Source organism: Aurantibacter sp., from assembly GCF_039941195.1.
Classification (GTDB): Bacteria; Bacteroidota; Bacteroidia; order Flavobacteriales; family Flavobacteriaceae; genus Aurantibacter_A.
In genome coordinates this window covers 1-40631 of the sequence record NZ_JBDVFA010000006.1, presented here as the reverse complement: position 1 = coordinate 40631, position 40631 = coordinate 1, and the positions used below count along the sequence as shown (strand labels likewise).

36 protein-coding genes are annotated in these 40631 nt (G+C 35.0%); 21 read left to right on the top strand and 15 right to left on the bottom strand.

Annotation, left to right across the window (positions count from 1 at the left end; genetic code table 11):
* From ABJF52_RS00570 to ABJF52_RS00545, 6 genes are all read left to right on the top strand, one after another.
* On the top strand, positions 1-2733 hold a 2733-nt coding region (locus ABJF52_RS00570), incomplete at its 5' end, for an FAD-linked oxidase C-terminal domain-containing protein (protein WP_348144751.1).
* A 56-nt stretch (positions 2734-2789) separates the two neighbouring features.
* The gene (gene aroC / locus ABJF52_RS00565; protein ID WP_348144748.1) at positions 2790-3854 is read left to right on the top strand and encodes a chorismate synthase; all 1065 of its coding nucleotides are present in this window, start codon (positions 2790-2792) and stop codon (positions 3852-3854) included.
* 60 nt (positions 3855-3914) lie between these two features.
* Entirely contained in the window at positions 3915-5240 is a 1326-nt protein-coding gene (locus tag ABJF52_RS00560; protein ID WP_348144745.1) for a dicarboxylate/amino acid:cation symporter, read from the top strand.
* A gap of 81 nt (positions 5241-5321) precedes the next feature.
* Positions 5322-6485: a flavohemoglobin expression-modulating QEGLA motif protein gene (locus tag ABJF52_RS00555; RefSeq protein ID WP_348144756.1), complete on the top strand. Its 1164-nt coding sequence runs from the start codon at positions 5322-5324 to the stop codon at positions 6483-6485.
* Positions 6485-7342 (top strand): alpha/beta fold hydrolase, encoded by an 858-nt coding sequence (locus ABJF52_RS00550; protein WP_348144742.1) that lies wholly within the window; start codon positions 6485-6487, stop codon positions 7340-7342. Before ABJF52_RS00555 ends, ABJF52_RS00550 begins: the two co-directional genes overlap by 1 nt.
* A 1-nt stretch (position 7343) precedes the next feature.
* Positions 7344-8153: an alpha/beta hydrolase gene (locus ABJF52_RS00545; protein ID WP_348144739.1), complete on the top strand. Its 810-nt coding sequence runs from the start codon at positions 7344-7346 to the stop codon at positions 8151-8153.
* Positions 8154-8192: 39 nt separating this feature from the next.
* On the opposite strand, the gene ABJF52_RS00540 is transcribed toward ABJF52_RS00545, so the two are convergent.
* From ABJF52_RS00540 to ABJF52_RS00530, 3 genes are all read right to left on the bottom strand, one after another.
* Complete coding sequence (locus tag ABJF52_RS00540; RefSeq protein WP_348144736.1) at positions 8193-10286, bottom strand: mucoidy inhibitor MuiA family protein; 2094 nt, start codon at positions 10284-10286, stop codon at positions 8193-8195.
* Positions 10287-10394: 108 nt separating this feature from the next.
* Positions 10395-10802 (bottom strand): thiol-disulfide oxidoreductase DCC family protein, encoded by a 408-nt coding sequence (locus ABJF52_RS00535; protein ID WP_348144734.1) that lies wholly within the window; start codon positions 10800-10802, stop codon positions 10395-10397.
* A gap of 39 nt (positions 10803-10841) precedes the next feature.
* Positions 10842-12728 carry a tetratricopeptide repeat protein gene (locus tag ABJF52_RS00530; protein WP_348144731.1) on the bottom strand — a complete coding sequence of 629 codons (1887 nt, stop codon included), beginning with the start codon at positions 12726-12728 and terminating at the stop codon, positions 10842-10844.
* Positions 12729-13009: 281 nt separating this feature from the next.
* Between ABJF52_RS00530 and ABJF52_RS00525 the strand changes: the two genes are divergently transcribed.
* Positions 13010-14845: a thiol-activated cytolysin family protein gene (locus ABJF52_RS00525; protein ID WP_348144728.1), complete on the top strand. Its 1836-nt coding sequence runs from the start codon at positions 13010-13012 to the stop codon at positions 14843-14845.
* A gap of 153 nt (positions 14846-14998) precedes the next feature.
* Here ABJF52_RS00525 and ABJF52_RS00520 read toward each other — a convergent pair whose 3' ends face one another.
* Both ABJF52_RS00520 and ABJF52_RS00515 read right to left on the bottom strand, forming a co-directional pair.
* On the bottom strand, positions 14999-17170 hold the full coding sequence (locus ABJF52_RS00520) for a DNA mismatch repair protein MutS (RefSeq protein ID WP_348144753.1): 2172 nt from the start codon (positions 17168-17170) through the stop codon (positions 14999-15001).
* A 67-nt stretch (positions 17171-17237) separates the two neighbouring features.
* The gene (locus ABJF52_RS00515; protein WP_348144725.1) at positions 17238-18386 is read right to left on the bottom strand and encodes a glycoside hydrolase family protein; all 1149 of its coding nucleotides are present in this window, start codon (positions 18384-18386) and stop codon (positions 17238-17240) included.
* A 262-nt stretch (positions 18387-18648) separates the two neighbouring features.
* Here ABJF52_RS00515 and ABJF52_RS00510 point away from each other — a divergent pair, with 262 nt between their 5' ends.
* Both ABJF52_RS00510 and ABJF52_RS00505 read left to right on the top strand, forming a co-directional pair.
* Positions 18649-19314, top strand: a complete 666-nt coding sequence (locus ABJF52_RS00510) for a uracil-DNA glycosylase (protein WP_348144722.1) — start codon at positions 18649-18651, stop codon at positions 19312-19314.
* Positions 19315-19523: 209 nt separating this feature from the next.
* Positions 19524-19955 carry a response regulator gene (locus ABJF52_RS00505; RefSeq protein ID WP_348144719.1) on the top strand — a complete coding sequence of 144 codons (432 nt, stop codon included), beginning with the start codon at positions 19524-19526 and terminating at the stop codon, positions 19953-19955.
* On the opposite strand, the gene ABJF52_RS00500 is transcribed toward ABJF52_RS00505, so the two are convergent.
* From ABJF52_RS00500 to ABJF52_RS00470, 7 genes are all read right to left on the bottom strand, one after another.
* Complete coding sequence (locus ABJF52_RS00500) at positions 19952-20797, bottom strand: substrate-binding domain-containing protein (protein WP_348144716.1); 846 nt, start codon at positions 20795-20797, stop codon at positions 19952-19954. The genes ABJF52_RS00505 and ABJF52_RS00500 overlap by 4 nt on opposite strands.
* The gene (locus ABJF52_RS00495) at positions 20794-21663 is read right to left on the bottom strand and encodes a nucleoside phosphorylase (protein ID WP_348144713.1); all 870 of its coding nucleotides are present in this window, start codon (positions 21661-21663) and stop codon (positions 20794-20796) included. The genes ABJF52_RS00500 and ABJF52_RS00495 overlap by 4 nt, the downstream gene beginning before the upstream one ends.
* Position 21664: 1 nt before the next feature.
* Positions 21665-22597, bottom strand: a complete 933-nt coding sequence (locus ABJF52_RS00490; RefSeq protein ID WP_348144710.1) for a DUF1835 domain-containing protein — start codon at positions 22595-22597, stop codon at positions 21665-21667.
* Positions 22598-22720: 123 nt separating this feature from the next.
* A complete protein-coding gene (locus ABJF52_RS00485) occupies positions 22721-23047 on the bottom strand; it encodes a translation initiation factor (RefSeq protein WP_348144708.1) in 327 nt (108 codons plus the stop codon).
* 95 nt (positions 23048-23142) lie between these two features.
* Entirely contained in the window at positions 23143-24357 is a 1215-nt protein-coding gene (locus tag ABJF52_RS00480; protein WP_348144706.1) for a tRNA modification GTPase, read from the bottom strand.
* 106 nt (positions 24358-24463) lie between these two features.
* Entirely contained in the window at positions 24464-26044 is a 1581-nt protein-coding gene (locus ABJF52_RS00475) for a sulfatase (protein ID WP_348144703.1), read from the bottom strand.
* A complete protein-coding gene (locus tag ABJF52_RS00470; protein WP_348144700.1) occupies positions 26044-26994 on the bottom strand; it encodes a 2-oxoglutarate and iron-dependent oxygenase domain-containing protein in 951 nt (316 codons plus the stop codon). The genes ABJF52_RS00475 and ABJF52_RS00470 overlap by 1 nt, the downstream gene beginning before the upstream one ends.
* A 129-nt stretch (positions 26995-27123) precedes the next feature.
* Here ABJF52_RS00470 and ABJF52_RS00465 point away from each other — a divergent pair, with 129 nt between their 5' ends.
* The 8 genes from ABJF52_RS00465 to ABJF52_RS00430 all read left to right on the top strand — a co-directional run bounded on the left by ABJF52_RS00465 (position 27124) and on the right by ABJF52_RS00430 (position 35072).
* Entirely contained in the window at positions 27124-29097 is a 1974-nt protein-coding gene (locus ABJF52_RS00465) for a dehydrogenase E1 component subunit alpha/beta (protein ID WP_348144697.1), read from the top strand.
* 80 nt (positions 29098-29177) lie between these two features.
* On the top strand, positions 29178-30302 hold the full coding sequence (locus ABJF52_RS00460) for an NAD(P)/FAD-dependent oxidoreductase (protein WP_348144694.1): 1125 nt from the start codon (positions 29178-29180) through the stop codon (positions 30300-30302).
* The gene (locus ABJF52_RS00455; protein WP_348144691.1) at positions 30302-31018 is read left to right on the top strand and encodes a methyltransferase domain-containing protein; all 717 of its coding nucleotides are present in this window, start codon (positions 30302-30304) and stop codon (positions 31016-31018) included. Before ABJF52_RS00460 ends, ABJF52_RS00455 begins: the two co-directional genes overlap by 1 nt.
* Positions 30996-32066 carry a 3-oxoacyl-[acyl-carrier-protein] synthase III C-terminal domain-containing protein gene (locus ABJF52_RS00450; protein ID WP_348144689.1) on the top strand — a complete coding sequence of 357 codons (1071 nt, stop codon included), beginning with the start codon at positions 30996-30998 and terminating at the stop codon, positions 32064-32066. Before ABJF52_RS00455 ends, ABJF52_RS00450 begins: the two co-directional genes overlap by 23 nt.
* A 298-nt stretch (positions 32067-32364) precedes the next feature.
* The gene (locus ABJF52_RS00445) at positions 32365-32808 is read left to right on the top strand and encodes a hydroxymyristoyl-ACP dehydratase (RefSeq protein WP_348144686.1); all 444 of its coding nucleotides are present in this window, start codon (positions 32365-32367) and stop codon (positions 32806-32808) included.
* Positions 32801-34075 (top strand): beta-ketoacyl-[acyl-carrier-protein] synthase family protein, encoded by a 1275-nt coding sequence (locus ABJF52_RS00440; RefSeq protein WP_348144683.1) that lies wholly within the window; start codon positions 32801-32803, stop codon positions 34073-34075. The genes ABJF52_RS00445 and ABJF52_RS00440 overlap by 8 nt, the downstream gene beginning before the upstream one ends.
* A gap of 56 nt (positions 34076-34131) precedes the next feature.
* Positions 34132-34386, top strand: a complete 255-nt coding sequence (locus ABJF52_RS00435; protein ID WP_348144680.1) for a phosphopantetheine-binding protein — start codon at positions 34132-34134, stop codon at positions 34384-34386.
* Between the two features lie 347 nt (positions 34387-34733).
* Complete coding sequence (locus ABJF52_RS00430) at positions 34734-35072, top strand: hypothetical protein (RefSeq protein ID WP_348144677.1); 339 nt, start codon at positions 34734-34736, stop codon at positions 35070-35072.
* 13 nt (positions 35073-35085) lie between these two features.
* Here ABJF52_RS00430 and ABJF52_RS00425 read toward each other — a convergent pair whose 3' ends face one another.
* Both ABJF52_RS00425 and ABJF52_RS00420 read right to left on the bottom strand, forming a co-directional pair.
* The gene (locus tag ABJF52_RS00425; protein WP_348144674.1) at positions 35086-36042 is read right to left on the bottom strand and encodes a TerC family protein; all 957 of its coding nucleotides are present in this window, start codon (positions 36040-36042) and stop codon (positions 35086-35088) included.
* 74 nt (positions 36043-36116) lie between these two features.
* Positions 36117-36626 (bottom strand): YceI family protein, encoded by a 510-nt coding sequence (locus ABJF52_RS00420; RefSeq protein ID WP_348144671.1) that lies wholly within the window; start codon positions 36624-36626, stop codon positions 36117-36119.
* 220 nt (positions 36627-36846) lie between these two features.
* Here ABJF52_RS00420 and ABJF52_RS00415 point away from each other — a divergent pair, with 220 nt between their 5' ends.
* A complete protein-coding gene (locus tag ABJF52_RS00415) occupies positions 36847-37170 on the top strand; it encodes a hypothetical protein (protein WP_348144668.1) in 324 nt (107 codons plus the stop codon).
* A gap of 116 nt (positions 37171-37286) precedes the next feature.
* Positions 37287-37649, top strand: coding sequence for a hypothetical protein (locus ABJF52_RS00410; protein WP_348144665.1), 363 nt, complete (start codon positions 37287-37289; stop codon positions 37647-37649).
* Positions 37650-37688: 39 nt separating this feature from the next.
* On the opposite strand, the gene ABJF52_RS00405 is transcribed toward ABJF52_RS00410, so the two are convergent.
* A complete protein-coding gene (locus tag ABJF52_RS00405; protein ID WP_348144663.1) occupies positions 37689-37991 on the bottom strand; it encodes an HPF/RaiA family ribosome-associated protein in 303 nt (100 codons plus the stop codon).
* 221 nt (positions 37992-38212) lie between these two features.
* On the opposite strand from ABJF52_RS00405, the gene ABJF52_RS00400 reads away from it, so the two are divergent.
* Complete coding sequence (locus tag ABJF52_RS00400) at positions 38213-39709, top strand: DUF4832 domain-containing protein (protein ID WP_348144660.1); 1497 nt, start codon at positions 38213-38215, stop codon at positions 39707-39709.
* Between the two features lie 244 nt (positions 39710-39953).
* Positions 39954-40268 carry a hypothetical protein gene (locus ABJF52_RS00395; RefSeq protein WP_348144657.1) on the top strand — a complete coding sequence of 105 codons (315 nt, stop codon included), beginning with the start codon at positions 39954-39956 and terminating at the stop codon, positions 40266-40268.
* Positions 40269-40631 lie beyond the last annotated feature (363 nt).

Here is a 40631-nt window from a genome sequence, read left to right as displayed (position 1 = left end):
AAAATAGGAATTATCCCAAGAACTGCTGGCACCTCTCTTGCAGGCCAATGTGTGGGCGAGGGTTTGGTAGTTGATGTTTCTAAACATTTTACCAAAATTCTGAATCTTGATATCGAAAACAAAACTGTTACTGTTCAGCCTGGTGTAATTCGTGATGAACTAAATCAGTATTTGGAACCTTATGGTTTGTTTTTTGGTCCAAATACTTCTACATCTAATAGGTGTATGATTGGGGGAATGGTTGGTAATAATTCATCAGGTACCACTTCAATTCAATATGGCGTAACTAGAGATGTGGTGTTGTCATTAAAAACAATACTTGCTGATGGTAATGAAGTTGAGTTTTCAGCACTAACAAAACAAGAATTTACTCAAAAGAGCGAACTGAATACATTTGAAGGTTCACTTTACAAAAATCTTTATAAAGAGCTTTCTGTTAGTAGTATAAGGGAAGAAATTGCAACCGAGTTCCCGAAAGCATCAATACATAGAAGAAATACCGGATATGCGGTAGATGAATTGCTTAAAAATGATGTTTTTGGTGATGTGAATGAGCAATTCAATTTCTGTAAATTGCTTTCAGGAAGTGAAGGAACTCTCGCTTTTACTACTGAAATAACACTGAATTTATGCGAATTGCCACCCGAGCTTTCGGCAATGGTAGTAACACAATATCATACCCTCGAAGATACTTTATCTGATGTAGTTCCTGTAATGGAGCATGGTCTGCACACTTGTGAAATGATGGATAAAGTAATTCTTGATTGTACCAAAAACAATAGAGAACAAATAAAAAACCGCTTTTTTGTTGAAGGTGACCCTGCCGGTGTATTAATGTTGGAGTTAAAAGCGGATACTGAAATTGATTTGGAAAAGCAAGTGAACGATTTAATTGCGACCATTAAAACTTCGGGACTAAGTTATTCAATTACAGTTTTAAAAGGAGGTCAGGTAAAGCAAGCCATGGAGCTTCGTAAAGCAGGACTAGGTTTGTTAGGCAATATGGTCGGTGATCGGAAAGCTGTTGCTTGTATTGAGGATACTGCCGTGGCAATTGAAGATTTAAAAGAGTTTATTGCTGAGTTTACATTGATTATGAAAAAACATAATCAATCAGCTGTTTATTATGCCCATGCCGGCGCGGGAGAATTACACTTACGTCCAATTCTAAACCTTAAGAAATCGGATGATGTAAAACTATTTAGAGAAATTACAACAGATGTTGCTGTGCTCACCAAAAAATATAAAGGTTCTTTTAGTGGTGAACATGGTGATGGTATTGTAAGAGCGGAGTTTATACCGCTTATGATTGGACAAAGTAATTATGAATTGTTGAGACGCATAAAATCTTATTTTGACCCGGAGAACATATTTAATCCAGGTAAAATAGTGGATGCCTATCCAATGGATAAGTTCTTGCGTTATGATATTGATAGAGTGGAGCCCAAGGTAGAAACTTTAATGGATTTTTCAGACAGTCAAGGTATACTTCGTGCTGCTGAAAAATGTAATGGAAGCGGTGATTGTAGAAAAACTGAAAAGATGGCCGGTGCCATGTGCCCGAGTTATCATGCCACGCGAGATGAAAAAAACACAACAAGAGGGAGGGCAAATACGCTAAGAGAGTTTTTGACAACTTCAGAAAAGCCAAATAAATTTAACCATCATGAATTAAAGGAGGTTTTTGACCTTTGTTTAAGTTGTAAAGCATGTGCTAGTGAGTGTCCAAGTAATGTAGATATCGCTGCCTTAAAAGCAGAGTTTCAATATCAATATCAAGAAAAGAATGGGTATTCGTTTCGATCAAAATTATTTGCTCACAACACACGCTTTAATAAAATGGGAAGTAAGCTTTCGGGGCTAACTAACTTGCTTTTTTCTTCTAGTTTAACCGGCGGATTGATTAAAAAGTTGTCTAATGTAGCAAGTGAGCGGAGTTTGCCTAAGGTCTATAGTTTTAATTTCAATAAACACCTTCAAAATTCTGAATTAGAAATAGATAAACCTATTAGAAAAGTAATTTTATATATTGATGAATTCACGGAATACCTAGATATTGAGCAAGGTAAAGATGCTATTGATGTTTTGGTTAAGTTAGGTTATGAAGTTGAACTTTTTTATGGGGAAAGTGGAAGGACATTTCTTTCTAAAGGCTTTTTGAAGCAAGCTAAAAAATTGGCAAATAATAATGTGCAAACATTAAAACCTTATATAAAAGATAAGTTGCCAATTGTAGGATTAGAACCTTCAGGAATTTTGACGTTTAGAGATGAGTATAAAAGATTGGTCGATGATTTAGAATCGGTTAATGCTTTAGCAGAACAATGTTTTTTAATTGAAGAATTTTTGGCTGATGAAATTGCACAAGGTGTTATTAAACCAAGTCAGTTTACTAAAGAGCACAAGACTGTAAAAATTCATAATCATTGTCATCAAAAAGCATTGAGCAATCAAAAAGTGACTTTCGATATGTTAAACCTGCCAGAAAATTATACCGTTTCTATTATTAGTTCTGGTTGTTGTGGTATGGCTGGTTCATTTGGTTATGAGACAGAGCATTATGAAACTAGTATGAAAGTAGGGGAGTTGAAGTTGTTTCCAGCTATTCGTAAATCTGAAGAAAATGTGATTATTGCAGCCAATGGTACTAGCTGTAGACATCAGATTTACGATGGAACTAAACGAAAGGCTTTGCACCCGATTACAATTTTTAAAAATGCTTTAATCGATTGATTTTATTATCTCTTCATTAAGATTTACCTTTGTAAATTAAATAAATATTTTAACTAATGGCAGGCAACTCTTTCGGTTCACTTTTTAGACTTACAACATTTGGAGAATCACACGGTAGAGCCATTGGTGGTGTTTTAGATGGTTGTCCTGCAGGACTAACTTTGGATTTGGATGCGATTCAAAAAGATTTAGATCGTAGAAAACCTGGGCAATCTGCAATAGTTACACAACGAAAAGAACCAGATACGGTAGAATTTTACTCTGGTATCTTTGAAGGTAAAACAACCGGTACACCAATCGGATTTGCAATTCATAATACGAATCAGAAATCACATGACTATTCGCATATTAAAGATTCTTACAGGCCGTCACATGCCGATTATGTTTATGATCAGAAATACGGGTTTAGAGATTATCGTGGTGGAGGAAGAAGTTCGGCTAGAGAGACCGCAAGTAGAGTAGTAGCAGGGGCTATTGCAAAACAAGTGCTATCTGGTATCAAAATTAATGCTTTTGTATCTCAAGTAGGAGAATTAAAGTTAGATAAGAATTATAAAGAATTAGATTTTACTCTTATAGAATCTAATCCTGTACGTTGTCCAGATCCCACAGCAGCGGCTAAAATGGAAGAATATATCAAAGGGATTAAAAAAGAAGGCGATACTATTGGTGGTGTAATTACTTGTGTTGCTCAAGATGTGCCAATTGGATTGGGAGAACCAGTTTTTGATAAACTTCATGCTGAATTAGGGAAAGCAATGTTGTCGATTAATGCCGTAAAAGGATTTGAATTCGGTAGCGGTTTTGCAGGAGTTACCATGAAGGGTAGTGCACATAATGATCAATTTAACACTGATGGCACAACAAAAACTAATTATAGTGGTGGCGTGCAAGGTGGAATAAGTAATGGGATGGATATTTATTTTAGTGTTGCATTTAAACCTGTTGCTACTGTTTTACAGGCCTATGACACTATTGATAAAGATGGCAATCCTGTAAAAACCAAAGGAAAAGGAAGACATGACCCTTGTGTGGTGCCACGTGCAGTACCTATTATAGAAGCAATGACCGCTTTAGTTTTGGCTGATTTCACCCTTCTAAATAGAACGATAAAGTTATAGGGTTTCGCCTTGCGCATTTTCGCATCAAATTGGTATCTTACAAGCCTAAACCAATAATATATGCGAAAACTAGAATTACACTGGAAAATTTTAATAGGCATGGTTTTGGGTTTAGTTTTTGGCTTTGCCATGACTTTTCCTGAATGGGGACCAGAATTTGTAGCGAATTGGATAAAACCCCTCGGAACTATATTCATTAAACTACTTAAACTTATTGCCGTTCCATTAATTCTAGCATCTCTAATAAAAGGTATTTCCGATTTAAAGGATATTTCGAAATTTAGGAATATAGGTTTGCGTACTATTGGAATCTATATGGGTACGACGACTGTTGCCATTATACTGGGGCTATTACTTGTAAATATTATAGAACCGGGTAATGGTATTTCTGAAGAAACCATTGACAAGTTGACTTCTACCTATGCTAATGATAAAGGAGTAACTGCAAAATTAGAAGAGGCAACTAGGCAAAAAGAGAGTGGGCCTTTGAAGTTTTTGGAAGATATGGTCCCTGATAATGCTGTAAGCGCATTGGGTAATAACCAGTTGATGCTGCAAGTCATCTTTTTTACGATTTTCATGGGGATTTCTATGTTGTTAATTGGGGAGAAAAAGGCAGAACCATTAAAACAATTCTTTGATTCTTTAAATGATGTCGTTTTAAAAATGGTTGACTTAATTATGCTAACTGCTCCATATGCTGTATTTGCATTATTGGCTAATGTAGTGGTTTCTTCAAGTGACCCAGAAATATTATTAGCGCTTTTAAAATATGCCGGTGTTGTTACTCTAGGACTATTATTAATGATTGTATTCTATGCTACTTTGGTAGCGGTTTTTGCTAAGAAAAATCCTTTTTGGTTTTTAAAACAACTTAGTCCTGCTCAGCTATTGGCCTTTTCGACAAGTTCTAGTGCAGCTACTTTACCCGTTACTATGGAGCGTGTTGAAGAACATGTTGGTGTGGATAAGGAGGTCTCCAGTTTTGTTTTACCAGTAGGCGCTACGGTAAATATGGATGGAACTAGCCTTTATCAAGGAGTTGCCGCTGTATTTATAGCTCAAGCACTAAGTTTTGACCTTCCACTAGGTGCACAATTAACAATTGTGCTTACGGCTCTTTTGGCTTCAATTGGTACCGCTGCAGTGCCAGGAGCGGGAATGGTAATGTTAGTAATTGTTTTGGAATCAGTTGGTTTTCCGCCAGATAAATATGCCATTGGTTTAGCACTTATATTTGCAGTGGATAGACCATTAGATATGCTTAGAACCGTAGTAAACATTACAGGTGATGCTACTGTAGCTACCATTGTTGCAAAATCGGTAGATAAGTTGCATGATCCAAAACCTCAAAATTGGGATGATAATTACGATGCTGTAAAATAATTACGTTGTTGTAATTTTCCTGTAATTGCCGTAATTTTTGGTTTGCCATTTTTAAATCTTTTAATTGATGGGACAATCCATATGATAGTTGAGCCTGAAATAACCAATAAGCATGCAGCTATTTTTGAAATAGATGCCAACCTTGACCGCTTAGTAAACAGAATAGAATTACTAACACATGTCAATCCACAAAATATTGAAAAGGCAAAAGCTGGTTTTTTTGCATCAAAGTATACTATTGACCCTCAGTTTAGATATTCTAAGTTAAAATTTGAACCCTATAAATTGCATCGTTTATTCTTTTCGCAGCGTTTAGAAAGAATAGAAGACGACGAGATAAGAAAATTATACCAGGATACTATTTATTATTATTCTAACATGATTCAGTGTATAGAATCTATTGGTGATAAAGGCAAGTTTCATTATAATTCGCTTAGAATTTATGGAACACCAAAAGAGAAAGATGTTAATAATGCTAAGTTTATCTTGCATTTTAAAAATGAACCTCCTACTGTAGATGTAGAAAAAGTGTATAACGCTGAACAAGCAAAAATATACTTTGAAGATTTTGCTAAACAATACCATTTTCCATTAAATATTAAATTCTCAACAAGTATTGCTGCCGATGCTATGGTAAGTAATGCTAAGCAAAGTTTATTTCTTAAAAAAAATGCTAAGTTTAGTAAAAACCAATTACAGACTTTAGCAAATCATGAAATAGGGGTGCATTTAGTAACCACATATAATGGTTTGTTGCAACCTTTAAAAATATTCTCAAACGGATTACCAAATAATGTTGAAACGCAAGAGGGCTTAGCAGTCTTTAGTGAATACATGTGTGGAGCGCTAACATTGAAAAGACTTAAACTATTGTCATATAGGGTTTTAGCATCTGATAGTTTAATAAAAGGTTATAACTTTTCTGATACATTTGATTTAATTCATGGACAGTACAAACTGAATAGAGATGATGCCTTCACTATTACCATGAGAGCGCATAGGGGTGGCGGATTTACAAAAGATCGACTTTACTTGAGCGGACTTGCCAAAATATTTGGTAGGTATAAAAATAATGTTTCCATGGATAATCTTTTAACTGGTAAGGTTTCAATGGACTATGAAAATACGATTGAAACATTATATAATTTGGGATTGGCTAACAGGATAACACATAATAATCATGCGTATGCAACTTGTTTAAATACCAACAGCAATTTAGACTTTATACTTAAAAACCTGAAATAATGAATTGGGGCCTAATAATCAGTATTGTTATAGGTCTATTTATCCTGTTAAATATTGTAGCTTACTTTTTACAAGAACGACTCATTTTTAAGCCTGAAAAGTTACCTGAAGATTTTGAGTTTCAATATACAAATCAGGTTTTTGATGAATATAATATTGAAGTTGACGATGGCGTAAACCTCAACGGCGTTCATTTTAAAGTGCGAGAACCAAAGGGAATTGTGCTATACTTGAAAGGAAACTCTAGAAGTTTAAAAGGGTGGGGGAAGTTCGCTATCGATTTTACGCGGCATGGTTTTGATGTGTTAATGATAGATTATCGCGGTTTTGGTAAGAGTACAGGTATGCGAACCGAAGAAGGCATCAAAAAGGATCTTCAATATGCCTATGATGAATTAAAAAAACAGGTTGAAGAAAAGTATATTGTTCTGTATGGTCGATCTCTTGGGTCAGGCTTTGCCGCAAAACTTGCCTCCACAAATAACCCCCGCATGTTGATATTAGACGCACCCTATTACAGTATGCGCCATATTGCTAAAAAGTACATGCCCATAATGCCCATGTCGCTTTTATTGCGTTTTCCTATTAAAACATATCGGTGGATTGAATATGTGAAATGTCCCATAAAAATTATTCATGGTACAAATGACAAGTTAATTCCATTTAAGACTAGTATTAAGTTGTCTAAAATAAATGCAAAACGTACTCGTTTGTACACTATTATTGATGGCGGGCACAACAACTTACATACCTATCCGCAGTATCATCGATTTTTGGAAGAAATTTTACATTCTAAACTTCCAAAGAAAATAGACACAAGCACGAGTAGTCTTAGTTTCAAACGAAAAAAGCGCTAAGATGAAACTATTAGGACGTATTGTTAAATCATTCGTAATACTTATTATATTGATTGTAGGAATACTTTATTTTTTTCAGGAGAAGCTAATATTTAATAGTAGCGTGATAGCCCATGACTATCAATATCAGTTTGCTACAAAGTATGAAGAGCTGTTTTTAAAAGCAAAAGATGGTGCTGTTCTAAACGGTATCCATTTTAAGCAAGACAACCCCAATGGTATTATTCTGTATTGTCACGGTAATACAGGTGGCGTTGATGTTTGGGGTAAATGGGGTGAAGAACTTTCAAATAGATACGGTTATGATGTAATAGTTTGGGACTATAGAGGTTTTGGAAAGAGTACCGGTAAAAGAAGGCAAACGCGAATGCTTGATGATGGTTTTTTGTTTTATGAATATTGTCGAAGTTTTTTTAGCGACACTGAAATAGTGACCTACGGTCGGTCATTAGGTGGTTTTTTCGCAACCCATATGGTGAAAAAATATGATGCTGGACGCCTAGTACTAGAATCTACACCTATGAGCTTATTAAAAATAGCGCAGCAAGAGTATCCTTTTCTTCCTTCAAAGTATTTATTGAAATATCGATTTCAGAATAATCAAAATATCAAGAAAATAACAGTTCCTACTTTTATTATCCATGGAACTTCAGATGGTTTGATTCCATATGAAAATGGTGAAAGCCTTATTAAACTATCAAATGCTAATACTAAGAAATTGTTTACTGTAGTTGGTGGTGATCATAATAACCTAAGTGATTTTGAACAGGTATATTTTGAAGCGTTGGACTCGATTTTTCGACTTAAATAAAAACCCCACAAACAAATAAGCTTGTGGAGTTTTATATAATTAAATTGAAATCCGTTTGTGTTTGGGATATTTTACCTGAAAAGAAAAACTTTCGGACTTTGTTTCTTTTGAGTCTATTTTTAGATTCCACGTCAATAACCCGTTCTTAGTTTCGTATATTGCCGAATGTGTTTCTATATCGCTTATCTTAATATCTTTATTTTGAGAAATTGGAATTCGATCTACAAGTTTTAAATCTATTGCAACTGATTTGTTATTTTTCACTTCTAAATTATAATTTCTATCCAATATTCGATTACTTCCTGTAAAATTCTTGCTTTTGAAATTTCTATTTTGCTTTCTCGTAACCGTAATGTTTTGGTCGATGCCCAAAGAAATGGTCATTTCTTTTTTTGTAGTATAAGGATCAATTGTCGTTTTACCTGCGTAAGTTCCTTTGAAATATACACTTGCTTCCCCCGGTAATAAATTCAATTGTTCCCATTCTTTAAAAGTAGTGGTAAGAAATACGTTCTCGTTTACGATAGGTGCCACAAAGTATTCATATTTAGCGTCTAATTTAAATGTGTTGATTTCAATTGCTGTAATATCCCCGTCAGAGATAATGGAATATGGCTTCTCAATGATAAATTTTGTATTCGTTACATCATCATGAGTTGTACTTTTCTTGGTGGTTATAACAATGATACCATCAGATCCTCGATTTCCATACATTGAAGTTGCGCTAGCCCCTTTCAAAACTTCTACAGACTGAATTTCATCCATATCTAAATCACCCTCCTTAAAACCTTCAACGATAAGCCCATCTATAACATATAATGGAGCAGGAGGAGCAATACTTCTAGAGTTACCTCGAATAGAAGATATTCCTCTTATAGCTACTCCTGCAGTCTTTCCTGCTAGTGTTTGTTCAACGCCAACCGTGCTTACTGCACCCGTTACGCTCCTTTTAGATGAAGTGCCATATCCAACTACAACAACCTCTTCTAATTGCGATGCGTCTTCATCTAATCGAATATTCATTACGGAAGAATACACTGGAAGCTCTGTAGTGTTATAACCTATATAGGATATAGTCAGCTCTTGCCCATTTTGAACTTCAATTGAAAAATGACCATCAAAATCGGTGGTAGTTCCATTTGTTGTACCCTTTACAACGATGTTTGCCCCTGGTAAAGGAATGCCTGCATTGTCAACCACGGTCCCCGTGACTTGTTTCACAGATGGGTTATATACATAGCGACTTTTCTTAACGGCAGAAACATTTGTATTTTGATATCCATTGGTGAAATTAAGATATTTGGTTCCTAAATTAGGTTTTGTAACATTTACATTAGGATTTCCTGTTGACAAAACAACCTTAACATTATTCCAATCATTACCAGTCTTTTGATATACATGTGCTTTATAGCTGAGTGATAATGGTGTGTTTATATCTTTAGATTTGATGTCATAATTTGGAATCCACCCCGCATCTTGAACTTGATATGATATTTCTAATTTGAGATTACTTGCAATTGGAGCATCAAACTTAATTTTAAGTTCTCCTTGTTCTACTTCAGGCGTGTTATTGAATTCTGCCATTTGCTTTTGTAAAGTGCGCGTTTCATCATTTAAATGATTGATTTTAAGATTCGCATAAAAAATATCATTCTTTATAGCCGTAATACGTTTGCGATAGTAAGTGCTGATTTCTTTAACTTTTTCTAGACTTAACGACTGTGTTCTTGCACTTACCGTGCGATTGGTATAAATAACTTGTTCTTCTTCTTCGAGCCCTGAAACCGTATTCTTTAGTATTGCAATCTCTGCAGCTATAACATCTAATCTCGACTGTAATGGCAGTGAAGTTGATTTGTCTAATATCACCGGCATAAAGTTTATATCATAAGACATTGATAAAATTGAAACAGATTGTAGTCCTGAAATTTGAATACTGCTCTCATCGATTTTGGATGAAAGACCGGTTAAAGTAATTTCTGTTGCTCCAGAGGGAAGATTACAATTTGCTGTTCTCGTGATATTGGCTCCACTTAAATAAACGGTAACCTCCTTAATTTTGGATGGGATTTCTACATCGTTACCATATGTTAAGAATGGAGATAGTACAAGGAATAAGATTAGATTTTTCATGTTGATTGCTGTTTAAAGTTTCGATAAACTTAAAGGCAACATTGTAATCTCACAATACAAAATAGGGGAGAAGTATAGAACAGTGAGTGAAGTATGGTTTTGACTGAGTTAATCCAAAAACTTAGCCTTCAATTCAGGGGTTGGTATCATACACTGTTCCTTTTTACCGTACCATTTGTAGCGATTACGCGCAATAAAATCGTATACGATATCACGTAAACCACTGGAAATCAAATTCAATAGCTTTGAAATTGTTCGGTATCCTTTTAAATGTCGTCCAATTTGTAAAGCGGCATCAGATTTTACATAATAGGCAATGCCTGGTTCAATTAAAATGATAGAATCAATGGTTTCAGTATCGATATTGCGTTCTGAAATCAACTTTTTACCGACATCACTTTGCAATGCCGCGAAGCGAAAAACATCCTCAGTATCACTTTTTATGATACGCTGAATAGTGCTATTACAAAGATTGCAAACCCCATCAAAAAGGACTATTTTTTTTTCTTTATCCACAGTACAAAGATACAATAGCCAAAATAGGGATTGAAAACTTTACAAGTTATTTAAGAATGTAGTTAGATCTATCTCTTTGTCGATACCTAATTTCTTTTTTAAGCGATATTTCGATTTTAGGATACTGTCGGGTAGAACATTCATCGTGGCTGCAATTTCCTTAGTGGTTAAATTCATTCGTAAAAATGCAGCCAAACGTATTTCCTTTTCAGATATATCGGCCGATAGGGTCTTTAGTTTTTGATCAAAGTCGTTGTGCACCTCCGAGAAATAGGTTTTAAAGACCTCCCAGTCTTTGTCTGAAGCATTTTCTTTTTTTAATAGCATTACAATGCGTCGGAATTCTGTTTTAAACTTGTCTGGTGAGTTTTCTACGTTTTCCAGATGTTGAGTGAGCTCTTGAATAAAGGTGTTTTTCTGTACCAAGTGCAGTGTTTGACTGGTCAGTTCTTTTTTCTTGTGTGCTATTTCTTGTTTGTAGATTTCTTCTTGTTTTTCACGTTCGCTACGGTTTTTTTTGATTCGCTGGCGATACCCAAAAACTGAAAGTCCGAATAGGGCTAAGGCAGAGGCCATACCTCCGGCATAGAGTCCCTTGGTCAACGTATCGTTCTTGGCCTTTTCATTTAGGGTGTTTATTTCTTCCTGTTGTAGGGCTATGGCCGCTTCTTTTCTTTCGGTATCATAAAGTATCTGTAACTTATTTATCTGTGTTGTCTTGGCAATGGTAAACAGGCTGTCTTTAATGACTCTAGATCTTTTGAAGTCTTTTATCGCTTCTTCTTGGTTTCCTGCCTTTTCATGTAATAGTCCCCGATAATAAAGGGATTCTTGTAGTTCGTTGCCCACTTTAATGGAGTCGGCAAGCCTAATGGATGTGTTAAAATGCTTGAATGCAGTATTAAAATCATTGGTCAATGTGTAGGTGTAGCCCAAGTTGGACAGGTAGCTTACCTTGTTGATTTGAGATACATCGGCTCCTTCTATGGATAAGGCTTTTTTCAGAAATGATATCGTCTGACGATATTCTCCTTTCTCCTTATGAATTAATCCTATAGCTCCATAAGCTCTTTGTTGAATGATAGGGAAGTCATATTTTTCACCCAATTCCAATGCTTGATGATAATTTTGGATGGCCAGTGCAAATTCTTTTTTGGCTTCATGTGCGTTCCCAATATCAATGTAGGTATTGGCTTGATACAGGTGGTCGTCCGTTTGTTGATATACTTCCATCGCTTTCTCAAAATACCGCATGGCCTGCCCATAGTTTTCCTGAATATGATGTAGGGTGCCAATGTTGACGAAAGTATCAGCCTTATGATAGGTCTTAATGGCAATAGTATCCATAGTTTTCAGTGCGGCCTGGTACATTTCCATTGCCTTGGGGTAATTGCCCATATCAAAATAGTTCTTTCCAATAATGTTCTGGTCTGAGCCATAGCGCAAATAGTCTTCCCATTCATAATGAAGTACGGCTGAAGAATCCATTAACCGAATGGCCTCATGATAATTACCGATATGCGACTCATAAATGGACAAATTTTTATAGACAGTGGCCAAAAAAGAATCATCGTTGTCTTTCTTTGAGCGTTTTAGGGTTTTTCTGTAATAGGTTGCTCCCAGTTCCATTTGGCCTAATGTGGAATAGTAATGACCAAGGCAAAATTCGGCTCTTAAGATACCATGTTTATAGTTTGAATCTTTAGAAATTTGTAGCATTTGGTCTATATAGCCCTTTGCTATTTTGGGTTCTGTATAAATATAGATATCTATTAAATCATCAAGCGCATACATTTTTACTTTGATAGAATCATTGGTGCTATAGATATGCAATAGGCTATCTACTTCTTTTTGGTTTTGTGCTAAGGATGTATTAAAGTAGGTTAGTAGGCCGAGCAATAGATATAGAATCTTTGTTTTTATCATTTATTTATTCTTTTCATTCCAAATTAGCATATTAAATGCGTAAAACCACCCTTCTCTATACTTTGTCCATACATAAAACATTTATTAAGATATTTCACAAACACATAAATAGCTTTATTTCAGTTGTTTATAATAATTTTTCATGATTTTGAAATATGCCTGTCTATAGGCTTAAATGTACAAAATTCGTAGAGTCGTCCATACTTTGTCCATGCCTAAAATTAGGTTCCGCCTGTATTCTAGGCTAGGTTTGAGGTGTTGAATCCTAAAAACCTTTTACAATGAAAACAAGACCAATCAAATTGAGACAAACGTGTGCAGCCATTCTTTTTACATTCCTGTTAGGATGTAGTAAAGACGGTGGTGACAATAATGATCCAGAGCCAACTTCAGAAGTAGAGTTTTCTCAAATTGTTGCCTCTGCTGGAGAATTGGAAGAACCGACCACCTCAGAAGAAATCGTAGATGAAACAGAAACGAGTGAAGTAATTGATGGTGAAGTTTGGAACTGCACTACAAAAACTTATGACGCCCTTAAGGGCGGAGGTACTGGGAGAGATGGTTTTCCGTTGTTCAACCCCAACGCTTCCGTGATTTACCCGGGCAGTTTACTTCAAGGTAAATCGTTAAAAAAGGCAACTCCCGATGTTATTGCCGTCAAAAGGGCGGGGGGTGCCGTTTCATACAACTTGATCAATGGTAATCTTTTGTCAGGTTTTGAAGTAGATGAAGTTTCTAAACTTTCCATTCAAAATGCTATGAATAACATCATTGCCAACTCACCACAAGATTTACCGGCCAATTTTACTTTTAGTTACAGTCAAGTACAAAGTCGCGAATCTCTGGCCCTGAGTATGGGCATTGATTTTGAAAATGCATTTGCCGATGTGAGTGCCGACTTTGATTTTAGTACCGAGAAGGAGTACAATCGAATTCTGGTAAAACTCACTCAGAATTTTTACACCATGTCATTTGAAATACCAACGAGTTTAGACGAACTTTTTTCATCTTCGGTAACCCCAGAAGATTTGGCTAAATATGTTCAACCTGGCAACCCAGCCACTTATATTAGCGATGTTTCATATGGTCGAATTTATTACATGTTAGTAGAGTCTACTTCTTCTTATACTGAAATGAACGCGGCAGTAGAGGCTGAATTTCAATCTGTGGCCAACAAGGCTGAAGTAGATATCGACGCCAGTTATTTAAGTGAGCTGAGCGAAATCAAGATTAAGGTAATGGCCTTTGGGGGCGAATCGAGTTCGACCATAAAAACTATTGGGAGCAACCTTTCTGAATTGGTCAATCTATTGGCGGAAAGCAGTACGATTTCCACGGGATTGCCTTTGAGTTATGTGGTTCGTAGTGTAAACACCAATCAGATCGTTGGGGTACAACTTGCCACTCAATATGACGTAACAGAATGTACACCCGTTAGCGGAACTGGCGGGGAACCTATTCACACAGCGCATTGGAAAGGAAAAGTAATCTCAGAAATGGGTCCAGTAGGAGCGGCCTATTGCGTTCAGGGTACCGAGTTTGTACTGATCAGTACGGATGGAAAACAATTCATGCGAAGTGCGAATGCCCAATTGGACGGACCCTACCCGATAGAAGAACTTTATGAAGGTGAATATCCATTCGGGGATGATGGCATTGGTGCTGCTTGCAACACTTCATTGGGTAGTTCAACCGGTAATACGATTATGCTCATGTCTCAAAACGGTCTATTTTACAATTATGTCCTGGATGGAGAGAACTGGAGAAGTAGTCTCAACGATATAGAAAACCTCGCTGCAGGTGAGAACCCATTCGCAGTCAACGGAATTGGGGCCATGCTATTCAGAAGCTACAACGGCGGTCCAGCGGATCGCTGGATGATTAATCGCGATGGCACCAAATATTCTAAATATTCAAATAACCCCAATCAATTCGACGGGGTGAATGATATCTCTGATTGGGGAAATGGCACCATACCCTTTGATGCGGTAGGCGCGGGTATTGGTTTCTATCTTGGGAATAATCGTCAATATTTACTCTTTAATAAGGCCGGTACGCAATATGTCATTTCAAATGCGGAATTGAACTGGGGCTTTATTGGTCCATTTGACCTCTAAATAATTGTGGCCTTTAAAAATTAAGGCAGCCGGCACCTAAAGTTGCGATTCAACAACTTGGTGTCGGCTGTTATTTTTGAAAAATCATATACGTTTTTTGTTAATTTGTTGACAATCAATTTTACTACAATTTGAAATTATCTATATACTTGATTATTTCGCACGTTCCACTAATTCCAATTGATCTACACTAACATTGGTTGTAAAAATTCCGTAATTTACAACTGCTTTGTTTTTTTCAAGCTTATCTATAGTTCCAGTTGCCTTACCATCTTGCATTCTGACTTTATCACCAAGTTTTAAAACTGGTTTGGGTTTATTTTGTTCTTTTTTAACTGCTTTTTTCTTTTCAACCTTCTTTTTCTCACGAATTACTTTTACTTCTTTTTGTACTTCCTGCGCTACTTTAGCCTTTTTTACACGTTCAACTTTGGCTTCTTTTGCTGTTTTCTTCTTACGCTTACTGTTTTCCGTTTCAACAATTCGTATTAATTCAGACACCAAAGATCTTTTCTTATTATCCCTAAAATAGCGATCAGCTGCCTTGTTTACTTTGTTTCCCAATTGAATCATGCGCTGATCATGATCATATAACTCTTGATAATTCTCAAGTTTCGATTTTATTTTTGCATTCAATTTTTCCAAACGAGCAGATTCTTCCCTTGCTTTTAATTCTTCTTCATGTAATCTAGAGCCTGTTTTAGCCATTTTGCTGCGTTCTTTCTGTAATTTGGCTATCGTGGCATCAAAACGCACCTTACCGCGCTCTATCTTCTTCTTTGCTTTATTAATTAGCGAGTAGGGGATGCCGTTCTTTTGTGCAACCTCAAAAGTAAATGAACTTCCTGCCTCACCTAATACTAATTGAAAGGTTGGTTCTAGGGTTTTTCCATCAAATACCATGTTAGCATTTGTTGTGTGTGGCAATTCATCTGCTAATGCCTTAAGATTGGCGTAATGCGTAGTAATTACTCCATAAGCACCGCGTTCATAAAAAACTTCTAAAAAAGCCTCGGCTAACGCTCCACCGAGTTCAGGATCACTCCCAGTACCAAATTCATCAATTAAGAATAATGTCTCACTGTTGCACTTGCGTAGAAAATTATTCATGTTTTTCAAGCGATAGCTATAGGTGCTTAAATGATTCTCTATAGATTGATTATCTCCAATATCAGTTAATATTTTATCGAATAGACAAACCGTACTTCTTTCATGAACAGGAATAAGTAGTCCTGATTGAAGCATCACTTGCAGCAAACCAATGGTTTTTAATGTAATACTTTTACCACCCGCGTTTGGACCCGAAATTACAATAATGCGGTTTTCAGGATGTAGTTCTATAGTTTGCGGAAACGTTTTTTCGTCTTGTAATTTATTGCTTAAGTAGAGTAGTGGATGATAGGCATCCCTTAAAAATAAACGTTTATCTGTGTTTAACTTTGGTAACACCGCATTAGTCTCGGATGCATACTTAGCTTTTGCAGCAGTAACATCTACCTTTGCCAAAAAATATTGATATTCGTTTAGTAAGTCTCGATACGGACGTATAAAACTAGTGAGTTCGCTTAGTATACGCTGAATTTCTTCAGTTTCATCGTATTCCAGATTATTTAATTCACGACTTAATTTTAAAGTTGCTTCAGGTTCTATGTAAACTATACTCCCGGTTTTGGATGAACCCATTACGGCTCCTTTAACTTTTCTGCGATACATGGCTTTTACTGCTAAAACCCTCCGATTTTCAACTACGGACTCTCTAATGTCATCTAAATAATCAGAGCCATGATATAAATTTAGGGCTGACGCAAAGCTTTGCCCAATTTTACCCTTTACCACATTTATTTCTTTCCTAATCTGAAATAAATTATCGGAAGCCTTGTCTTTAACTTCACCAAAACGGTCGATAATGCTATTAATTTGAGCAGGAATCTCCTTGTTGGCCTCTATTTCGTCTGATAAATTAAAAAGCAATGGATAATATTCTTTAAACTTTTTGAAGAATTTTTTATGAGTAATAATGGTATTGCAAATACTTCCAATTTTTCGAAAACCATCTATTTCTAGAGTTTTATTCTCTATTCTTAACAACTTTACTTCATTATCTATTCGGTCAAAACCGTGATTAGGAATGCGGTTTTCACTAACAAAAGAGGAATGATACTCCGCAGTTTCACCTAAAAGCATTGTTATTTTGTCAAAATCTGATAGTGGCAGAATTTGCGCACAAAGCTCTTTTCCTAATTCTGTTGTACAGCGCGCCGAAACTTGCGTTAAAACAGTAGGTAACTCTAAATCTTCAAGTACTTTGCTAATATTTTTGTCCATCATCCTTTATAAACGGTGGCAAAGGTAGGTAATCGTAATAAAATAGGGTGATAGTATAGTATTTGCATTATTTTACGTATGCTTCAATTGGTATTTGAATATTAAATGAACTTCCGTCTTGACGGGGATTTATGTTTACAATTGAACCTGCGGCATAGAGTACCTGTGGATTGCCGTTAGCGTCAATTAATAATTGTGGTCGTTCTAATCGATTTAGTTTTATGATATCACCATTAATCAATGTGACTTCCTTTTTCATAAAAAATGGGTTTGTAGGCTTTGTCCATTGTAAACCATCTAAAGATTCTAATAGGGCTAACCCGGGTTCTGAACCAGTAATTTTTCCTGAGAAATCTTTAAAGACCGCATAAAATCGATTTAGAGTGTTATGATACCAAACATAGGGGTCTTCGGCTGATGCTAATCTACCATCCTCCATTTTGAAATCAAAAATTATGTCATCTTTAGGTACAAATGGCCCTGATGGGTTGTCAGAAATTGCTACACCATGAACGCCTCGCCAATTAGGGTCGTATAGATTGCCTTTAAAGTACATAAGGTATTTTCCATCGACAGGTCTGCGAACAATCGAAGGATTAACAACAATTATATTATCAGGTTTCGGTGATGTGCCTGGTGGTGATGGCGCAATAATATTATTTGGTTTCACTCTAGTTCTTGGTGCCAATAATGGTTCTTTTGGTCTTGTGAAATTTTCGGCTACCAAATCTTCAAAACTATTGAATTCAATGACTCCAATGCGCAGCATTTGTTGTACACGGTTTCTTTTATTAATCCCCTTACCGTCTGAGTTTTCTTGTTGTATACCTGGGTCCTTAGAGCCAACATAATAAAGATAATAGGTATTTCCAAACTGTTTTATATGCGGATTCGTAACCATCTGAGCATCCCAAACAGCAGCATTACCATCTGATTTGGCACCTTTTAATACAATTTTCTGGAAAACAAAGTCACGGTCTGGTTTATCTGAAATTGCATAGGCTATTTCAGAGTGCAATACCCACGAATCACTAAATTTAGGAATGCTATCGCCGCAATGCCATGTATTGTACAACATGTGGTACTTATTGTCTGACCCTTTTACAACACTACCACCCCAAATAAACCGGTTTGGGTCATTCAAAACAGACGAACCTTCTAAAATAGAATTGTTTACTACAGCATTGACGGGCTTCGCTTTTGTATGTAATTCCATTTTTTGAAATTGTGCTTTAAGCGTAAGGAAAGGGGTAGTCATTATTAATAGAAATATGTAATAAGCTATAGATGGGTATTTTTGCATTGTGAGCTGTTCTTTAATAAAGTTTGATGCACTAAAATATCAAATTAATAAGCGAAACGATATATTTTGCCTGCTGTATACAAGAAATTAAAATTTGTTGTATGAAAATGAAGTAATTAGGCTTCATTTTAGATTTGCTTTTAGCTAGTTTTGTTTTTTGTAATCGAAAACTTTTATGTTTCAACAATTAAATCAAAGCTGGAAAGAGCACTTAGAAAAAGAAATTAAAAAACCCTATTTCACAGAACTTCAGTCTTTTGTAATTACTGAATATGAAACAAAAACATGCTATCCTCCAGTAAAAGATATCTTTGCGGCATTTAACTATTTTTTATTTAATGAAACTAAAGTAGTTATCCTAGGGCAAGATCCGTATCACGGCCCTAATCAGGCAAACGGACTTTGTTTTTCGGTAAACGATGGCATAAAATACCCACCTTCTTTACAAAATATTTTTAAAGAACTTCATAATGATACTGGTGCTGAATATCCTAAAAGTGGAAATTTAGAACAATGGGCTAAGCAAGGGGTTTTATTGTTAAATGCTACGCTAACCGTTCGTGCTCATACAGCAGGAAGTCATCAAAATAAAGGCTGGGAAACCTTTACAGATTCGGTTATTAAAACTATTTCAGATAAAAAAGAGGATGTGGTTTTTTTACTTTGGGGGGGATATGCCAAGAAAAAAATTAAATTAATTGACTCATCAAAGCATCATGTGCTTACTTCGGGACATCCATCGCCTTTAAGTGCGAATAGGGGGTATTGGTTTGGAAATCGTCATTTTAGTTCGGTAAATGAAATATTACGAAATACTAAACAAAAACCAGTAAAATGGTAATAAAATGTATGATTATCAGTATATTACATTAAATAAATGAAGTAAATAGCATTATATTCAGAAAATATAGGTTTGAAAATTCTTTATTTAATAAATAGGGCACAAATTATTTAAATGTTCGATAATTCTTACAGTTTTTTGCGTTTAAAATTAATTTTACCCATAAATTTGTACAGAAAATTACTACTTTTAAGAAAACCAAACGACGTATGATTTCAAAAGCTGTAAAAACCGTGTTACTAGTTGATGATGATTCTATTAGCAATCTTCTGAATACTGTATTCATAAATAAGCTGAATCTAAATGCTGATATAATTGCCACTGAAAATGGTAAACAAGGTATGGATGTTATTTTAAATAAGGAGAATCCACTACAAACACCATGTTTGCTTTTATTGGATATTAATATGCCGACTATGGATGGTTGGCAATTTCTTGAACAGTATGAGAAATCAGTAAGTCAGGAGTTAAAAGATGATATCGCAATTGTAATGCTAACTATTAGCGAAGAGCAAAGTGATGAAGTAAAGGCGAAACAAAATCCGCATGTAAAGGAATTTGTTCGAAAACCATTATCAGAAAAATCTGTAACTAAATTGGTAACTACTCATTTTAAGGCCGATGCAAATGCCAGTGTTTAATGCAATGCTTTATGGTGGGGCAATCGTTCGTTAATTAAATTTAGTTCGAGAAGTGTATCTATAACTTTTTCATAAGTATTTAGGTTAATTTGGTTTTGACTCCATTTTGTAATGGAAAGCCATTTTTTAATATCTTCCAATTGTTGTTCGTATCGATTTGAAAGTGTTCGGTCAATACTTGGTATTTGCTTAAATTCTGTGGTATAATCATTAATTACCTCTAGAATATGCTTTAATACACTATCGTTCTTTTCAATAAAATTGGTTGTGGCCGCTATTACAAAACATGGCCAGGGGGTAGGACAATCCCCTAATCTTCTAAAAAGCCCTGCATCTACTATGGGTTTAGTCGTAAAATGTTCCCACATAAAATAATCAGCATCGCCATTAGCTAGCCCTTTTTTAGCTCCCTCGAGGTTATTTATGATTTCAAATTGTAAGTTCTCCGTATTCCAACCTTCATTTTGGGCATTAACATAGGCCATAAGATGACTTCCGCTTCCAAACCTACTTATTGCTGCTTTTGCGTTAGCAAGCTCTGAAATCGTCTTAAAATGACTGTCGGCCGCTACATGAATGCCCCATAATAGCGGAGATGCAATATATTCCTGGATTATTTTAGACTTATTTCCTTCAGAAATGCTTTTTATCAAACCTTCAGTTAAAATAATAGCTAAGTCTGTTTCTTCGTCCGCTAACATCTGACACATTCTACCAGTGCCCTCGGGAATGTCTGTCCATTGTAAATCGATTCCACGCTCTTCAAACGCTCCTTCCTCAATTGCCATATGCCAAGGCAAATTAAAATGTTCTGGAACTCCTATTATTCGAACTGTTTTCATCGAGAAATTTTATCTAATGTATATTCAATTAAATCATCTACCACCGCATAAGGTCGTTTTGAAAATTCACCAGTAGCTCTATTTGCTAAAATAGCATTTAATGATATTGCTCGATGACCCAATAATTTCGATAACCCATAAATGCCCGCCGTTTCCATTTCTAAATTGGTGAATTGCCAATTATCAAATGAAAATTTCATTATTTGCTCAAACAAATTGGCTCCTTGCGTTTTTAATCGTAATTCTCTGAATTGAGGTCCGTAAAATCCTGAAGCTGTTATTGTTACTCCTAATCGTATACGATTTGATGTAAGTAGTGTTACCAATGATTCATCGCTTTTTACCGCGTAGGGGGTAGGTTTTTCAGAAGACCAAGCTACTTGTTGTTGAAATTCTTGTTCAAATTCAAAATTTCGTATGGCTACATTTTCATAATTGCTTAAAAGCGCATCTAGACCTAATGCATATTCACTAATTAAAAAAGAATCCAATTCAATTTCTGGTTGAATAGCACCAGAGGTGCCAATTCTAATTATGTTTAATTTTTTGATATTATTGTGGAGCGTCCGTGTTTCTAAATTGATGTTTGCAAGTGCATCCAATTCATTTAAAACAATATCAATATTATCGGTTCCAATTCCAGTAGAAATTACTGTAAGTCGTTTTCCGTTTTTTACACCGGTATGGGTTATGAACTCTCGTTTCCCTTTTTTTAATTCGATGGCGTCAAATTTCGAAGAAACGTGACTCACGCGTTCAGGGTCACCTACTGTAATTATTGTATCTGCTATATCTTGTGGTAATAAGTTGAGGTGATAAATACTATTGTCCGCATTTAAAATAAGCTCAGAGGGTCCGAAAGACATTTTAGAGTTTTAGAATCTTATCAGAATCCGTATTGTAAAGAAAATTATATTTTAAAGCACCACCCAAATACACATCATTGTCTTGTATGCAAGAATAATAACTGGTTTGTTTATCTAGAATATCTTTGCCTTTTTTTGTAAGTTTAACTGGATTAAAAGAAGAAAAGAGGGGTTTCAGTCTATTAAAAGCTCTTTCGTATTGCGAGTCTCCAAAACCTAATCCATCCTGATTTTGAATAACGGTCTGTAGAAATGCACTTTTGGATTTAGGCTTTTTATCCAGAGCAAGTTGTAAAATGTTATTTTCCATCTTGTTTAAACCGTTTTTAATACTAGGGAAGCGGAATAAATGGTTCTTTACTGCTTCGGATAAATAACTGAACTGGTAATTTTCAAAATCACTAAGATTTTCTAATCGAATAGGATTATCACTACAATATAATTGCCATACATAATCAGCATATTCGATATCGTCTTGTGTTAAAGTAATGCGATTTTCATATAGATTTAATAGTTGTTCATCATTTAAATCACAAAGCGCATACATTTTATCTGTTTGGTCTTCTTTACCACTACAAACCAACGTTATTTCAGCATATTTACGATGTGCTTTAAGCCAACTAATTACGGCAAGCATGTTTATTTGACAGAAAAGGTCATATTCGAACCACAATACAATTTTATCTTCTTGCTTATGATTACACAAAGAACGATACTCTTTTAATGTTTTTTCAATAAACCAAGATTTCGATACTTTGTAATTTTTGTTAAGAAACTCAAATCTTGTCTTCCAAAAATTTTCACTGCCTACATTGGTAAGCGTTTTACCTTCACATAGCATCTCGCGCCAGGTAATAATATCACCTTTTAACTTCAGTGTTTTCAACTTTTCAGTAAAACTGTCTCCATTAGTGATATGTAGTAGGGAGCTCATATTTTCGTGTGTGGTTATAGATTAGTAAATAAAAATACCAAATAATTTCAATCTTCAAAATTAAATTAACAGAAAAAACAATTTCATTTTTTACGAATTATAATCAATGAAATCAATAAATAGTTATCCGCCAACTCGTTTTACTTTAAATCCTTTTTGCTTTAGTATTTCCATGATTTTGTCTCTGAAATCGCCTTGAATGATAATACTTTCTCCTTTAATACCACCACCTACACTTAAAGCCTTCTTTAATTCTTTGGCAAGTTGCTTAAAGTCTTTGTCGGCACCATTATAGCCTTCTAGTATCGTTATAGGCTTGCCTTTTCGTTTTTCATACTTGCAAATAATTGGTTCATCTTGAAGCCAAACAGTACTTTTAACGATTTCCTTAGGCTGTTCTTTCTCTACATGATCTGGAAATAAGTTCTTAAGCTGATCTTTTAAATCCATGTAAATTATTCAGTATTAAATTCATTCAAAAAGGGGATGGCAATGTATTAAAAACTTTGCTTATTTGTTTGTTTTTTTATGATTTCACATTAATTCTAAAAGATGTTGTAGCCTAAAACTAGATTAACAGCCTTATAATCAGTAGACCAAAAAGTATAATTGTCTAAAATATTTCTTGAAAAAGTATACCTAAACTCCATCTGTAATTTACTATTCAATGCATATCCAAGTCCAGCCACAAAGTTCTCATTTGAACTCATTTCTAAATCGTCTATATTACCCAAGATAATTTCAGAGCTTGTATGAAAATCGTGTGAAAAAGATAAATCGATAAAAATTCTTGATTTTGCATTTAAAAACATGGAATATCGTACACCAATGGGTAATTCAATTGAACTATAACTTACATTGGCGTCGTATTTTTCGTTCTCAATAAACTCCTCGTATATCTCTACTTCCCGTTCGGACTCATAAGTTTGGTAGGTTGGCTCAATAAATAAGGACCACTTGTTTTTATTATAAGGCAATACAAATTCAAATTCAGTCCCAAACCTTATACCTATTGCGTTAGGAAATTCAAAGGTGTATTTGGGATTTATACTATTTGCGACACTAAATGTGTTATATGTGAATGCCGGACGCAACCAAAAGTTAAAATCGATTTTACGAGGCTTAGATTCATTCATCACATAATCGTTATCTATACACTTATTGAATTCGTCAAATATCTTTTTTAAACTTTTGGTTGTGTAGTCTAACCTATTAACTTCTATAGGTTTTATGGCATCACATTTTAAAGTATTAAATATTTGCTGACGATAATGTTTGTTAATTTTAATCTTATTTAATTCAGTTAAGTACTTTTTATAAACCAATTGATAAATTTCCCCTTTATTTTGGCTATAAAAGAATCTTCGTAAGCTATTCTGGTTATAACTATACAAGTTGGCGGCACCTTCTGTTATTACCTTTAAAAAAAGTCTTTCGGTATTAAAATTTGGTTGTTTTTTATGGTCTAAATTTTTTGTAATACTCGAAGAGCGGTCTATAGATACGGAAGCTCCAATGTATTTAGCACCATTTAAAACTCCAAATTCTAGTACTTCTGTTGCGTCCGCACGACGCACTTCATAATCAATCTTTAATTTGTAATTGAAATAGTTTGGGCTTTCTTTCCAATCAACGTTACGAATTAAACAAGTAACTCTTTCACCAGAACTATTTATGAAATAGCCTTTTTCATATTCAATTTGAGCGGCAACACTACTTAAACATAATAGCATTAATAAGGATGTAATAATTTTTATCATTTTCTAGACTATAATTAAATCTTATTGATAAACGAATCAATTTAAAAAATAGTCTATTAGCTCTACGTAGACTAAAAATAATAAATGCCCTAAATGCTGTGTTTTATTAGTCTAGTGTAGTATTACTGCTCCACCAATCTTCGTTGGGCTCAAAATCTTCAGACAATACATCTAAGCGTTTTTTCTCTAATTGTGGCCACAATTCATTAATAATGCTTTCATGCCTTTTTCTATTTAAAGCCGGGTCATATTCCAAATCTTTTAAAGCCATATTAGCATTTACAGTTTTCAACCACGTTAAAAGATTATTACTTAAATTCTCTTTTGTTGATTTATTTTGTTCTGAAACATCATTTTGCTCCTCTGGGTCTTTTTCTAAATTATATAGTTCTTCATGACCATCTTCCCAATAATGTATGAGCTTCCATTGGCCTAAACGAATGATTGAAGATGGGTCACCTCCTTGATTTCCGTAGTGTGGGTAGTGCCAATACAACGGTCTCTCAGATAATACAATTTCTTCAAGTAATGGTTTAAGACTTACCCCGTCAACATGTTGATTAGGAATAACTTCTAATTCAGTTAAATCTAATATAGTTGGATATAAATCAGCCCCGGTAACAGGATAGTCAATAGTTTTCGGTGTCTTAGTTAATGTTGGAGCTTTAATAAAATAGGGCTCTCGTATGCCACCTTCCCACTGGTATCCTTTGCCACCTCTCAGCGGAAGATTGGCCGTTGAAAATGAATCTCCAGAGGCAACGCCACCATTGTCGGAGGTGAAAACTACAATAGTGTTTTTGTCCAGCCCTAGACTATCTAAAGTTTTTAAAACTACCCCAACTGCATCATCCATTTGTTCAACCAACCCCGCATAAACTGGATTGTCTTGAACTTGGCGTATTGGAAGTTTACGTTCCATAATATACCCTGAATCTGATATTCCAGCTTCAACTGCTTTGGATTGATATTTGTTCCATTTGGATTGGGTAGTTTGTATAGGACCATGAACCGCATAAAACGATAGCATTGCAAAAAACGTTGTATCCTTATTTTTCTCAATAAAACTTGCTGTTTCTTTGGCAAGACGCATTGATAAGTTTTCGCCGTCTTTTTCATTTTTCAGACTTGGATTTACCCATGGAGAAAAATAACCTCCAATTGGACTCCCTTTATCCCAACCGCCTACATTAATATCGAAACCGTGATCTTCTGGGTAAGATCCTTCACCGCCTAAGTGCCATTTTCCGGCAAAGAAGGTTTTGTAGCCTCCAGCTTTCATTGCTTCAGCCAACGAAATGTCTTCCTTTGGAAGCTCATGCGTATAATTAGCAGGCAGCATTTGATCATATCGATTATGTTCGCGCCATGCTTCACCTGATTTTGCACCAATCCAATCGGTAACCTTATGTCGTGCTGTAAACTTACCCGTCATTATAGTTGCTCTTGAAGGACTACACACTCTACTGCCAGCATAACCTTGTGTAAATACAACCCCTTCTTTTGCAATTCGATCAACGTTTGGAGTTTCATAATATGAACTCCCGGTAGAACTTAAATCATGTAGACCAAGGTCGTCAACTAAAATAAAAAGTACATTCGGTTTTATTTTTTCTGGAGTAACTGGTTTTTTTTTGCATGAAGCCGTTACAATAAGGAGTGCAAGTAAAATAGAATGGTGTCGCATTATTCTTTAATTAGTCCGAGTTCTATTAAACGTTCATGTAAAAATTCGCCTGCTGTGGTGTCCTCAAATTGCTTTGGATTTTTTTCGTCGATACAGTTTTCTAAGCAATTCAATGGCATTTCACTAATTGGATGCATAAAAAATGGAATCGAATATCTTGATTTTCCCCAGCTCTCTTTCGGTGGATTGACAACTTTATGAATCGTAGATTTTAATCGATTATTTGTGTGACGAGATAGCATATCACCAACATTAATCATCAATTGGTCTGGTCGTGCAATCGCATCTACCCATTCATCATTGTGATTTTTTACTTGTAATCCTCTGCCATGAGCACCCATTAACAATGTTATTAAATTAATGTCTCCATGTGCTGCTGCCCGTTCTGCATTTTTGGGTTCAGCAGTAATCGGAGGATAATGTATTGGTCTAAGGATTGAATTTCCATTCTTTATATATGCGTCGAAATACGTTTCCTCAAGATTTAAATGTAGTGCTAGTGCTCGTAAAACATATTTAGCTGTTTTTTCGAGCATTTTATATGTCTCTTTGCCCACTTCATTAAAAGCAGGTAATTCACTAACAATTACATTTTTATGGTATTCTTCTTCTAATTTCGGATTGTCTTCAACATATTGTCCGAAATGCCAAAACTCTTTTAAATCTCCTTCCTTTCTCCCTTTTGCATGCTCTTTTCCAAAAGATGTATATCCCCTTTGACCACCTATACCTTCTATTTCATAGCTGTCTTTTACGTTTTGAGGTAATTCGAAAAACTTTTTAATTTCCGCGTAAAGGTTTTCAACTAATTCTTCAGATAGAAAATGTCCGCTTAATGCTACGAAACCAATATCTTCAAAGGCAGAACTGATTTCATTAATAAATTTTTGTTTTCTATTGTCATCTCCCGATAGGAAATCCTGTAAGTCTACACTTGGTATTGCGCTCATGAAAATACTTTTTTAGTGGAATCAAAGTTAATAAATAAAGGTTCAATTTGCTATCGAGCTTGAATTCTAATAATCAAACTCGGTTTTGCTATTTTTACTTAAATAATGTTGGTTTTTTATAAGGTTCAAATGGAATTCAATTCTAGTCTTGCTTCAGAAGAGCAATTGCTACTGTTCGAGCGTATGATAAAACCACGTTTGGTGGAAGAAAAGATGTTGATTCTCTTACGACAAGGAAAAATATCTAAATGGTTTAGTGGTATTGGCCAAGAAGCGATAGCTGTTGGAGTTGCAAGTGCACTAAATAGTGAGGAATACATTTTGCCAATGCACCGAAATCTTGGTGTGTTTACTACACGAAATATTCCATTGCATCGCTTGTTTTCACAATGGCAAGGGAAAGCTAATGGATTTACTAATGGACGGGACCGCAGTTTTCATTTTGGAACTCAAGACTATAATATTATAGGTATGATTTCGCACTTGGGTCCACAACTAGGCGTAGCAGATGGCATAGCTTTGGCGAATTTGCTTAAAAAAAATAATTCAGTAACTGCTGTTTTTACTGGTGAAGGAGCAACAAGTGAAGGTGATTTTCATGAAGCGCTAAATATTGCCGCCGTGTGGGATTTACCGGTGCTTTTTTGTATTGAAAACAATGGATACGGACTTTCTACGCCTACAAATGAACAGTATCGCTGTAAAAACCTAATTGATAAAGGTATAGGTTACGGTATTGAATCTCATTTAATTGATGGCAATAATGTAATTGAAGTGTATAGCAAAGTGAAGGCACTTTGCCAAAATATTAGAAAAAAGCCAAGACCAGTTTTATTAGAGTTTAAGACTTTTCGCATGCGTGGTCATGAAGAGGCTAGTGGTACTAAGTACGTGCCTGAGAGACTAATGAAAAAATGGGCTAAAAAGGACCCAATTGAAAATTATCAGAACTTTTTGATTAAGTCAGGCATAATAACTCAGGAGGATATCGATAAAATACGTGCGAAAATCAATAATGAAATTATTGATGAACTAAAACTTGCCGTTGAAGAAAGTGACATAGTTCTTAATAAGGTAAAAGAATTGGAAGATGTTTTTGCTCCTTTCAATTACGAAGATGTGCAACCTGGTAGTATTGTTCAAAATATTCGTTTTGTAGACGCAGTGTCGGATGGGCTGAAACAAGCCATGGAAAAACATGACGATTTAGTTATCATGGGGCAAGATATTGCTGATTATGGTGGGGTTTTTAAAATAACAGAAGGATTTGTTGATGCTTTTGGTAGTGAAAGAATTCGAAATACTCCTATTTGCGAGTCGGCTGTGGTTTCAGCAGCCATGGGATTGTCAATTCAAGGGATGAAAGCAGTTGTGGAAATGCAATTTGCTGATTTTGCTAGTTCAGGATTTAATCCTATTGTAAATTATTTGGCGAAGTCTCATTATAGATGGGGACAGTCTGCTGATGTTGTTATCCGTATGCCCTGCGGTGCAGGAGTACAAGCGGGACCATTTCATTCGCAAACGAATGAAGCTTGGTTTACAAAAACACCTGGACTAAAAGTGGTATATCCAGCATTTCCAAAAGATGCAAAAGGTTTGTTGGCGACCGCTATAAACGACCCAAATCCTGTACTTTTCTTTGAGCACAAAGCGCTATATCGTAGTATTTATCAAGATGTACCTGTAGCTTATTATACCTTGCCCTTCGGTGAGGCTTTCCTGTTGAAAGAGGGTGTGGATATAACTATTGTGACGTATGGAGCTGGTGTCCATTGGGCAATAGAAACACTTGAAGAATTACATCATGTTTCCGCTGACTTACTGGATCTTCGGACTTTAGTGCCTTTAGATATCGAAGCGGTGTTTGCATCGGTTAAACGAACAAGTAAACTTATCATCCTTCAAGAAGATAGTTTATTTGGTGGGATTGCTAGCGATATCGCTTCGGCTGTTACAGAAAATTGCTTTGAATATTTAGATGGACCTATTAAAAGGGTAGCAAGCCTCGATACGCCTATTCCATTTGCTAAGACGCTTGAGGATAATTATTTGCCCAAAGAACGATTTAAAAAAGAGTTGTTGAATTTATTAGCCTACTAAATAAGTGGCCCTATAAGTTTGCCCTGAAATTTCTTACTATCATGTCACAGGTATTTTTTAAAATACCTATCTTTCTATATATGAAAAAGTATGATATTATAATCGTTGGAGGTGGGCTTGCGGGACTTACTGCTGCTATCGATTCTAAATTAAAAGGACATACTGTTTTAGTCATTGAAAAAAAAGCATATCCGCACCATAAGGTCTGTGGGGAGTATGTTTCCAATGAAGTCTTACCTTATTTAAATAGTTTAGGTATTTTTCTAGACAAGTATGGTGCGATGAATATCAATACCATGCAGTTTAGTACTGTTGCTGGAGATGCTGTTTCTACTCACTTGCCTTTAGGCGGAGTGGGTATTAGCCGTTATGCTTTCGATAATATATTGTACAAAAAGGCCACTAACTTAGGAGTGAAGTTTTGCTTTCAAAGTGCATTGTCTATTCAATTTGAGAATGCGCAATTTGAAGTTGCTACAGATCAAAAAGGGATATACACATCATCTATAGTTATTGGGGCTTATGGAAAACGTAGTACGCTTGATAAGCAGCTAAAACGGGATTTTATTCAGCATAAATCGGCATGGTTAGCAGTTAAAGCTCATTATAAATATGCATTTCCTTCAAATTTAGTCGCATTACATAATTTCAAGGGCGGATATGGTGGCTTATCTAAAGTAGAATCTGGAGCGGTGAACTTTTGTTATTTGGCTAATTATGCCGATTTTCAAAAAGAGAAAAATATTGATAACTTCAATAAGAATGTAGTTTCTAAGAATCCTTTTTTGGCTTCGTTTCTAAAAAACGCTGAACCTCTTTTTGAAGAGCCGTTAACAATTGCTCAGATTTCTTTTAATTCGAAAAAAGCAGTGGAAAGTGAAGTTTTAATGTGTGGAGATACTGCAGGGTTAATTCACCCACTATGTGGAAATGGTATGTCAATGGCAATTCATGCGGCAAAGATTGCCTCGGAACTTATTCATAAGTTCTTAGCTGATAAAAACTATTCGCGTATTCAACTTAATGAAGATTATCAGAAGGAATGGAATTTTACATTTAGGCAACGATTATGGGTGGGGAGAAGAGTTCAATCTATTTTAATGAATCAAACCTTATCAAATGTTGCGTTGTCGACTGCTGTTAAATCGCCACAAATATTGCGAACTCTAATCGAAAGAACTCACGGAAAACCTATTCAAATTTAATGGATTTTACATTGCGTCATAGCGAAGAGGAATTAATGGATGATTCTCAAATCTCTTTAGACGACTTGCGAGCTACCTATTTCGATATTAATCGCGCGAATGCTTTTTTGGGTGGCAATAAAGTTGTTTTGATAGCATTAAAATCACTTGTTCTACAGAATATTCAAGATAGCTTATCTGTTATTGATGTAGGTTGTGGCGATGGTGCTATGCTTCGTGTAATGGCCGATTTTTTTCGAAAGGAAAATATGAAGGTAGAATTTTTAGGCATTGATATCAATGAAAAAGCCATTCAATTAGCGCGAGAGGCATCGAAGAGTTATCCAGAAATAAAATATAATGCAATTGATGTTTTGAAAACAAACGGCATTAAAGCTGATGTTGTAATTACTACATTAACCATGCATCATATTGCGGAGACCGATATTTATGCCTTTCTAAAGGCTTTAATGAAAATGTCTCGAATGGGAATTGTGATTAGTGATCTGCATCGAAGTCGTATAGCGTATTATCTATTTAAACTGTTTAGTGTTATTTTTATAAAAACGAAGATTGCGAAAAACGACGGATTGGTTTCCATTCGAAGCGGATTTACAAAACAAGAATTAAAAAACTATTCCAAATCATTTCCAACGAAGCAACACGCTATAAAATGGAAGTGGGCTTTTCGATTGAATTGGGTTATACGTTTTAATGAAAAAGAAATTAATGAATAAAGTTCGTATTGCAGCTGTAGGTAAAGAGTTGCCAGAATATTGTCGAGAAACCGCTGATATTATCCCTTTGGTTGAATCATGGTTAGGGCAACAGGATCAACGATTTATGCGAAAGGTAGTTAAGATTTTTGAAGGTGCAGCTGTTGACAAAAGATATAGTATTATGAGTCCTGATGATGTTTTTTCAACAACATCTTTTGAAGATAAAAATAATGTTTATATACGGGAGGTCAAAAAGTTAGGTTCATCAGTTTTAAGTAAAACTTTACATAAATGTAATTGGGAACCTGAATCAATAGATTATATAATAACTGTTAGTTGCACTGGTATTATGATTCCTTCATTGGATGCCTATTTGATTAACGATTTAAACCTAAAGGAAGATGTAGTTCGTTTGCCCGTTACCGAAATGGGTTGTGCTGCAGGGGTGTCTGGATTGATATACGCGCACAACTTTCTTAAGTCAAATCCAGGAAAGAGAGCTGCATTGGTAGCTGTTGAGAGTCCTACAGCTACTTTTCAACTTACAGACTATTCGATGGCTAATATGGTTAGTGCGGCTATTTTTGGTGATGGAGCAGCTTGTGTATTACTTACTTCTGAATCGGAGGCTATCGGGCCTAGTATTGTCGGTGGTGACATGTATCACTTTCCTGATTCAACCCAAATGATGGGGTTCGACTTAACCAATCATGGTTTAAAAATGATATTGGATATTACAGTTCCAGAAATTATAGCTTCACATTTCCCAAATATTGTACATCCTTTTCTCAGTAAAAATGGGGTGTCCATTGATGAAGTAAATCATTTAATTTTTCATCCTGGTGGTAAGAAAATAGTCCAAACTGTTGAAGCCTTGTTTGGTGAGTATGGCAAGAATATAGATGATACCCGAGAAGTTTTACGAGAATATGGAAATATGAGTAGTGCTACGGTACTGTATGTTTTGGAACGTTTTATGGAAAAGAATATCAACTCAGGTGAAAAAGGTTTGGTATTGAGTTTTGGCCCAGGATTTTCAGCACAAAGAGTTTTACTTGAATGGTAAATTATTAATTTAAATATTAATCATTAAATAGTTTATTTACAATTAGTTAAATTTTTGTATTAATTGCTAATCTACTTGTAGTATTGATTGAAATAAGTGATATTAATTGAAATTTTTTACAGAGTTTTATCATTGTTTATTACCCGTATAATGTCCAACGTGGAACAAGTAATTTGCTCACTATTGGCATTTCTGATTTAATTATCTCCATGCAGGTAGTATTATTTAATGGTCTAAGTAATACGTTTTATTAGTTTAATATACAGTAATTTATAGTTTTATTATTTATACATTTTTGATGAAATTCGACCAAATTTTAAAAAAATTACCCTATCAAAGGCCATTTCTTTTTGTTGATGCACTCAATGAACTGAATGAAAATGGTGTAACTGGTAGTTATCGCTTTCCTGAAGATTCAGATTTTTACTCAGGTCATTTTATAAATGCACCAGTTACTCCAGGAGTTATTTTAACAGAATGCTGTGCACAAATTGGAGTAGTTTGTTTGGGTTTGTTTTTATTGGAAGATAGTAATTTGGAAAATTTAAAAATTGGAATGAGTAGTTCTGAAATGGAATTTTATACTCCTGTATTTCCAAATGAAAGAGTAAAAGTGATTTCAGAAAAAGTCTATTTTAGGTTTAATAAGTTAAAGTGTAATGTAAAGATGTTCAACGAAAAGGAAGAATTGGTGTGCAAAGGAACTTTAGCTGGAATGTTTAAAACAGCTCATAATGAGTAGGCGAGTAGTTATTACAGGGTTAGGTGTTTGTGCTCCAAACGGAATCGGTTTGGAAGCATTCGCTACTTCATTACAAAATGGAATTAGTGGCATTCGCTTTCAACCGAAGCTAGCCGAACTAAATTTTGGCTGCCAAATTGCAGGTGAACCCTTGGTTCCAGCAAACATGGTAAATAGCTATTTTACACCATTACAGCTACGCGGATTGAATGCTAGTGGTTTGGTATATGGAGTAATTGCAGGTGTTGATGCTTGGAAAGATGCAAATTTAACAATAGAACATAATAAAAGCCCCGATTGGGAAAGTGGAATAATTTTCGGAACGGGTATTTTAGGAGTCGATAAATTTAGAGAGAGCATCCATTTAATTGACAACGGAGACGTTAGACGATTAGGAAGCACTTCCGTTGTGCAAACAATGGCTAGTGGCATTAGTGCATATTTAGGTGGGATTTTAGGTTGCGGAAATCAAGTTACCACCAATTCATCTGCGTGTACTACAGGTACGGAAAGTATTTTAATGGGATTTGAACGCATAGCTACTGGAAAAGCAGAACGAATGTTAGTGGGTAGTTGCAGTGATAGTGGTCCGTATGTTTGGGGGGGCTTTGATAGTTTACGTATTCTCCCTAGAAAATTTAATGATAATCCTTCAAAAGCTAGTAGGCCGATGAGTGCAACAGCATCAGGATTTGTTCCTGGAAGTGGAGCAGGAGCTTTGGTTTTGGAGTCTTTTGAAAGTGCAAAGCAAAGAGGTGCAAAGATTTACGCAGAAGTTTTGGGTGGTGCAATAAATAGTGGTGGACAAAGAGGAGGTGGAAGTATTACAGCTCCCAATAGCGAAGCGGTTAAGCGCTGTATTGAAGATGCTATATGTAATTCGAAAATCTTAAAATCGGACATCGATACCATTAATGGACATTTAACCGCAACCTCCAAAGATGCAACCGAAATAGAAAATTGGAGTGCAGCCTTGGAAAGAAAAGGGGTAGATTTTCCATATATAAATGCTACAAAGGGCACAATCGGACATTGTTTGGCAGCAGCCGGTAGTATCGAATGTGTTGCATCGGTACTTCAATTTAAGAATCATTATGTTTATGGAAATATAAATAGTAATGATTTACACCCCGATATTTTAGACGTAATTGATGCAGGACGTATTCCCCAAAAGACGTTAAACCATCAACCAAGAATTTTGGCTAAAGCCAGTTTTGGCTTTGGAGATGTAAATGCTTGTGTTATTTTTAAGGCATACAATGAATAGTATCTTTAACTATTTACTATTTAATTAATTTGATTTTTCCCTGAAAATAGTCACCGATGAATAAAGAAGAGCGCTACCAAAAACTGCAAGAAATTATTAAAGTTTATCTTCCGGAAGATATTTCTGAAACGGATATCACATCAGAAAGTCACTTAATTAATGAGCTTAATATTAATTCGGCTAACTTGGTTGATATTGTGCTTGATGTAGAAGATGCATTTGGTATTGCTATCGAAAACGATGATATGGATCAAATGGAAACGGTTAAAAATGCACTGCTAATTATTGACAAAAAGCTCAGCGATAAATAAGATAAAGACTACAAATTTTAAATTCCAGATTTAAAATATTAACTAAGTTATTGAGCTTTAGGTATTAGTAAATGGTAAATGTTACGTTAAATTTAAATTAGACTGAGATTTATCCGAAGATTATTCCTATATTGAAGTAACTAAATAACCTATTACTACTTAGCTTTATTTAATGTGACCCATAAAAAGTGTTACTACTTTTTATTCGATTGCCATGGAACACCTCTGAGGTTCAAAGGCAAACTTTAAGCAACATAAACCCATAATGTTTTTCTAAAATTAACTTTTACCACGGTAAACTGTGGTTTAAGAAATTGAATTGTTTGTTTAACTCAAAATCTATGAATATGGAATCATTATCAAAAAAACGAAGTAGCGATGGTAGTAGTTTAAGAAGTAGCGGCTTGTTACGATTAAAACGTGCTAACAATGAAATTAATTTATTGAATAATAAATTAAAGTCATACACCTATGAGCCCTGTACTTATAGTCTTCATCAAAAATTTCAATCGCTAAAAGACAGAATGGAAAGCCTTAAAAAGGGTAATGATGAAATAATTTCTTCTGTTGAACAAGGTAAAACTGTTATGGATGAAGTATCCGAAAAAGTGATGCAGCAAATTCGCGATTTCAACGATTTACGTATGGGTATCTTTGACTATACCAATATGGTGAAATCGCATTAAAAGATGACTGATTCTATTCTTGAATTTGAGAATTCTCAGTATCTGGAATTATTCTAGAAGCAACTACACCACTTATTAAAGCAATGGAAATAACGGCTAATGACACCCATTCTGGCGGATGAACATAACCTGAGAAAAGCATTTTTAATCCAACAAAAGCCAGTATTACAACTAGACTATAGTTGATATATCGGAACTTATCCAACATTCTTGAAATCAGGAAGTACATCGAACGTAGGCCTAGAATGGCTAAGATGTTCGAACTAAAGACTATAAACGGGTCTGCAGTAATAGCTAAAATGGCCGGAATACTATCCAGTGCGAATAGTATATCGGTCAATTCTATTACAATAAGTGCTACAAAAAGGGGAGTTGCTGCATTAATGCCCATTCGTTTAACAAAAAAGTCGTGTCCGTGTATGGTTCCGGTTACAGGAAATATTTTTTTAATTTGACGGAATACCCATGATTTCTTCGGGTCAAAATTATCTTCGTCAGATTTCAGCATTTTAAAAGCAGTCCATAATAGAAAAATTCCAAAGACATAAATGATCCAATCGAATTTGGTGATTAAGGCAACTCCAAATAATATCATTAAAGCTCTAAAAATAATTGCTCCTAAGATGCCCCAGAATAAAATACGGTGTTGATAAATTGCTGGAATTTTAAATGATGAAAAGATAACTGCGATTACAAATACATTATCAACACTTAAGGAAAGTTCAATAAGGTAGCCGGTTACATATTTAAGAACGGCCTGATTTGGAGTAAGATCAGTGGGATTGGCAATTAAGCCACTAGAAAACAACCAATAGATTACCCCACTAAAACTCAATGCTATGGTTACCCAAATGGCTGTCCAAATACTGGCTTCCTTGGTACGAACAACGTGATCATTTTTATGAAACACCCCTAAGTCCAATGCTAAAAAAACAAGAACAAAGGCAATGAATACTCCCCAAACCCACATAGTTTAATTTTTAAGGACGCGAAGTTAAGCATCTTTTACAAATGTTAAACAAATTGTTCTCAGGTGATTAATATTCAATGAAGCGTAAAAATCAGTTTAACTTTGACTGTATTGTCTTCTGGATGTTTTTTAATATTAATACCGTATTCCGAAGTTTTTACGATTGCAGTGCCAATTAGCTTATTTCCATTTTTAACAAAAGTAATTCGCATTGGTTTGGCTATTGCTTTTATGGTTAAGTTACCCTGAACGGAAAACCCAGTATTTGTTTCTTGTATGTTAGTACTTTCGAAATATATCTTAGGATGTAAATCTTCATTAAAGTATTTATTTCCTTTTAATGCCCAGTCGCGAAGAAATATGCCAGTTTTTATAGTTTTTACAGCAACCGAACCTTTGAGTTTTGAATTTTGAATGTTCTCAAAATCTAATTGAGAGTCAGAACTAAATCCTGAAATAGTTCCATCTACATCTTTGGCTTCAAAATTGAATGATATTTCGGCTGATTTTATACTTGTAATCTGCCCGAAATTTAGAATAGGGTAGCAGCTTAAAAAAAATAATATCAATTTAAATCTCATCATAATAAAGAATAATAGTTGTAATCAAAGTTATCGATTTTGAATTTGTGCTTAACAATAAGTTCGGCATTTCATAGTTTTAATTAAAAAGGTGCATTTCATCGATAATCTTAAAAATGAATTTCGATAAGTGACATTTAAAATCGATAATCGGCTGTTAACCCTGCCTTTTATTGCTGTTTGTAGATTATTATTTAACTTGCAACGAGAACCTTATATGAAGATGAGAAAGAATATTTTAGCGATACTATGTGTCGGATTTATAGTTTTCAGCTCAGCAACTTTGTCTGCGCAGCAAACTGAAAAAGAAAAAAAGAATGTGGTTTCAGATGAAGAAGAAGGACCACTAATGTTCAAATTTGAGCCCAATTTTTTAACTGCGGTAGAATCAAGGCAGGAAGAAATTAATCAGGCTAGAGCGGTTATTGATACTATGCAAATATCAGATCGTAAAAAACGACGACTTTTACGCGATTTGCATAAAAATCCGAAAGATTTAGTCCTTTCTAAGACGACGGTTGCTGAAACCAAATTTGAGGATAATTAAAATTTAGAGAACAAACCCCAAAGTTCTTTTCCTACTTAAAGTGTTAATACACATTGCTATGTGAATTATTCGTATTTTTAATAACGGATGTTTTACATCACAATATTATTTTTAACATGACAAAGTTTAAGGGGCAAATTACATTACTATTAGTATTTCTAGTTACAGCTGTGCAAGCACAAGATTCAATTTCTTACGTTGCAGACGAAGAAATTAATGTGAAAAAACATACCGTAATGGAAAAATTTGAATCGGATTACGTTTTACCAGTTGCCGAACGTAAACGTATGAAACTTGAACGTCGCGAAGTAATTGCACATAGAAAAAGCATTCTAGATACCTTAAATATATCAGACCGTAGACGCGAACGCTTGTTCCGCGAACTGAATAAAAATCCTTTTTCAGATAAAGTAAACAAACAATTTGCTGAAATAGAATTTGAAGATGACGATGAAGATATAGTCAATAACAATAAATAGAATGCTATCGATACGCTTTTAGTGCACAGCTTATTTTGACTAGTGCGATTTCATTTTGTCTTTTCGCTTACTTAATTGCCTTTCTAGTTCACCAATAGATTCTTTAGCAGACGCTTCAAAGGCGCCCGTGCTAGATTCCGAAAATAATCTTGGACCTGGAGCACTCAATCGAATATTACAAATTTTACCTTTATTTTCTTCTGAAGTGTTTTCCGTTTTGAAAAATACATCTGCCCGTACGATAAAATCGTATTTATCTTCTAGCTTATTTAGATGTTTAGTAGCAAATTCTTCTAGGCGTTCACTAGCCTTTACATTGTGATATTCGAAAATTATATTCATAGAGGTATTGTTTTATTTAAAGTTACATTTCCATATCCATATGGCAAAGAAAAATTGGGTTAAAACAAAGCTAAAATATTAGGTGTACGTACACATTTAAATTAATAAAACGTCGAGCGCAGATTGTTTACTATAAAAGGCAATGATCTCCTAATACTCATAAATTAGTAATCACTTTTAAAAAGGTAAATTTGTAGTGCACTTTTTAAAAAATGAAAAAAATGATTCGAATTTTGCTTACTTTTTGTGCTTTCACATTGGTATTGGTTTCTTGTAGCGAGGTGAAAACAACGTATGTGGATCAAGCTTATACTGCAGACCTTCAGGAATTTACAAATCCAGAACGTGGCTTCTATCGCCCATTCGGCACGCAAACGAGTGATTTTCAAGCGTTGAATGCAGAAGAACTATTAGCCTTACAAAAATCAAACCCGGCAGCTGGCGGATTTTCAGTAGGGAGCACCTTAACCTATAGATCCTATCAATTTGATACGTTTCGAGAGAAGCCACTCAATGAAGAAATTTTACAGGCCATTCAGACCGATATGAATACTGTACGAAGTGTAGGCAATAAAATTATCTTACGATTTACCTATTCTTCTAATTGTTGTACACCACCTTTTAATGATGTGCCCAAAGAAATAATCTTTCAACATTTAGACCAATTGCAAGCTGTTATTGCTAAAAATGTAGATGTTATTGCAGTGGTGCAAATGGGACTGATAGGACCTTGGGGTGAGCAATTTTACTCGGATTATTTTGGAGATTTGGAACACGGACCGGTGACCAATCAACATTGGTTGGATAGAAATGCTGTTATTCAGAAATTATTAGATATTGTACCAAAATCGCGAATGGTACAAGTGCGTGCGCCGTACTATAAATTACGTTATGTAGAAGGGGAGGAGGCACTACCAGAAAATGCTAAGCCATTAACAGCGGATGAGGCTTTTAGTGAAAGTGATAAAGCACGTTTAGCCCACCATAACGATTGTATTTTGGCTAATGCCGATGATTATTGGACCTATAATTCGTTTCATACCTGGCCGGCAACTAGTGACACCCTGAATCTAAAAAAATACATTGCAGATGAAACTAAATATTTGGTTTTTGGAGGTGAAACATGCCCAGGTGGTGCAGCAGGGGAAGATGTTTTTAGTCCGTATAACGACTGCATTTCAGAAGGAGGGAATGCTCAAAATTATTTAAAAAGATTTCATACGTCATTTTTGAATACTTCGTGGTCGGGAGCCGTAAATGGCGATTGGACCAACAAATGTATCGACGAAATTAAACGGAATTTAGGATATCGCTTTGAGCTTAGAAAAGGAAATTTTCCAACAAAACTTATAAATGGAAAACCTTTTAAAATGCAATTGGAAATTGAAAATGTAGGCTATGCATCTACTTATAATTATCGCTCGGCAGAACTGATTTTAAAAGATAGTATTACACAAAAAGAATACCATCAGAAATTAGATGTGGATACGCGTTTTTGGTTTACTAATGAGGTGCAAAAAATAACCACAAAAGGCGTGTGGCCTGAAAAAGTCTCAAAAGGGAACTATAAGCTATATATCAATTTTCCTGATGCTTCAGAAAGTATTGCAAACCGACCAGAATATGCAATTCGATTGGGAAGTTTAAAAGATGGCACATCGGTTTTTGATCCAGGAACAGGTTGGAATTTGTTGTTTTCAGAAATAGTAGTGAAATAAAATAGTTCGCTGCAACTATTTTGATTGTTCTACCGTATATCAATGGCGTAATGAAGAGAACAGTTTGTACGGAGTTGGTTAATAACAAGGTGTAAGCAATTATATAGCGGTGAAGCTCAGATATAGTCCGTTAGCAAATGGTTAACTCTAGTTTATTAAAAAAATTCTATAGTATTGGTTTTCAACACAATGTTGTTCTTTGTATTGCGTTAAAAGAATACACAACTTTTTCAACTTAACTGTTATGAATGCTCAACTAAAGAATGCCGAGAAGACAGTTGTAATTAGAGAATTACAGCGCAAAAGAAGTGCTGTAGACCAATTACAGCGAAAATTAAACTCTTATAAATGTGTACCGCAAACGTTTCATTTGTTTGAAAAAATGGCGGTATTAAAAGAAGAATTAGTCGCCTTAGCAAATAATACTTCAGAATTGGTGGCAACTTTACAAATAAACGATATTGTAATTGTAGACTACATGGAAAATGTAGAATTACAGTTTTCACGTTTTAATGTGTTGCATAACGAGATTGAAGATTATATTAAATCTTCGCGTTAAAAGAGTCCGTTTAATTATAATTTGACTTTGTAAGGCACCTTAAGTATTTTAGATTATCCTCTGGATGATTTAAAATATCGGTTAGATGATGCAGAAGGACTTCACAGTTAGAATTTATAATTTATTTTGTGTGATATAAAAAGTAAGGTAAATGGAGAGCCTTCAAATATTCTATTTTACATAATATATATTATAGTACAAACATGTTTATTATGTAAAACAGCGTATAGCTGTGCTATTTGATATAATTGTAGATATAGCGCCTTTAGGTCTATATCGTCAACAATTATGTCAAAGCAGTTTTACTTAAAAGTTATAATTAATTTTCGTTAGTCATTATTTAAAAGCTGTATTTAAAAGCTG

What these genes read in the sequence shown, in the direction of transcription:
- aroC (WP_348144748.1), top strand. Translation starts at nt 2,790, where the DNA reads ATGGCAGGCAACTCTTTCGGTTCACTTTTTAGACTTACAACATTTGGA.
- ABJF52_RS00560 (WP_348144745.1), top strand. Translation starts at nt 3,915, where the DNA reads ATGCGAAAACTAGAATTACACTGGAAAATTTTAATAGGCATGGTTTTG.
- ABJF52_RS00555 (WP_348144756.1), top strand. Translation starts at nt 5,322, where the DNA reads ATGATAGTTGAGCCTGAAATAACCAATAAGCATGCAGCTATTTTTGAA.
- ABJF52_RS00550 (WP_348144742.1), top strand. Translation starts at nt 6,485, where the DNA reads ATGAATTGGGGCCTAATAATCAGTATTGTTATAGGTCTATTTATCCTG.
- ABJF52_RS00545 (WP_348144739.1), top strand. Translation starts at nt 7,344, where the DNA reads ATGAAACTATTAGGACGTATTGTTAAATCATTCGTAATACTTATTATA.
- ABJF52_RS00540 (WP_348144736.1), bottom strand. Translation starts at nt 10,286, where the DNA reads ATGAAAAATCTAATCTTATTCCTTGTACTATCTCCATTCTTAACATAT.
- ABJF52_RS00530 (WP_348144731.1), bottom strand. Translation starts at nt 12,728, where the DNA reads ATGATAAAAACAAAGATTCTATATCTATTGCTCGGCCTACTAACCTAC.
- ABJF52_RS00525 (WP_348144728.1), top strand. Translation starts at nt 13,010, where the DNA reads ATGAAAACAAGACCAATCAAATTGAGACAAACGTGTGCAGCCATTCTT.
- ABJF52_RS00520 (WP_348144753.1), bottom strand. Translation starts at nt 17,170, where the DNA reads ATGGACAAAAATATTAGCAAAGTACTTGAAGATTTAGAGTTACCTACT.
- ABJF52_RS00515 (WP_348144725.1), bottom strand. Translation starts at nt 18,386, where the DNA reads ATGGAATTACATACAAAAGCGAAGCCCGTCAATGCTGTAGTAAACAAT.
- ABJF52_RS00510 (WP_348144722.1), top strand. Translation starts at nt 18,649, where the DNA reads ATGTTTCAACAATTAAATCAAAGCTGGAAAGAGCACTTAGAAAAAGAA.
- ABJF52_RS00505 (WP_348144719.1), top strand. Translation starts at nt 19,524, where the DNA reads ATGATTTCAAAAGCTGTAAAAACCGTGTTACTAGTTGATGATGATTCT.
- ABJF52_RS00500 (WP_348144716.1), bottom strand. Translation starts at nt 20,797, where the DNA reads ATGAAAACAGTTCGAATAATAGGAGTTCCAGAACATTTTAATTTGCCT.
- ABJF52_RS00495 (WP_348144713.1), bottom strand. Translation starts at nt 21,663, where the DNA reads ATGTCTTTCGGACCCTCTGAGCTTATTTTAAATGCGGACAATAGTATT.
- ABJF52_RS00490 (WP_348144710.1), bottom strand. Translation starts at nt 22,597, where the DNA reads ATGAGCTCCCTACTACATATCACTAATGGAGACAGTTTTACTGAAAAG.
- ABJF52_RS00485 (WP_348144708.1), bottom strand. Translation starts at nt 23,047, where the DNA reads ATGGATTTAAAAGATCAGCTTAAGAACTTATTTCCAGATCATGTAGAG.
- ABJF52_RS00480 (WP_348144706.1), bottom strand. Translation starts at nt 24,357, where the DNA reads ATGATAAAAATTATTACATCCTTATTAATGCTATTATGTTTAAGTAGT.
- ABJF52_RS00475 (WP_348144703.1), bottom strand. Translation starts at nt 26,044, where the DNA reads ATGCGACACCATTCTATTTTACTTGCACTCCTTATTGTAACGGCTTCA.
- ABJF52_RS00470 (WP_348144700.1), bottom strand. Translation starts at nt 26,994, where the DNA reads ATGAGCGCAATACCAAGTGTAGACTTACAGGATTTCCTATCGGGAGAT.
- ABJF52_RS00465 (WP_348144697.1), top strand. Translation starts at nt 27,124, where the DNA reads ATGGAATTCAATTCTAGTCTTGCTTCAGAAGAGCAATTGCTACTGTTC.
- ABJF52_RS00460 (WP_348144694.1), top strand. Translation starts at nt 29,178, where the DNA reads ATGAAAAAGTATGATATTATAATCGTTGGAGGTGGGCTTGCGGGACTT.
- ABJF52_RS00455 (WP_348144691.1), top strand. Translation starts at nt 30,302, where the DNA reads ATGGATTTTACATTGCGTCATAGCGAAGAGGAATTAATGGATGATTCT.
- ABJF52_RS00450 (WP_348144689.1), top strand. Translation starts at nt 30,996, where the DNA reads ATGAAAAAGAAATTAATGAATAAAGTTCGTATTGCAGCTGTAGGTAAA.
- ABJF52_RS00445 (WP_348144686.1), top strand. Translation starts at nt 32,365, where the DNA reads ATGAAATTCGACCAAATTTTAAAAAAATTACCCTATCAAAGGCCATTT.
- ABJF52_RS00440 (WP_348144683.1), top strand. Translation starts at nt 32,801, where the DNA reads ATGAGTAGGCGAGTAGTTATTACAGGGTTAGGTGTTTGTGCTCCAAAC.
- ABJF52_RS00435 (WP_348144680.1), top strand. Translation starts at nt 34,132, where the DNA reads ATGAATAAAGAAGAGCGCTACCAAAAACTGCAAGAAATTATTAAAGTT.
- ABJF52_RS00430 (WP_348144677.1), top strand. Translation starts at nt 34,734, where the DNA reads ATGGAATCATTATCAAAAAAACGAAGTAGCGATGGTAGTAGTTTAAGA.
- ABJF52_RS00425 (WP_348144674.1), bottom strand. Translation starts at nt 36,042, where the DNA reads ATGTGGGTTTGGGGAGTATTCATTGCCTTTGTTCTTGTTTTTTTAGCA.
- ABJF52_RS00420 (WP_348144671.1), bottom strand. Translation starts at nt 36,626, where the DNA reads ATGATGAGATTTAAATTGATATTATTTTTTTTAAGCTGCTACCCTATT.
- ABJF52_RS00415 (WP_348144668.1), top strand. Translation starts at nt 36,847, where the DNA reads ATGAGAAAGAATATTTTAGCGATACTATGTGTCGGATTTATAGTTTTC.
- ABJF52_RS00410 (WP_348144665.1), top strand. Translation starts at nt 37,287, where the DNA reads ATGACAAAGTTTAAGGGGCAAATTACATTACTATTAGTATTTCTAGTT.
- ABJF52_RS00405 (WP_348144663.1), bottom strand. Translation starts at nt 37,991, where the DNA reads ATGAATATAATTTTCGAATATCACAATGTAAAGGCTAGTGAACGCCTA.
- ABJF52_RS00400 (WP_348144660.1), top strand. Translation starts at nt 38,213, where the DNA reads ATGATTCGAATTTTGCTTACTTTTTGTGCTTTCACATTGGTATTGGTT.
- ABJF52_RS00395 (WP_348144657.1), top strand. Translation starts at nt 39,954, where the DNA reads ATGAATGCTCAACTAAAGAATGCCGAGAAGACAGTTGTAATTAGAGAA.